This is a genomic window from Stenotrophomonas sp. 86428_Sma (genome assembly GCF_056481585.1).
The window spans coordinates 2,066,065-2,121,769 of sequence record NZ_CM151156.1 but is presented as its reverse complement, the minus strand read 5'-3'; the positions used below and the strand labels follow the sequence as shown (position 1 = coordinate 2,121,769).

Below are 55,705 nucleotides of genomic sequence, written 5' to 3'. Positions count from 1 at the left end.
ACTGTTGAGGGCCAGCTGCTGCTCGAAGATCGGCGAGTTGGTCATCACCTGATAGCGGCGGTCATGGTGAATCACCTGGCGACCGCCGATGTACTCGACGATGGCGCTGTCGCCGGTGGCATCGGACAGCGACAGGTGCAGCGTCGCCTGGCGGTCTTCGCCCGGCACCTTGTCGGTGACGATCGAGTACGGCTCACGCTTGAGCGCCGCGACCGCCTCGTCCACGGTGGCGAAATTGTCCAGCACATACTGCGCCCACAGCGAGATCGCCAGTCCCGGCTTGTTGCCACGCTGCTGCGGATACTCCGATTCCACCAGCCACAGCAGGTTGGCCACCAGGCCCTTCTCGTTCATGCCATCGGTGGTCGACACGTCGTAGCCGGTGGCCACCACGCTGCCGTAGCGCGCAGTCCAGGCCAGCGATTTCGGACCGGCCAGGCCGGTGCGTGCGATGCCACGCGGCAACACGTAGAGGTTGGTCGCCACATCGACCTTCCAGTCCATCGAGCGCGCGGTGATCACATCGCCGTTGTCGCCCCGATACACCGCACGCGTGCAGGCCAGTGCCGGCGTGATCGCAGATGCCAGCGCCATGGCCAGCATTGCCTTTCCCTTCCACTTCATCCGTGCCATGCCGTTACGCTCCTTTCCCCGTGGTCCGTCGATCTGACCCGATCCATGGTGACACAGGGGTGAAGCCTCAGCGCACGAAGCGATCGTGCAGCCAGAAGCCCGCCACCATGGCAGGCACGAACCACAGCGCTTCACGCGATGCGACGGCCAGCCCGGCGATGGCCGGTCCGGGGCAGTAACCAGCCCATCCCCAGCCGATACCGAACAGTGCAGCGCCCAGCAGCAGGCGAGCATCGACATCACGTGCATTGGGTAGCTGGAAGCGCAGTGCGAACCACGGCTGCGCGCGTCGCAGCACCCAACGCTGCCCGACGGCACTGACCAGCAGTGCCGAGCCCAGCACCCACATCAACGTCGGATCAAAATCACCGGCCACATCGAGGAAGCCGAGTACCCGACGCGCGTCGGTCATCCCCGAGAGCGCAAGCCCCGCGCCAAACAGCGCACCTGCCACCGCGGCGGCCACGACCGCGCGGCTCATGCCAGGCCTCCGCCGTGACGGACCAGGAACGTGGTCAGCATCGCGCAGGCCATGAACACCAGCACTGCCAGCAGCGAGCGCTTCGAGCCGCGGGCCATGCCACAGACGCCATGACCACTGGTACAACCACTCCCCAGGCGCGTGCCGAAGCCCACCAGCAGGCCAGCGCCGATCAACTGCCAGGCGGGCAAGGCATCGCGCAGCAGCACACGTGGCGAGGCCTCGGGCAGCGACTGCCACCACAGCACCAGCCCCGCTGCTGCGAGCAGCCCCAGCAGGAATGCCCAGCGCCAGCCACGCTCGCCTTCCGCTGCGCGCAGGCTGCCCGCAGCGATCCCGCTGATACCCGCCACGCGCCCGACAGTGGCGAGCAGCAACACCGCGGCGGCGCCGATCAGCGCTCCGCCAGCCACCGCAGTCCATGGCAGGTTCATGCCCTGCCCTCTTTCACGCCGCTCATGGGATTGCCCTTTGATTTAGACTTATCTAAATTAGACACTTCTAAACAAAAAGGTCAACCATGGCCCGCACCCCGCTCGACAGCGCCGCCATGGCCGAACACGCCGCCGAGGCTGCAGCCCTCCTCAAAAGCCTGGCCCATCCTGCGCGCCTGCGCGTGCTGTGCCGCCTGGTCGAAGGTGAGGCACCAGTGCCGGAACTGCAGGCACTGACCGGACTCAGCGCATCAGCGCTGTCACAGCATCTGGCGGTGCTGCGCGAACTGGATATCGTCGCGACGCGTCGCGAAGCGCAGGCCATCCACTACCGCGTGATTGAAGGGCCCGCACTGGGCGTGCTGCAGGCGCTGCATGCCGCCTACTGCGGCGGCACTTCGCGTTGACGCTCAGCCGGCGTGCAGGGCAGGCTGCACGACGTTGTCGAGCAGATCCACCGGGGTCGGCGCCGAACGATCACCTTCCAGCGCCCGGCTGAAACCCGACCAGTCGCTGGCCGACAGCTGGCGCAGCAGCGCCGCATCCACCGGCAACGCGCGCATCGACCAGTACGGAAACTGACGCTGGCCCAGGCGGCCGCGCGCCAGCTCGATGATGTCGACATGGCTGCCGGCCTGCAGGATGCGCTCGTACACCGAATCGATACCGTCCGGCGGCCCCTCGATGTACTGCAGGAATCGCCCGCCGTCATGCAGCAGCACACCGGTCACGCCCGCCATCTTGTTGAAGCGGGCGGCATCGTCGACCAGCGCCTGCAACCGTTCAGCGGAAAGATCCGGCAACGCCTGGCTGACGTAGGCGATGGCACGCAGTGGCATGGTGCTTCCTTGACAAGATGTACACCCACGGTAGCAGTTGCGGACGAGTCCGTCTCAGTGCCCGTGGATGTTTCCTGAAGAATTCAGTTTGCCGCTGCAGGCAGCCCTTCTGCGCGTCTCGGCAGCAGGGCTTCGAACACCACCTGCCCGGCCTCGTTGCGCGCTGCGATGCGCCCTCCGTGCGCGCGCACGAACTGATCGACGATGTACAGGCCCAGCCCCAGGCCCTTGCTCTGGTGGAAGCTGGCCTTGAACGGTTCGAACAGCCGCGGCAGCAGCGCGTCGTCGATCCGGCCGGCATTGCTGACCCGCAGCATCACGCTGCGCGGATCGCGCCCGTCCACCTCCACCCTCGCCTCGCTGCCATGGGTGAGCGCGTTGCCGACCAGATTGGCGGCAACCTGGCCGAGACGGTCCAGATCGCCCTGCAGCCGCGTATCGCCGTGCATGTCCAGATGGATCCGGTCCGCGCCATGCGCGCTGCCCGCTTCGGCCACCACTGCGCGGGTCACGTCGGCCAGATCGCAGGCACTGGCCTGCAGGCGCAGGCCACCGCTGCGGATCCGCGAGAAGTCCAGCAGCTGTTCGACCATGCGCGCCATGCGCAGGGTGCTGGCCTCCAGGAACTGCAGCGTCTGCTGTGCCCCCGTATTGTCCTCCGGCAGCTCCAGCGCCAGCTTGTCCGCACACAGCAGGATGGCCGACAGCGGCGTGCGCAGATCGTGGGTCAGCACCGCCGCCATTGTTTCGTTGAGCTTGAGCGCGCGTTCCAGCGCCTCGTTGCGCGCCTTCAGCAGCTGCCGCTGCTGGTACAGCTCGATGAAGACGTTGACCTTGCTCAGGATCACCTGCGGCGCTACCGGCTTGTGCAGGAAATCGACCGCACCGCTCTCGTAGCCCTTGAACACGCGCAGGGGATCATCCGGGGAGGCGGTCAGGAAGATGATCGGCACGTCGCGGCTGCGATGCGAACCGCGCATCAGTTCGGCCAGGGTGAAGCCATCGATCTCCGGCATGTGCACGTCCAGCAGGGCCAGTGCCACCTCGTGCTCGAGCAGCAGCTCCAGCGCCTGCGCGCCGGAACCGGCCAGCAGCAGATTCACGCCCTCGCGCTGCAGCAGCGCCTGCATGGCCACCAGGTTCTGCGGCACGTCATCGACGATCAGCAGGTTGACCGGGGACTGCGACTGCGCAGGGTCCGGTGGCAGCAGGTTCATGCAAACAACTCCTTCAGGCGACGACACATCAGTTCAAGGGGCAGCACGGCATCGGCGCCGGCGTACTGCAGGGCGGAGGCCGGCATCATCGACGCCTCGGCTTCCTCGGGGCATTGCAGCCAAGCACGGCCACCGGCACGGCGCACGGCGGCAACGCCCTCGCTTCCATCACTGCTGGCACCGGTCAGCAGCAGGGCCAATACCTGCCCTCCGAACACCGCAGCAGCGGAGTCGAACAGTGGATCGATGGCCGGACGGGAGAACAGCACCGGCGCATCCACCGACAACGCCACCGCCCCCTCGTCCTCCACCAGCAGGTGGTAATCCGGCGGCGCGAACGTCACCGTGCCCGGCCGCAGCGGTTGCTTGTCCTCGGCTTCACGCACCGGCAGCGCGCAGTACGGCGCCAGCACCTCGGCGATGCGGCTGGTGCGGTCACGCGGCAGGTGCAGCACGGCCAGTACCGGCACCTGCAGCGTCGCCGGCAGCGCACCGAGTACCGCCTGCAGGGCCGCCACGCCACCGGCAGACGCGCCGATCACCAGCACGGCAGGACGCGCCGGCAGCGCCATCAGGCCACCTTCCGGTACAGGCGATGCTCGCGCGAACAGACCTCGAAGGCGTCATGGTGGCATCCGAACTGCAGCGATTCCTTGCTGCCAAGACCGAGGAAGCCTCGATGCACCAGCGCCTCACGGAACAGGCCGACCGCGCGGTCCTGCAGGTCGCGGTTGAAATAGATCAGCACGTTGCGGCACGACACCAGGTGCACTTCGGAGAACACGGTATCGGTGGCCAGGCTGTGGTCGGCGAACACCACGTTGCGACGCAACTGGCGGTCGAACACCGCGCCGTCGTAGGCCGTGGCGTAGTAGTCGGACAGCGACGCCGTGCCACCGGCCGCCAGGTAGTTGCGGCTGAACTGGGCCATCCGGTCGATGCCATAGGCGCCCGCCTCGGCGGTGGCCAACGCGGCCGGATTGATGTCGGTGGCATAGACGATGCTGCGATCAAGCAGGCCTTCCTCATGCAGGAGGATCGCCAGCGACCACACTTCCTCACCGGTGCTGCAACCGGCCACCCACAGCTTCACCGAGGGATAGGTGCGCAGTACCGGCACCACCTGCTCGCGCAGTTCACGGAAATACGCTGGATCACGGAACATCTCCGAGACCTGCACGGTGAAGAACTGCATGGCCTGGGCGAACAGCTCCGGCTCGTGCAGCAGCCGGTACTGCAGGTCGACCAGCCGTTCGCACTCATAGCGCTGCATCGCCTGGCGCATGCGCCGGCGCAGCGACGACACCGCATAGCTGCGGAAATCGTAGTGGTAGCGCTGGTACAGCGCCTCCAGAAGAACCTTCAACTCCAGGTCGAACAACGCCTGTTCGTTCATTGCCGCGAGCACCAGACCCGGCACAGCGAGACCAGCTTGTCGACGTCGATGGGTTTGGCGATGTAGTCGTTGGCACCGGCCTGCAGGCACCGCTCGCGGTCATCGGGCATGGCCTTGGCCGTCAGCGCGATGATCGGCAGGTCCTGCAGGTGACGTTGCGCGCGGATCTCGCGCATCGCGGCCAGGCCGTCCTTCTCCGGCATCATGATGTCCATCAGCACCAGGTCGACCTCGCGCTCGGCCAGGCGATCCACCGCTTCCTGGCCGTTGCGCGCGATCTCCAGCGTCACGCCCAGCGGCTCAAGCACGCTGGACAGCGCGAAGATGTTGCGCACGTCATCCTCGGCCAGCAAAACAGTACGGCCATCGAGCACGGTGTCGCGACGGCGGGCCTCGCGCAGCAGGCGCTGCTGGTCGGTGGGCAGGCTGGCTTCCACGCTGTGCAGGAACAGGGTGACCTCATCCAGCAGGCGTTCGGGCGAACGCGCGCCCTTGATGATGATGCTCTTCGAATAGCGGCGCAGGCGCTGCTCTTCCTCGCGGCCGAGCGCGCGACCGGTATAGACGATCACCGGCGGGAAGCCGACATCATCGTTGCCAGCCATGTGCTCGAGCAGGTCGTAGCCGCTGCCGTCGGGCAGCGACAGGTCCATCACCATGCAGTCGAAGGTGACCGTGCTGAGCTGCTCCAGCGCGCCGGCCAGCGTTCCCACTGCAACGATCTGCAGCTGATCACGGCCCAGCAACAGTTCCAGGTTGTGGCGCAGCTCGCTGTCGTCCTCGACGATCAGCAGGCGCCGCACGTCGCGCTGGCTGGTTTGTTCCAGCTGTTCGATGGCCGTCACCAGCCGCTCGCGCGTGGTCGGCTTGATCGCGAAACCAATCGCACCCAGCTCGCGCGCCACCTGGCTGCGGTCCATCGCCGAAACCACGTGCACCGGGATATGCCGGGTATCGGGGTTGCGCTTCAGGCGCTCCAGCACGCTCAGGCCGGACACGTCCGGCAGGCCGATATCGAGCAGGATGCCGTTGGGGCGCAGTTCGCTGGCCAGGGTCAGTGCCTCTTCGGCAGTCCCGGCCACCACGCAGTCGAAGTCCAGTTCATGGGCCAGGGCCACAAGCGCTTCGGCGAAGGTGGCGTCGTCCTCGACGGCCAGGATCAAGCGGCCGGCGCGTTGGCGACGGCCGCGGTCATCGGCCACGCTGGCGGTGACGGGCGCCACGGATGCAACGGTCGGTGCGACAGGGGTACGCGCAGCGATCGGCGGCGCAGGCTGCGGCGCAGGCGCTATTGAGGCGGCGGCAGGCACTTCGCCCGGTTCCGAAACCGGCGCGCCCTGCAACGGCAGTTCCAGGATGAAGCAGCTGCCGCGACCCGGTTCACTGTCGACCTGGATGCTGCCACCCATGCGCTCGGCCAGATCGCGCGAGATCGACAGGCCCAGGCCGGTGCCACCGTAGCGGCGGCGGGTGCTGCCATCGGCCTGGCGGAAGGCTTCGAAGATGACCTGCAGCTGCTCGCGGGCAATGCCGATACCGCTGTCGCAGACCTCGAAACGGATGCGTCCTTGACCGCCCGCACGCACGTGCAGGCTGACCTTCCCATGCTCGGTGAACTTCACCGCATTGGCCAGCAGGTTCTTCAGGATCTGCTGCAGGCGCTGGCTGTCGACCACCAGCTGGCTGGGGGCCAGCGCATCGGCCTCGATCTGCAGGGCCAGGCCCTTCTGCCGCGCCATCGGCTCGAAGGTCTCGCGCAGGCGCTGCAGTACGCTGCCCGTCACCACCACTTCATCGGCCAGCTCGACGTGGCCGGCCTCGATGCGCGACAGGTCCAGGATGTCATTGATCAGTGCCAGCAGATCGTTGTTGGACGACAGGATCGCGCGCGCATACTTCACCTGTTCTTCGGTGAGCGTGCCGTCCTTGTTGTCGGCCAGCAGCTTGGCCAGGATCAGCGAGCTGTTCAGCGGCGTGCGCAGTTCATGCGACATGTTGGCCAGGAACTCGGACTTGTAGCGCGAGGTGGCGGCCAGTTCGTTGCTGTTGCGCACCAGCTGGCTCTGCGCGACCAGCAGCGCCTGCTTCTGCGCCTCCAGCTCGTGGGTGCGCTCCTCCAGCTGAACGTTGCTCTGTTCCAGCTCGGCCTGCTGCTCTTCCAGATGGCTCTGCGAGTGCTGCAGGCTGCGGCTCTGCTCTTCCAGCTCCTCATTGGCCACGCGCAGCTCTTCCTGCTGGGCCTGCAGCTCCTCACCCTGGCGCTGGGATTCCTCCAGCAGTACCACCAGTTGTGCGCGCAGCAGCGATGCACGCAGCGCCATGCCGATGGTCTCGGCACAGCGCTCCAGCAGCTCGACATCGAGTCGATCCTGTTCGCCGGCGCGGGTGCGTCCCAGTTCAATGATGCCCACCACCACACCATCGCTGCTGATCGGCGCCAGGATGCGCTCGCGCACCGGCAACCGCCCCAGGCTGGTCTGCAGCTCAAGCACCGCATCATCCCCCCCATGCAGGTGGCGGATGCGTTCGTCGCGTGCCACCTGCCCGGCCACGCCCTCCTGCAATGCCAGCGACGCCGGCATACCGGACGGCAACGCCAGGCCGCCGGTCAGCTGCAGTCGCCCGCCTTCCAGGCGGTAGACGGCGGCGACGTCGGCCTGCAGCTTGGCCCCCAGGCTGGTTGCCGCCGCCTCGGCGATCTGCTCCGGACCCAGGTCACCGCGCAGGCTCATCGCCACCGCGTTCTCGGCCTCCTGCAGCCACAGCGCGCGCATCGCGTCGCGCCGCGCCTGGATGGCGCGGGAGACGATCAGCGCGATCATCAGGAACGCACACCCGCCAATGCTGCGGTTGACGAACGAGAACGCCGAGTTGGAGCTGGCCGGGGCAACGTTGTAGCCGATGATCAACAGGATGCAGGCGACGACGGCCACGATGAACGGCGCGCGTGCACTGCGCTGGAACAGCGTGACGCCGACAGCGAGGAAGTACGCCAGCCAGACGGCGTAGCCCAGCGGAACCACCAGTTCCAACGCAATGGTCGCTGCCAGCAGTACGGCGGAGGTCATCCAGATCCAGCGGTCACGCGTAGTCGCACCAGGACGCATGCAGGTCGGTTCCAGAGCACAAAGGGTGGGTGATGGTACTCCGTGTCGTATTCAGCCGCACAGGACCATTGGCACGTGTCCCGCCTCCACGCCTCCTTCACACTTGAATGCCTAGCTTCACGTCCCTCACAGGGGTAACACTTATTTTTACGTGGACGCTGCCGCCTCTACGACGTCCGTACTGACGGACCCTTCCCGCCAACTGCGACTGCTGATCGACAGCGTGCGCGACCATGCGCTGTACCTGCTTGATCCTGATGGCATCGTCTGCAGCTGGAACCCGGGTGCGGAGCGCATCAAGGGCTACTCAGCCGATGAAGTGGTGGGTACCCACTTTGGTCGCTTCTACCTGGCCGCCGACCGCGAGGCAGGGGAACCGCAACGCCTGCTCCGCCTCGCAGCGCAGCACGGTCACGTCGCCAGTGAAGGCTGGCGGGTGCGCCGCGATGGCTCATCTTTCCGTGCCAGCGTGGTCATCGAGCCGGTCGTCGAAGCAGGCGAGCTGCTCGGCTTCGTCAAGATCACCCGCGACATCACCGAGCAGTGGCAGGCACAGCGGCTGCTGCGTGATGCCCAGCGTGCGCTGCGCAATACCCAACAGTTCGAGACCGTCGGCCGCCTCAGCCGCGGGCTGTCGCACGAGTTCAACAATCTGTTGACCACCATCGGCAACGCCCTGGACCTGCTGTCCCTGCGCGTGAACGGTGACGATGCACGCGCCGCCGAGCTGCTTGATGCGGCGCAGACCGCGACCGATCGTGGTGCGCTGCTGACCCGCCAGCTGCTGGCCTTCAGCACCGGCCAGACCCTGATCCGCGAACCACTGGATATCAATGCGCTGATACGGCAGTGGCTGCCGGACCTGCAACGCGTCTGCCCGCCCACGGTGGTGCTGGATGCCCAGCTGGCGCCCGGCCTGCCTGCGATCAACACCGATGCGCTGCAGCTGCAGACGGCGCTGGCCAATCTGGTCGCCAATGCCGCGGATGCTACCCTTGAAGGCGGCCGCATCCTGATCGGCACTGCGCTGGAACATCGCCTCGATCCGGATGCGGACTCCACGCTGCAACGTGGCTATGTCACCCTCAGCGTCTGCGACGAGGGCCACGGGATGGCGGCCGACATCGCCGAACGGGCGACCGAGCCGTTCTTCACCACCAAGGACATCGGCAAAGGCAGCGGCCTGGGCCTGAGCCAGGTGTTCGGATTCACTACCCAGAGCGGCGGCTTCGTCGACGTGTCCACCACGCCCGGTGTCGGCACCACGGTCAGCCTGCTGCTCCCCGCAATGGAGGACCCTGCCGATGACCGATGACCCGATCCGCGTATTGATGGTGGAAGACCAGACCGATCTGCGTGAAATGATCGGCCTGGCCCTGCGCGACCTCGGCATCGACGTGGCCACGACCGCCGATGCGCATGAGGCCGCCGCCCTGCTGAAGGGCGAAGCGCGTTTCGACGTGGTGTTCAGTGACGTCAGCATGCCCAACGGCATGTCCGGCATCGAACTGAGCGAGCATGTGGCGCGCGAACAGCCGCAGGCGCGGATGATCCTGTCGTCCGGTTATGCGCGCTCGCAGCTGCCGCCCCTGCCGGAACAGGTGGAATTCCTGCCCAAGCCGTACCGCCTGCGCCAGCTGGTGCAGTTGTTGAAGCAGGCGTAATCCACGGTGCCCCGGCAGCAGGGCCCTGCGGTCAACCCGTCATCGCCCCCCGCTGGAACGAAGCCAGCAACGTAGAGGCTGCCGCTGCCGGCGCCAGCCGACCGCGCGCCAGTGACCAGGTGATGCCGTAGAAGCAGGTCCAGTAGAAGTCCGCGAGCCACACTGCGGTGAAACCAACGTTGAACTCTCCGGCCGCCTGACCACGCAGGAAGAAGGCTTCGAAGCGCTCGCCGATCGGCGCCCAGCGCTCCGGCAGCAGATGCAGGTCACCCTGGCGCTGCTGCTCTTCCATCATCCGCGCGAACAGCAGCGTTACCAGTTCCCAGTCCGCCAGCAGCGTGGCGGTGACCTGCTCCAGCACGTGGTGTGCATCACCGCCCTCATCGAACCAGACCGCCGCCGCTTCCACGCGCTCGAAGCCGGCCGCGAACAGTGCCTCGTCGATCGCCTCCCGGGTGGGCGCAAACCGGTACAGGGTCGCGCGGCTGATACCCGCCCCGCGCGCGAGTTCGCTGAGGGTGCAGCGTGGATGGCTGACCAGGGTGGCCGCCAGCGCATGGGGCAGGTCGCGGCGGGTGCGTGCTGCGGCAGGTCGCATGAAAGCGCTGAGGTGTGGGTTCGCCCTCACGCTAGCATGAATCACCAATTAATAAACTGAATCAAAGATGATTCATTCGGATCACCGATGCGCTAAAACAGAGATGCGTCCGGTGCACCCGGGTCGGTGCACGGCAGGGAACGCGTCACAGGCATCGAAGGAGACAACGCCATGCTGCATCCACTACGCGATATCGCTGTGTTGTTCGACGCCAGCGACACCGGGGACCGCGTTCTCAACATCGCCGCCCATCTGGCGCAGGCACAGCAGGCCCATCTGGTCGCGGTCTCCACCGCCCAGCATCCCACCGACATCGCCAACGGCTTCGCGCGCGGTGCCGGCATCGCCGCCGCACTCGACCACGAGGCGCGCGCGGATGCCGCCTGCACCGCGCTGCTGATGCAGAACCTGCGTGCCGTGTCCGAGCCGCTGCAGATCAGCACCGAACTGCGCATCGTCTCGGACTATCTCGGCGGCGCCGACCTGGCCCTGCAGTCGCTGTACTGCGACCTGATCATCGCCGGCTATCCGCGTACTCCCGGCGCCCCTTCTGGCTGGCACCCGCTAGGAACGCTGCGCCAGACCGGCGTGCCGATGCTGCTGGTGCCACCGCATTGGCATGGCGACCAGGTCGGCCATCGCATCGTGGTGGCCTGGAATGCCAGCAAGCAGGCACGCCGTGCGGTAGCCGATGCGCTGCCGTTGCTCGCACGTGCAAAAGCGGTGCACCTGCTGATGGTCGACACGCCCAAGGCCGAGGCCACACCTGGCGCCGAGATGGCCCAGCACCTGGCGCGGCACGGCGTCGAAGTAGAGATCCAGGCGATCAGTTCAAGCCAGGGCGGCGTTGCCGCGACCATCCGCCAGCACGTGCTCGATGCCGACGCCGACCTGCTGGTGCTGGGCCCCTACAGCCGCAGCCGGGTGGTCGAGCGTGTGCTCGGCGGGGTCACCGAGGATCTGCTGGCCGAAGTACCGGCGCCCTTGTTCGTGTCGCACTAGTACCGCCCTGCCCTGCCCGGCGATAGCCGGTCAGCGACTGCCCGGTGTGCCGCCGGAAGTAGCGGCACAGGTAGGATGCATCCTCGAAGCACAGTCGCTCGGCGATGCGACCGATCGGCAATTCGCTGTAGGTCAGCAGCGCCTTGATTTCCAGCACCACCTGGCGATCAATCAACGCCTTTGGCGTTTCGTCGAAGCACTCGCGGGTCAGCTGCGAAAGATAGAACGGGGTGATGCACAGCGCGTCGGCATAGGACTGCACGTCGCGCTGGCGCGTACTGCGCTCACCGACCAGTTCCCAGAAATTCCAGGCCAAGCGCTCGCGTCGGCTGACCTGCGCCACGGCCACACTGCGCGCCGGCAACAGCGTTGCGAATTTGAGGAAGAACGTCTGCAGCAGGTTGCGCAGCATCACGTGACGATAGCGGCCGCCATTGTGCTGCGCATCCATCAACTGCTGCAGCCAGCCCTGCAGCAGCGGCACGTCCAGCGGCGACGGAACGCAGTGGGGCTGATCGTGCAGGAACTTGAACAGTGCATTGGGAAGCACATAGGCCACCTCCGATGCCAGCGCCTTGGGCATCAGGCAGACCACCGCCAGAAAGCCGCGTGAGCGCTGCCGCAGCAGCGCCAGCGTGTCCTCTGCCAGCACCAGCACATCGTGCCGCTGCACCGCTACCTCGCGGAAGTTCAGTGCAAAGCGCGCACGCCCCGATACGCATACCAGTACCGCCAGATAAGCGTGGCCGAACGACAACGGGACGCCCTGCCCTTCGGCCAGCGTACTGACCTCCAGGCGCATGGATTCGTCCTGGTCCAGGAGCTGGGGTACGCGATCCATGGGCCGATCCGGCTGTATTCCGGGCCCCAGCATACCCGGGCTCAACCACCCGTTGTGAAAAGTACCGAAACCATCATGGTCCCGCTCTGGGCCGATCGCGCCTGGCGACCTAGCCTGTGCACTCTCTTTGTTCCCGTGGAACCGATATGCAGCTGCACACCGAACGCTTGATCCTTCGCCCCTGGCGCGACACCGACGCTGCCGATCTGTACGAGTACGCCCGCGACCCGCGCGTGGGCCCCATCGCCGGCTGGCCGGTGCACACCAGCGTTGAGGAAAGTACCGAAATCATCCGCACCGTCTTCAACCGGCCAGAGGTCTACGCGCTGCAGAGCCGCGAGGACGGCCACGCGATCGGCTGTGTCGGCATCCTGATCGGCACCGACAGCAACTTCGAGATCAGCGATCGAGAGGGTGAGATCGCCTACTGGATCGGCGTTCCGTACTGGGGCCGCGGACTGGTGCCCGAAGCGGTGCGCGAAGTGATGCGGCACGCCTTCATGCAGCTGGAACTGGACGCACTGTGGTGCGGCTACTTCGCTGACAACCTGCAATCGCTCAGCGCACAGAGCAAATGCGGTTTCCAGCATCACCATACCGAGGTGAACAAGTTCAACAGCTTCCTCGGCGACTACCGCACCGAGCACATCAGCCGCATCACCCGAGAACAATGGTGTGCCCTGCAGGCCACCTCGCCGGCCTGAGCGGAGTTCAGGCCAACGTGCGCTGCATGAACAGGAGTTCTTGCGTCGAAGACGCCTCCACCTGCTGGAAACCAAGGTCACGGTACAGGGCCGCGGCGGCTGTGTTGTCACGATAGACGCGCAGGGTGAGCCGCTGGATACCGTCTTCGCGCAGCGCCTGTGCACTCAAGGCCTGCATGAGCAGCCGGCCAAGGCCGCGCCCGCGTGCCAGCGGGGAAACAATGATGCGGCCCAGGTGCGCGGTGCCGGCGTCGGTCATCCAGTACTGGCCAAAGCCCAGGCACTGGTCCTGCTCGTCCAGCAGCGCCCAGCCCGGCCGCGCCTCGAGCTCGAGCACCTGCGCGAACCGTTCCTGCGGCAAAGGAAACGGCACGCCGGGGCCCGCCCAGCGCTGGGTGGCCTCGGCGGAATCAAGCCAATCGGCAATGGTGGCGTAGTGGGAAGGCTGGATGGCGCAAAGGCTTGGTTTCATGACCCGCATGGTGCGTCATTCGTGGCGATTAGACACGCTGCGTGGCGACACTTGAGTTTTGTCATAGGACAATAAACAATTCCAGGCGTCCAGCCCATTCCCCCTTCGGGAGATCCCATGTTCAAAGGCCTCAGCGCGTTTCCACTGACCCCGCTCTCTGAAACCGGCATCGACTTTCGTGCGTTTGCCGGACTGGTCGAGCGCCTGGCCGATTCCGATGTTGATTCGATGGGCGTGCTTGGCTCCACTGGCAGCTACGCCTATCTGGAGAAGCACGAGCGCAAGCGCGTGCTGCGCGAAGCCCTGGCGCACGCAGGAGGCGTACCGGTCATCGCCGGCATCGGTGCACTGCGTACCCGCGATGTGCTGGAGCTGGCCCTGGACGCCGAGGATGCAGGTGCTGCAGGCCTGCTGCTCGCCCCCGTGTCTTACCAGCCCCTGAAGGACCATGAGGTGCAAGCACTGTTCGAAACAATATGCGCAGCGGTCCGCACGCCTATCTGCGTCTACGACAATCCGGGCACCACCCACTTTCGCTTCACCGATGCACTGCATGGCCGGATCGCCGCGCTGCCCAACATCGCTTCGATCAAGATTCCGCGCCTTGCTGATGATCCCGTCGAGGCTGACGCGCGCGTTGCTGCACTGCGTGCGTGCGTTCCCGCACATGTGACGTTGGGCGTCAGTGGTGACGCCTCGGCGGTGCGAGGGCTGCTGGCGGGGTGTGACGGCTGGTATTCGGTGACCGCCGGGCTTTTCCCCGAGGTAGCGCTGCAGATCATGCGGGCCGTGGGGAGTGGCGATGAAGAGGGTGCTATTGCCCTGTCTGCGCGGCTGGCGCCGCTGTGGTCCCTGTATGACCGGTTCGGCGGGATTCGCGTCATGGCCTGCGCGGCGGCACTGCTGGGACTGTGCGGCGAGAACTGCCTGCCGTTGCCGTTGCAGGGGCTGCGGGACGGTGAGCGCGAGGAGGTGGAGGCGGTGCTGGGTGGGCTGGGGTTGTTGTAAAGCCCCGGAGTGGAGCTGCCATGCGCCTGCGGAAGATGGTGACCCCGGCCCGATTCGAACGGGCGACCTTCCCCTTAGGAGGGGGACGCTCTATCCAGCTGAGCTACGGGGCCATTGGCAGCGGGAAAGGATACCTCGTCTGGCTGAATGGACCAAGCGCGGGGCGTTCTGCAGAGCCCTCGGAGTAGATATGCTGGCCCGCCGCGACCCGTTGTGAACTGGATGTCCGACGTCTGGCGAACGCTCTCCGCCCTCGGCGACAGCCGCTGGCTGCTGCCGATGGCCCTGGTGCTACTGATCACCCTGCCCCGCGCAGACGCACGCCTGAAATGGCAATGGCTGCTGGCCATCGCTGTCACCGCCGGCGTCACGCTTGCCTCAAAGCTGGCCTTCATGGGCTGGGGGATTGGCATCAAGAGCGTGCACTTCACCGGTTTCTCCGGGCATGCCGCGATGTCCAGTGTCGTCTATCCAGTCGTTGGTGTACTGCTTGCCGGCCCCGGCAAGCGCGCACGGGCGATCGGCCTGGTAATCGGCGTGCTGTTGGCCACCGCTATTGCCTGGTCACGAATCCTGCTGCATGCGCACAGCCTCTCGGAAGTAATTGCCGGGCTGGCACTTGGACTGAGCTGCAGCCCATGGGCACTGCACGCCGCATCACCCGTCGGTCGTGCCCGTACGATGGCTGTTGTCGCTGCCGTACTCGCGGGAATGGTCCTACCCCTCGCCTTGCCGGACGTCCACACGCACCAACTCGTCATTGCACTAGCAAAACTCATCTCCGGCAGGGCTGAGATCTTCCAAAACTTCTGAGAATCGCCAAGGCGACTCCACATTTCCTTCACGTTCCTTGACAGGGCAAATGAATAGCAGCCAACATAGCGGTGGAAAAATTTCCCTCACGGAGTAGGAGACCCCGTAGATGAAGAAGATAATTGCCGCCCTGGCCCTGCTGGGCCTGTCCTCGCCGGTGTTCGCTCAGGAAGCTCCTGTCGCCGCCGAAACCAGCGCTGAAGTTGCTGGCGCTGAAGCTGCTGGCGCTGCCGCCACCGGCACCCTGACCACCGTCGCCACCGTGGGCCTGGGCGTTGCCGCTGCTGGCGTGCTGTACAGCGTTGCTGCGGACAGCAGCAAGGATGACGCGGGCAACAACAATGGTGGCGGCACCACCAACCCGCCGACCGGCACCACGGGCACCACCGGCACGACCGGCACCACCCGCTGATCGACACGCCGACGTAGCACCCCGCCCTCGCCGGGCGTCAGTTCGGCGAGGGTTTTTTCATGCCCGATCGGGCCAGGAACAGATTTCGATGGACTGCAAGCGTTTCGTAGCCACAATGACGGTGGCACTCACCCTGACCGGCTGCATGTGGGCGCCAGGCCAGCATCTTCGCTCGAGCACCTTCGCTCGCGATGATCAGCCCATTGGCAACGACCAGATCGAACTGATTCCGATCACGCCCAAGCTGATCGCCATGGAGCGCGCCACTCGCGATGTCGCGGCACTGCCCGCCGCCCTGACCCAGTATCAGCCGGGCCCCTACCGCATCGGTGCGGGCGACATTCTCTACATCACCGTATGGGATCATCCCGAACTGACGGTACCCGCTGGCCCCCAACAGCAATTGAATGCTGCCGGCCGCCCCGTCCAATCGGATGGAACACTGTTCTATCCCTACATCGGCAAGATCAGCGCGTCGGGCAAGACACCTGCAGAGCTGCGTGAAGAGCTGACATCCAAGCTCGCCCGCTACATCGAGGCGCCACAGGTGGATGTATCACTACTGACGTACGCAAGCCAACGCGTGTGGGTTACCGGCGCCTCGCGCCAGCCCGCCACCGTTGCGCTCACGGTCGTGCCCTTGACGTTGGGCGATGCCATCAGCCAAGCGGGCCTGGACCCAGCGCAAGCGGACCTCTCCGGCGTACGCCTCACCCGCAACGGCACCACCTACACCATCGACCTGGATCGACTGGGCCGCAACGGCGGAGGCGACACCAATGTGTTCCTGGCTGCCGGCGATCATATTTACGTGCCTTACCTGGATCACAAGGAAGTGTTCGTGGTAGGTGAAGTCAATCAACCCGGTGCACTGAACTTCAAGACCGGCGAGATTTCCCTGAGCCAGGCACTTGGCCGAGCGCGCGGCCTGTTACAGACCACCTCCAACGGCAACGCTGTCTACGTGATCCGCGGCTCGAATGACCTGCAGAGCACTCCGTCGCAGGTGTTCCACCTGGAAGCGAAGTCACCCGCTGCATTTGCCGTGGCCAGCCAGTTCGACCTGCAGCCTGGTGATGTCGTGTTTGTCGGTGCCGCCGGCGTGACCCGCTGGAGCCGGTTCGTGAACCAGCTGCTACCCTTCACCGCCATCATCAGCAACGCTGCCAGCGCGCGCAACGATCTGGACAAGTAACGTGGTCTCTACCGTGAGCAGGATCGCTCAGGCTGCCACCCGACGTGCAAACCGCCAGCGCCCCATGGCGCTGGCCTTGCTTGTACTCATCACCGCAACCAGTTGCGGCGTTGTGGGCAAGACCAGCGTCAAGTCGGTGCAGATGGCGCTTCGGGGCAAGCCCAACGTGGAACCCACGGCCACCGAGGTGGCCGCCAATCGATTCCCGCAGATCAAGGTCACCGGTCCAGCGGGTGGCGCCGTTCTGGTACTTGGCAACATCGACTCCGGGCGCCAGGCCTGGTACAGCTCCGAGCGAAGCATCGTCTTTCTCAGGAATGGCATCGTCGTCGGAACCCACGGCAGCAACCCGGAGCTTCAGGACATGACGCTCGAAGGGGACTCTCCCTTCCACGCGCTGCACCGGATAGCGGATGGCACGACCGTGCAGCGCCGTTACGACGTCATGCCTGATTACCGGTATGGAATGAGCGTCACCGGCACCCTGACCACCCTGGGCAAGGAGAAGGTCCATATCCTGGAGCGCGAGCGCGAGCTGTTGCACGTGCGGGAGCGGCTTCAGGGCGGCGGCTGGAAGCGCGACAACCACTACTGGGTCGATCCTGCCAACGGGTTCATCTGGAAGAGCATCCAGGCCATCGCACCCGACACCAGCCTTGAAGTTGTCCAGCTCAAGCCCTACTCGCAGGACCTGCAGAACCGATGACACTGCGACCGATCATCCTTGGGCCGGCTCTGGCTCTGGCTCTGGCTCTGGCCTGCCATGCGCACGCCTCATCGCCGATCAACGTCGAAGCGGCCGGTCATGTTCGCAATCCCGGCATGCACACGCTTCCCGCCGAGGCCCGCCTCAGCGCAGCCGCACTTGCTGCAGCGCCGGAAGAAGAAGCCTTTATGCTGGGCGCCGCCCTTCTTCGGCAACGTGCACTGACGCCACAGACCCGCCTCAAAGCGGGCCTGCTCTTCGATCTTGAAACAATCGCCTCCCAGCAGGATGCTCCGGAGCTTGCCGACGCGGCCGCACAGCTGGCGCGCGAGCTCGGTGACCTGCCAGTGACCGGGCGCGAACCGCAGCTCCTTGATCCGCGCCGCCTGGAAGCGAGTGCCGCGGAAAATCGACCCGCGCTGGCCGGCGACCGCGTCGTCTATCCCGGCCGACCCGAAACCGTGCAGGTTGTTGGCGCGGTCGTACAGCCGTGCAAGCTGCAGCATCAAGCCACACTCGACGCACGAAGCTACCGCAACGCGTGTGCCTTGCTGCCGGTGGCGAGCCCTGATGACCTCTACGTCATCCAACCCGACGGCAAGGTGCAGCAGCTCGGCGTGGCGCTGTGGAACCGCAGCACGCCCGTGCACCTTGCTCCTGGCGCGGTGATCTACGTGCCGCTGGACACCGCGAAGATCCGCACGATTGCCCCCGATGTCAACGAGGATGCCGCGCGCTTCCTTGCCACCCAGGTGCTGGATGCACCCGGAGTTTCATACTGATGCGCCATCGCTCCATCCCACTGGCACGCGCCAGTGTTGCCCTTCTCAGCCTGAGCGTCAGCGCTGTATTGCACGCACAAACAGCCCCTGCGCCCACCGCCAGCGATTGGGGCGGCGTCGGCCTGCTGCAGACCCCCACCGCACGTATGGCCGACGACGGCGAAGTGAGCTTCACCGCTAGCCACACCTCGCCCTACAGTCGCTACAACGTGGTGATGCAGCCCCTGCCATGGGTTGAAGGCGCATTCCGCTATGTATCGGTAGCGAACCGACGCTATGGTCCGGAGTGGCTGAGCGGCAAGCAGAACTACAAGGACAAATCCATCGACCTGAAGGTCCGGCTGTGGCAGGAAAGCCGATGGGCCCCCGAGGTGTCCGCAGGCTTCCGCGATATCGGTGGTACCGGCCTGTTCTCCAGCGAGTACCTGGTTGCAAGCAAGCGGTTCGGACCGATCGATGCAAGCCTTGGTCTTGCCACCGGCTACATCGGCAATCGAGGAGACTTCTCGAATCCGCTTCGGATGATCAGCGATCGCTTTGAAGAGCGTCCGCGCACGCAGGGCACCGGCAACTTCAACAGCAAGGGCATGTTCCGCGGTCCGGTCGGCATCTTCGGCGGCATCGCTTACCAGACCCCATGGGAACCCCTGCAGCTGAAGCTTGAGTATGACGGCAACGACTACAAGCGCGAACCACAGAACAACAATCAGACTCAGAAGAGTCCGATCAACCTGGGCGCAAGCTATGCCGTGAATCCCAACGTGCAACTGCATCTTGGCTGGGAACGCGGCGACACAGCCATGTTCGGCATTACCTTGCGCGGCAATGTGGCTCGAGCGAAGTCAACGCCAAAATTGCTCGACCCGCCGCCAGTCGCACGCATTTCAGCAGAACCCCCGACTCAGTCAATGGATGACATTGACTGGCCCGCACTGAGCCGGACGCTGGAAGAGAACGCTGGCCTCCGCGTCACGGACATCAGCCGGCGCGGCTCGGAAGTTATCGTCAGTGGCGAACAGCGCCGGTTCTACTACCCGGCCCAGGGTATTGGCCGGGCCGCACGCATCCTTGACGCGGATCTACCCCCCGATTCCACGTGGTTCACAGTCCAGAACACCCGCCTCGGCATTCCTGTCGTGGAGAGCAGCATCGAGCGCAGCGCCTTCAACAGCTACCTCGACAATAGCATCCCGCTGAGCGAGCTGGCGGGCCACATCGAGCAGGCAGCGCCCACTCAACAGCGCCGCGAGAGACTGTACACAGCGCCGCTTCAGCGCTATGACGGCGCCTTCAATATTGGATACCAGCAGCAACTGGGCGGTCCGGACGGCTTCTTCCTGTTCCAGGTTGCAGGCACCTATTCGGCCAATCTTCACTTCACGCGGAACACCTGGCTGAGTGGAACGGTCAGCTACAACGCGTACAACAACTACAACCGCTTCCGCTACGACGCGCCAAGCAACCTGCCCCGGGTCCGCACCAACATCCGTCGTTACCTGACCACGGAAGACCTGACCCTGACCAACCTGCAGTTCACCAGCAATCATCAGTTGGGCAAGGACCTGTATGGCTCGGCATATGCCGGCTTGTTCGAGGCCATGTATGGCGGCGTGGGCGGCGAGCTTCTGTACCGCCCCCTAAACGAGCGGTGGGCGCTAGGGGCCGAGCTGAACTGGGTGAAGCAGCGCGATTTCGATCAGCGCTTCAGCTTCCGCGACTACAGTACCACCACCGGCCACGCCAGCTTCTACTATCAGTGGGGCAATGAGCACAAGATCACCAGCATGATCAGCGCCGGCCGCTACCTGGCGAAGGACTGGGGCGCCACGATCTCGGTTGCGCGCGCCTTCGACAATGGCGTCAACATGGGCGCATACGCCACCAAGACCGATGTTTCGTCCAAGGACTTTGGCGAAGGCAGTTTCGACAAGGGTATCTTCATATCGATTCCCTTTGACTTCCTGCTGCCTCGTTCGACTCGCGCCCGTGCGACGTTCGCCTGGAATCCACTATATCGAGATGGTGGCGCGCGATTGAGTCGAAGCTATTCGCTCTACCAGTTGACGTCGGAGCGGGACCCGGACTTCTTCTTCGACAATCTCGAAAACATCGCAAAGTAAGCCCATGGAAATCGAGCCATCTCGATTCCACCCAATCGAACAGGCAACATCGAAGTCTGCAAGGAAGAACAACATGCGTGTAGCAATCATCCACGACTGGCTTACAGTCAATGCAGGTGCCGAGAAGGTACTGAAGCAGATGCTACTGCTGTACCCCCAGGCAGAGATATTCACTCTGGTGGACTTCCTCCCTGAGGAAGATCGCTCTTTCCTTGGCAGCCACAAGGTTCACACCAGTTTCATCCAGAAACTGCCACGTGCACGCAAAAGCTATCGGAGTTACCTTCCGCTCATGCCGCTTGCCATCGAACAGTTTGATCTCAGCGGCTTCGACCTTGTTCTATCAAGCAGCTACGCCGTAGCCAAAGGCGTACTCACTGGCCCAGATCAAGTGCATGTTTGCTACTGCCACTCCCCGATTCGCTATGCTTGGGACCTTCAACCGCAGTATCTGCGCGAATCTGGACTGGATCGGGGCCTGAAAAGTGTCATCGCACGGATCATTCTCTCCTATATTCGCATGTGGGACGTTCGGACCGCCAATGGCGTAGACCACTTTATTGCAAACTCGACGTTCATTGCTCGGCGTATTCGCAAGGTCTACGGGCGCGAGTCCGTTGTGATCCCGCCACCAGTTGACATCCCGGACACCCTTCCGAACTCCATCCGCGAAGACTACTACATTACCGCTTCCCGCCTAGTACCCTACAAGCGCATCGACCTTATCATCGAAGCGTTCAATCGAATGCCTGATCGCAAGCTTGTTGTTATTGGCAGCGGCCCAATGCTGGATCAGATGAAGCGGCTCGCCAAGCACAACGTGAGCGTTCTCGGGTACCAGCCCCAGGAAGTGCTCGAGAAGCATCTTGCCGACGCACGCGCCTTCGTGTTTGCGGCTGAAGAAGACTTTGGTATTGCGCCGGTGGAAGCGCAAGCGTTTGGAACGCCAGTGATTGCGTTTGGGAAAGGGGGAATTCTGGATAGCGTCATCGAGGGCGAGACAGGTACATTCTTCGCAGAACAGACCGCCGAATCAATCCGAGCGGCAGTCGTTGAGTTTGAGCAGACATCAATGGAATGGGACCACGAGAAAATCTCAAGGCATGCCCTAGAGTTCCATCCGAAGACCTTCCGCAGGAAGCTGGCAGAAAAAATTAAATCTGCCTTGCAGCACAAATGAATCTGCGCGCCCAAGCATTTTCCGCAGGCAGATGGACCTCTGCATCGCTGCTACTTAGAGCGCTCCTGCAGTTTGCGCAGACGATGATCCTTGCCAGATTGCTGACGCCAGCCGATTTCGGCGTGATGGCCATTACGCTAGCCGTCTATGGCGTCATCTCGCTTTTCGTCGACCTCGGCCTGTCGAACGCCCTTATTCACTTCCCCGAGAGGACAGCGAGAATCCTATCCTCTTTGTACTGGCTGAATCTTGGCGCGGCACTGATTATGATGCTTCTGCTGATGATTGCAGCGTGGCCATTGGCAAAATTTTACGATCAAAGCGAGTTGATACCAGTGATACTCCTGATCAGCCTGGCGATGCCCCTGAGCGCTGCTGGTCAGCAGTTTCGCGTGCTAGCTGAGAAGGATCTCCGATTCCATACACTTGCTGGAATCGAAGTTGCGTCTACCATCGCCGGTTTTGCATGCGCAATCCTGGTAGCAATGCTTGATGGTGGCGTCTACTCACTGGTTGCCGCCATCGTTACTACAAGCGCGATCAGCAGCCTCCTGGCATGGGCATGCTTGTCGAAGGGACTACGTCCTGGATTTCATTTCAATCTTCAAGAGATCAAGCCGCATCTCGGTTTTGGCTCCTATCGACTTGCGGACACTCTGCTTATCAGCGCACAGATGCAGGTAGACATACTGATCGGAGGCGCGGTCGCCGGATCAGCAGCCATGGGCGTATACACACTTCCACGCGACCTGACGCTTCGCCTGGCCAACACCGTAGTGAATCCCGTTGTCACCCGGGTCGGCTTGCCAATAATGGCAAGAGTGCAGGCAGACCGCTCAGCCCTGAAGTCGATTTATCTGCAAACGATGAGGCTGACCTCATCAATCAACTTCCCGATCTACGCGGCTACAGCACTTTGGGCCGAGCTCATCGTTGCCGTGGTTCTGGGGCCACAGTGGCACGAGGCGGTCGATTTCATGCGCGTGTTCGCGATCTGGGGCCTGCTCCGCTCCACTGCGAACCCAGTGGGAAGCCTATTGAACGCAACTGGTAATGTGCGCCGTGCATTCTGGTGGGATCTGGCATTGCTAGCAATCGTTCCCGCGCTCATGTACCTGGGAGCATTTGCTGCGGATCTGCATGGTTTGGCGATCTCGTTGCTCTTGGTGCAGTGCGCCGCCTTCTACCCCCACTATCGCTTCTTGGTACGTCCAGCCTGTGGAGCAACCTTCCTCGAATACGTCGGCGCGCTCGCCCCCCCAATGATCTGCACCACGTTTTCGGTCGCCGCGGCTTGGGCGGCAATGGCGCTGCCGATCGGGCAAGTATATATACTTGCTGGTATCAGCATGACAGTCGGTGCATGCGTGTATCTGGTCGGCAGCATCTTAATCAACAAGGCCTGGCTCAGGGCAATGATGGAACTGCTCTCTCCATTGCGTCGTTCGCCGGGCGCTCAGCGCTCAGTCAAGCCTGATCACATGCAATGAGCCTCCCCCACTCGAACTAGTTGCTGACGCAATCTAATGCCCGGAAGAACCGCTGATGAACTACAGAAGCATTGATGACCTCTCGCTGTTGATCAGCAGGAACCTGCACAGAATTCCGCAAGACACTGAATTGGTCGTGGCGATACCCAGGAGCGGCATGCTTGTCGCGAGCATTGTCGCCCTGAAACTCAACTTGCCACTGACAGACTTGGCATCTTTCGTCCGCAATAGTGACATTGCGAAAGGAAGCAGTCGCGCGTACAAGATGAACCACCTGCTTCGGACTGGCGATGCGCGTCGAATTCTGCTGATCGACGACAGCGTTTCATCGGGAAATGCAATAGCATCGGCCAAAGCTCAACTGGCCACCTATGTCGAGAACGGCGGTCGAGTCACGACGCTAGCCGCATATGCAGAAGCAAAGAGCAGAGATCACGTTGACATTCACTTTGAGTTGCTGCCGCAACCGCGCGCCTTCGAGTGGAACATCATGCATCATCCCCGCCTTTCCGAGGCGTGCCTGGACATCGACGGAGTACTATGCGTCGACCCAACCCACGAACAGAACGACGACGGTCCGAAGTATCTTGAGTTCATTGAGAACGCAGATCCGTTGATTCTGCCGACCGTCGAAGTCAAGCACCTGGTGACAAGCAGGCTTGAGAAGTACCGCCCTGCCACCGAAAAATGGCTGGAACGCCACGGGGTCAAGTATGGATCACTGCAGATGCTCAACGTGGCCACAGCAGAAGAGCGCAGAAGGCTGAATCTGCACTCCAAGTTCAAGGCAAGCGTATACGCAGGCGATATATCGGCAACGCTATTCGTTGAAAGCGAGTTGCAGCAGGCGGTTGAGATTGCCAACTCAGCAAAGAAGCCGGTCTTCTGTACAGGTGACAATCGCATGTACCTTCCAGGAGCGAGTCTTGGCCGAGCCATGGTTGCCACTGAACAGCTTCTTTCGAAGATAAAGCGCAGGATTCGGAAGGCACTGTCGGCATAATCCTCTAGCCCTCTCCTCCTTCAGGCTCGATCCCCCTCCGAAGGGCACGCCAATGAGCATGGCGCGTAGCGAGGAAATCAAACACCGGAGCACCCCAGGCAAGCTGACCTGGGAACCTGAAATCAGGCTGAGACCTGACCAGGAAACGGCGGCTAACCACGAGTTCAACCTAGCGCCGGCGAAGATCCAAGGCTAGGTCGATTGATCGAAAGCATGAGGCGGTTCTAGCCCAAAGTCTGACCCATCCCCAGTATCAGGGCCATCAGCCGTTAGAGATTTCGCCCTCTTTGGGTCGCAGGGAATCCGCTTGGAACCCGTGTTCTCCGGCGAGTTCCGCAAGGGGTTTCCATGCCAGTGCTGTGCGGGGCGCTCCTTGTTATAGAAGCGCCGCCACGCTTCGACTCTGCTCCTTGAATCGCCCAGCGTCAGGAACCAATGCTCGTTCAGACATTCCTGCCGCAGTCGACCATTGAAGCATTCCACCATCGCATTGTCGTCGGCGTACATCGCCGGCAGAAATCCAGCTCCTCGCAGTTCTCATAAGCCCAGCGGCCCATCACCTTGCCGGCAAACTCACTGCCGTTGTCCCCCGTGATCGCGTCCGGCCTGCCCGGCTTGAGCGACCAGCCAGGCCACCGCTTCGGCCACATTGCCTGCGGGCAACGAATGATCCACAACGATCTCTAGGCACTCGTGCATGAAGTGATCCAGCACCGATAGCAAACGGAAGCGATATCCATCGAACAGCGCGTCACTGACAAATTCCATGCCCCACAGGGTCTTGGGGGGCTATAGCCACCTTGATCGGTTGCCATCGGCGGCTGCTCCGGCTGCGGCGCGGCCGGCAATGCCGTGAAAACAGGCCTTCTACCTTGTAGATGCGGTGCACACGCTTGTGGCTATCCCGCCAACGCTCCCGGCGCAGCATCACCAGCACGCGCTCACAACCGCAGTGAATCCGTGCCTGAGTAATCTCGTGCATCCGCCGACGAATAGCACCACTATCATGCGCCTTGGGCGTGTAGGAGAATGCAGAGGGCGACATCGACCCGATCCGAAGCGCACGCCGCTCACTGCTGCCAAATTGCTCCTGCAGCCGCCCCACTCAGGCTCGCTTCCGCGTAGGCCTCAGAGATTCTTTGTGACCAGACCAGCTCCTGCAGCGTCGACTTGTCCAGGCTCGGGTCGGCCACCAGCTGATTGACCTTGCCGCTCCCCTCCTCCAGCAATCGCAGCCGCTTGAGTTCGGAGGGACCCAACCCGCCGTACTTCATGCGCCACACGAAGAACTTTGCCTCCGCAATGCCAAGCTTGCGGCACACCTCACCGACCGCCATCTCCAGCTGGACCTACTTGAGAGCTTAGGCAATCTCCTCCTCGGCAAAACAGAACGTCTTCATCGCCTCACTCCTCGCGATCCTCGGGGCCCATGCGGGCCGAATTCTCTACTCCCGGTTCAGCGGGGGTGGGTCAATGCCTCCCCCTCTGTATGCCAAGAAGTGGAAATATGCCAGGAATGCAAGTACCGGGACAAGCCAAAAGGGATAGAACAGAATCTGATTGAAGTTGCCAGCAAACATGATTGTTATCACACTGTAAATAACAGCACCCCGATAGAGAAACAATCCATCTGAACTAAGCCTTCTACCTACGTTCCAGAGCCAGTTGAAAACAACCGCGATCAGCACTAGTGAGCCAGGCAAGCCAAAGCTCGCAAAGAAAACCTGGATACTGGAATCCAATCCGACCTTCCCACCCCGCATCTTACGAGCAGGCTCGTTCACATAGTTGTATCCGAACCCGAGTACCGGTTGCTCAGCAATAAGTGAGTTTCCGATCTCAAAAGACCTCACCCGAGAAAGAGCGGAGCCATCCTCCTTAACACCAGTGAATCTGGAAGCCGTTCTCTCAACAAAGGGCGACAACACCAATCCTGAAACAGTGATGCCAGCAATCGCGAACAATGCCGCAGCCGCTGCGCCGTAGGAGAATTTCTTTCTAAGCACCCTCCGAGCGTTCACAAGCGAGATTACAATAAGAACAAGACCGAGAAGCGCCATCCCGCTCCTGGAAACTGTCATAAGCAAACTCACCACCAGAATTGCCATACATAACCAACCCTTCCGCCAGTAGCTTGTCGTGTACCAGGAAAGAAAAATAGGCAGCACGATTATGCATGAATAGAAGTTTGGATCAAAGTATGGAGATATCAACCTACCATTATGCGGATCCCCCTGAAAGTCGACACCGGAATCCTGCATTACTTTCCACAATTGAGACGTATCCGGAAATATTGCAAACAACACAAATGCGGCGACAGCTAACGCCGTATAAGTAATAACAACCGACTTTATGAGCGCCCGATAGTTCCCGCGATAGAGCTCCCACAATGATCTTGCAAGAACAACTCCACCCACCAAATGCCCGCAAAGCCTAACGTTGTACGCAAGAGCCTCTCCACTAAAACCAAATTTCGAAAGGCCGACTACAAATGAAAGAATGCAAGCCCCCACCACAGCTACCAGCGCATGAACAGACAGAGCAGACCCAAGAAACGCCAACCCAAACGTGCCGATGCACAACAGCCATACGACTTCGCCGCCGTTTATCGCCCCTCCAACGGCCGGGATCATACGAGGCAAGTTGCCGGCAATCAGGAAGAATGCCGAGACGGCGCAAAGCAGCAAAGCCAATCGACGCCGCAGAGCATTGGAATTCAAGTTCATCATTGGAGATATGGCCTAATATTCTGCGATCGCGCGAGTAAGTCCCGAGATCGTGTCATGACAGCCATGAAGCATGGAAATTTCATGCTATGGAGATTCTCCAAAATCACCACTGTCCTCGACAACATGTCGAACTAGCCTAGCAACCTCGCCCCAATTGAATGATTTGACACGCTCCAGCCCGAGCCGCTGCAGTTCCCGTCGCACCTCAAAAGAACTAACCACGGTTTGGACACACGCAGCTATCTCAGCATCCGATTCAGGATCAAATAGCAAAGCGGCGCCTCCCGCGATCTCGCCCAGTGAAGTCGTTCTAGACGCAAGAACAGGACAACCAACTGCCATCGCCTCAATTGCAGGAAGACCGAAACCCTCATAAAGCGACGGAAACACGAGAGCAACCGCGTTCTGATACATTTCCGCTAGCCGCACTTCACTAAGCCTTCCCGCGAAAACAACCCTACCAGATAAACCAAATTCATTGACCAGTGAATCCAACTCATCAGAGCGCTCTCCGGAGAACACTAGGCGAATCTTCGGATAATCCCTCAATGCCGCAAGCGCTCGAATTGCAGCCCCCTCGTTCTTGTGAGCCTTCCTATTACCAACGCAGAACAGGTAGCCCTCGGACGGATCGCGACTGACATCATTCATTCCCGCCTTCAAGAAGGCATCCGAGACTCCATTCCCCACAACCACGACCTGTTCGGGTCTGGCCCCAGACCATTCTACAATTCTCCGCCGGGAATAATTTGAAACCGTAAGAACTCGCGCAGCGTTCCTGCATGCACGTTTGAGTACAAAATGATAGTACGCACGTTTCAGGAATCCAGAATTATGCGGAACATCTATATGATTCAGGTCATGGACTGTCAAAATAAAGCGCGAAAGCCCCACAATTGGGGAGTTAAACCCCGGGGACACAACAACACAACGCCAGTTGAACAGCATGTAAAGGGAAAGCCGCATTACGTCCCAGGCACCGGCAGGATTTCCAGTTAATGGTAATGCCGAAGCCTTCACGAGCCTCACGCCGACCTCTCTACTGAATCGGCCAATACCCGTATCCCCAAACCAACGCTCATCGTAGACAATCCGGCTAGTTCGCGAGGCAAGAGGCGACTTTCGGGCGCTCATGACAGCACTCCTACAACCGTTGAGTTCTCCTTAACGTCTACCATCACAAGCGCGTGAGCTCCGATACGCGCACCGAATCCCACGCTCACATCACCTAGAATCGTCGCGCCTGTGCCGATGTAAGCGTTTCGGCAAATACGAGGTACACCCTGGTGACGCCCCTCCCGTGCACCAATGGTGACACCATGAAAAATCGTAACGTCCTGTTCAATCAGCACTTTGCGATGAACAACCACTAGGTATGGGTGTGGCAACCGCAGGGAAAGCAGCGCCGCACCCGAAGAGAAAGACTCAGGACTAATCTCACAGTGATATACCATTTGGCAAATGAGACTCCGAAGAACTTTAAACGGAAATTTAAATAAACTAACCCGCTCCATATATAATATGGCCACGATCAATCTTCCATGGAAGCCACGCTCACGGGTCGACCTAAGATCATGTAACAGCCCCATCAGAATTCCGCCCGCGCTTGGCCGTAAGCGTCAACGTAATGCGCAGCAACTGCCAGCTCAGTAAAACTACTTGCGTAATCCCTGCAATTTTGAACCAGAAACTTAAAATCCGTTCTATCAATTTTTACCAAGGCATCAAGCAAGCTCTCAGTACTGAGCGGATCAAAGATGAAGCCAGTCTGCCCATCCCTGACAATGTCACCGAGCCCTCCCAATCCGGAAGAAGCAACAGGAACACCGTGCGCATAGGCCTCAATCGCCACCCGCCCGAGGGGCTCTGCCCACAAAGATGGGATGATTAGTACATTTATCCGGGAAAAGAACGAAGAAGGCGAGACTTTACCAATAAATTCCACACCGGGCGGAGCCGAGCGGCGGAGCGAATCCACATAGCCAGCCTCGCCATCACCGGCAATAACCCAACGTCGCCCGGGCAGCATTCTGGCTGCCTCAATAACCCTCTCAACTCCCTTGGATGGATCCAACCGGCCGATGAAGCCGTATACCTTGTGACCATCGAGAAGTGCCGGACAATAGTTCGCATCGGGGGGGCTTACTGAATTGTATATAACACTCGCGGAGCAGTGATTGAACAATCCCGAGCGAACATGTATATCCCTTACGTACTCACTAATAGCAACGAAATGATTTACCTTTCTGACAAAAGGCCGCTTGCCAGCCGCCCACAGCCTTGCACTGAAGGAACGGGAATCCTGAGCTCCCCCACCGGAAAATAGGGTAGAGTTAGGGTGCAGTAGATGATAATCTCGGGCCGTGTGAACGATCGGAATACGCAAACTGAAAGCAGTTTGCCACGCAGAAGCCGAGAACCCTGAGATATTGTTAGTATGCATGATATCTGGCCGGAGCTCTTTAACCACTCGAGCCAAGTCCCTGCTCGCCTCCATATTATAGAAGTCTCTCGCGTGCCAAAGGGCCTTCCGCCAGGGAGCACGCATCTGCTTGGCACCAAACGGCCAGTAAGCGTTCCTCAAGGGAAATCGAAATATCTTGATTCCGCCCTCGGACGCGACCTCCAAGGATTTACCCTCATGCAAAGTCAACACCGAAATCTGATGCCCCATCCGCGCGAGTCCACGTGCAAGTGATTCGACGGACTTCTCCGCGCCACCAACATGATAGGGCGAGTACAGATTGTTCAGCAGGGAAATCTTCATGAATACACCCGTTTGCTGGTCAGGCTCCACATCACCGTTGAACAAACCTGCCGATTCAAGACCCGACGTAGATGGCTGTGGACCAAGCCAATAGCCAGAGCGCCAGAAGGGGCAAAGCCCGCGGGCAACACTTTCGGCGCGGCCAGCTTGACACCGATTACCCCAATCGATACGACCGCAACACCGAAGAGTTCACGCCATTTGGCATGAACACCGCGCATTGGCTGGTCCCAGCCTGACGTTGACTTCGCTCGTTTCAGCAACTCTGTGGCCTTCTATTCATTGATTGATGGACCACAGAACATCATCGCCATTTCGCCAACTTGATACTCGTCGCGTCGAATTCAAATTAATTGCTGGATTTGTACTCGTAGTATCCGTAGCTGTAATAGCCCGTAGCGCGTCGCTCGACAGCATTGAAAATAGCCCCCTTGATCCGGACGTTGTTCTGCTCGAATCGACGCTTTGCCAAAGCGAGCTCCTTGGCTTGGTTCAAGCCAAACCGCGCCACCATCAGACAGGTACCCGCGTGATGGGCGATGATCGCTGCATCCGTAACCGCTAGGATCGGGGGCGTATCAACGATGATCAGGTCGTACTGGGGTGCAAGCTCTTCCAGCAGCGCGGTGAAGTTGGCATGCATCAGCAGTTCTGAAGGATTCGGCGGAACGTCACCACGCGCGATGAAACTCAGGTTGTCCAGGCCCGGCAGGCTCCGCACCACCTGCGAACGATCGACCTTCCCTACCAGGAGGTCTGACAGACCCGGCGTCTGCAATGCGCCCAGCGCCTTATGCAGTGTTCCCTTCCGCATGTCGGCGTCAATGATCAGCACGCGCTGACCAGCCTGCGCAATCACTGCCGCCAAATTGGACGAGACGAATGTCTTGCCGGCATTCGGGCTGGCACCAGAGATCAAGACAATGTTGTTCTTTGCCTCCAGGCGCGCGAAATGCAGGCTGGTACGCAGGCTGCGCACGGCCTCAATGGCGAGGTCTGCAGGGTCTTTGACGGCCAGCAAGTGTAATTTGCCGTCGGCCCGGAACTTGCCACGGACGGAATCGCTCTGCTGCTGCGCACTTACGGGAATGGATGCGTAGACGGGCAGGCCAAGCTCTTCAATCTGCGCCGGATCCTCAACGCCACGGTTGAGCATCTGCTTGAGCAGAACCATAGCAACTGAAAGGAATGCACCCAGTATCACGCCGATCAGCACAACCAGCGCCTTGCGCGGCCGCACAGGAGTCGTCGAATCCACCTCCGCCGCATCCACAATGCGTACATTGCCCACCGTACCCGCGCGCGCAACGTCCAGCTGCTGCGCCTGATTCAGCATGCCGGTATACATCTCGTTGCTGACCTGAAGGTCGCGCGTCAAGCGAAGCAATTCCTGCTGAGCTTCGGGCAATTGCTTCACCTGCCCTTGGAATCCGCTCTTTCGACCCTCCAGCTCTCCGATCTGCCGCATCAGCGCCTGATAGGCCGGATGATCACGCGTGAACTTGCGGTCCATCTCCGCCTGCTGCAATCGCAGCTGCTGGATGCTGGTTTCCACAGCCACCTCCTGATCCAGCAAGCCCTTGGTCTGCAAGCTCAGATCCACGGAGTTGGCGCGCGTCTGGTAGGCACTCAGCGCCTTCTGCGCGGCGTCCACCTGATTACGTACGTTGGGCAATTGCTCCTTCACGAAGGTCAGCTGCGCAGAAGCTTCAGCCGAGTTGCGTTCCACGTTCTGTCGCACGTAGGCCTGCGCGACCTGCTGCAGGAAACGCTGTGCAAGATCAGGATCCGCATTCTCATAGGCCAGCGTCAGGATGCCCGACTCCTTGCCCGACTCACTTACAGCAACCTTCTTCTGCAGCTCTCCCACGACCGTGAGGTGACGCTGGCGGGTCACTTCAAAACGCATACCTGGATGCGCGCGCATCTCGGCAATCTGCGCGGTCACCCCCTTTCCGCTGGCGACCTTGCCGACCTGCCCCTTCAACAGAAGATTGTCGTCTTCGTCGAACAGTTCATAGCTGCTGTTCTCGCCGACGATCAGAGTCATCGGGCGCGCCAGCAGCGCGCGCGGCACGTCCAGCTGGAAAATCTCCAGCTTCTCGCCGCCCCAGCCGAAACGGCTCATGCCAAAGCGCACATCAGCCAGAGCGCCTGGATCGGCACGCTCCGCCTTGCGCGCAACGTAGCCACCCAGGAGCGGGAAGCGATTGGGCTCGATTGTGATATCCAGCTTCAACGCATCGACTGCGCCGCCAACCACCGCGCGAGAGGTGATGAGCGCGATCTCGGTTGTCGCCTCCGCCGTGCCACCCCCAATGCCGAGCGACTGACTGATATCAGAAAGGCCTGGCAGACTCGGCACTTTTGATTCAACCTGCACGATCGCGTCGGCACGATAGATGGGCGTCGCCAGCAGGGCATATGCGGCAGCAACGGCGAAGAACGCCCCCGTAATTCCGGCAATCCACCATTTGTGGTCAATCAGCGTGCCGAGCAACTGCCGCAAGTCGATTTCGTCAGCATCATCCTGCGCCGGACTACGGGTATCGGTGGTCATCAGTAAGAACTCTTCAATTGGATGTAGGTGCAGTCAGAGATGAGAAGTCAGCGCTACAGGTGCCGCGCCCAGCTCTCCACACCCTCGGCCATCAACTTGTAAACATGTTCGAACGCAGGGCGTTGCTGGCGGTACGGATCGGGAATCTCCCGATCCTGCTGCCACTTGCCCAGCAGGAACGTCTTTCCCGAGGCCTGCGGTGCGATTTCGGCAATGCGACGCACGTGCTTGCGCTCCATGGTCAGCACCAGATCAGCGGCTCCCAGGATGGCGTCATCAATCTGGCGCGCGCGATGGGTCAGGCCATCCATGCCCTGCTCGACCAGCAGCTCCTGCGCTGTGGCATCAATGCCATGCCCAACCAGCGCACCGAGACCAGCGGAGGATACCTGGATCCCCTTGCCCTCGACCGCCTGGCGCAGCATCACTTCTGCGGAGGGACTGCGGCAGATGTTGCCGACACATACAAAAAGAACGTTCTTGAACACTGACCTGGATCCTGTGGCATTCCTTGCGGCGCACGCGACCAGAACATCCAGGGCCGGCGGCAGCCGCACAGCATACCTTACAAGCACACTACAGGCGATGAAATCGCCAGCAGATTCATGGGATTACGTCGCAGTTCCAAAAATCGGCCACATCAGTACGCCGATTTTTGCCCCAGCACCTTCAACGCCGTCAGCACGATGATCCTCACGTCCAGCGTCGGGCTCCAGCGCCGGATGTAATCGATGTCGTACTGGACGCGCTTCTTCATCGAGCGCAGCTCCGGCGTCTCGCCACGCAACCCATGCACCTGCGCCCAGCCTGTGATTCCCGGCTTGACGTAGTGGCGGTGCATGTAGCGTTCGATCACCCGCTCGTAGTGGTTGTTGTGCTGGATCGCGTGCGGTCGCGGCCCCACCACCGACATGTTCCCACCCAGCACATTGAAGAACTGCGGCAGCTCGTCCAGGCTGCTGCGGCGCAGGAAGGCGCCAAACCGGGTGACGCGCGGATCACCCCGCGTTGCCTGGGTGATCCGCCCCTCCCCCTCCGCGTGCACACGCATGGAGCGGAACTTGAGCATCCAGAACTCTTTACCGCCAAGGCCATGACGTTTCTGCCGGAAAAGCACCGGCCCCGGTGAGCTCAGCTTCACGCCGATGGCCAGCACGGCAAACAGCGGCGCCAGAAGGATCACCGCAATGCCTGCCACAACGATGTCCTCAACCCGCTTGAACAGGCGGAAGCGATGATCCACCAGACCCTGGCGTACGCCGATCATCGGCACGTCACCCACCTGGTGTACGCCGGGATTCAACGCACCCAGCCCCGTGGTATCCGGAATCAGGCGCACCGGCACCGGAAATCGCTCGATCTGCTTGAGCATGTCCTTGATCGCGGCCGCGTGCCCCATCGGCATCGACACCCAGACCTGATCGAATTCACCGCGGTGCTGATCCATGTACTGCGGGACGTCTTCCAGTCGCCCCAGCCGGCACGGCGCGTCCCCACCGCGACGGGTGGCGATATCGCCCGCACTGGCGAAATAGCCGATGACGTCTTTGCCAAGCTCTGGTTTCCCACGCAGCAGACGGTGCAGCCTCAAGGCAGGCGCCCGCAGCCCGACCAGCAGGATCCGCTCATGATCCATCCCGCGTGAACGCAAGCGATGCAACTGCACTCTCAGCAATACGCGCAGTGCAGCCATGGAGCCCAGGCCAAAGGCATACCAGCCGATCAGCCAGGTAGAGGGGACCGCATCGGCAAGTCCGACCAGGACGACGTAGAGCGAGAACAACGCGAAGGTGGCAGACCACGCCAGCAGCAACAACCAGAGATCAGCGAGAAGTCCGCGCATCCGCCAGTTGCGATAAACCGGAGCCACCGAGAAGCAGATGACTGCGCTGAGGATCAATGCACCAAACACGATGCGCTGGGAGGAATCCGGGGCCCCTGCCCCAGACATCAGGATGTGGGAGAGCACTGCCATACCCGGCAGCAGCAACAGATCGCCCAGGCGCAACCCCAATTCGAGGGCGGCTCGGGCCTCGACGCGGCGGCGACCCGCCCGGGCCCGCTCTGCGGGAAGGTCTTCTACTGATCCATGTAGCAAAGCACTTCTCCAATACCTGCTCGACCGGACGCCGGAGCGTCCGCGGTCACGTGCATGGACTCCCCACCCAGCACGGAAATATCGAGGCTGCGTCAATTAAATGTGGAGGGATTGTGAAGGAAGTCCGAAGCAAAAGATAGGAACGTCAAGTCGGGGACTGACTGAAGTTATCGTCAGGAAGTTACGTAAGTCCCTAGAATTATTGTGAATTTCATATGTATCACAATGAGTCAATGTGCGTCATTTTGCGTCGAAATCATCCATCGACGTCCGGATCGCATGTCGGCAAATTGACAGTCTCGAGCTCACCCCACCCCGCACCGCACCAAAGCCCAGCAACCTCCCTCTGCTACCATCGGCGGTTCTGTTCATCGCGTCCCCCACCTGCCCGCGATGGCGCCAAACAACGTAACGAAACACAGGAGTCTGCATGTCTTCCGAGCTGCTCAAGTCCCTTGGCCTGGACGCGATCAACGCTGGCACGTACCTGGGCAACGGGGAGTGGTCGAGCGCGACCAGCGGTGAGCTGATCACCCCGGTCAACCCGACCACCGGCGAGCCGATCGCGCAGGTCCGCGCGACCACCGAGGCCGAGTACGAGACCGTCGTCGCTCGCGCCCAGGAAGCCTTCAAGATCTGGCGCACCACGCCGGCGCCGCGCCGCGGTGAAGCCGTGCGCCTGTGCGGCGAAGCACTGCGCAAGCACAAGGACGCCCTGGGCTCGCTGGTTGCGCTGGAAATGGGCAAGAGCAAGCCCGAAGGCGACGGCGAAGTGCAGGAGATGATCGACATCGCCGATTTCGCCGTGGGTCAGAGCCGCATGCTGTACGGCTACACCATGCATTCCGAGCGCCCCGGCCACCGCATGTACGAGCAGTACCACCCGCTGGGCCTGGTCGGCATCATCTCGGCCTTCAACTTCCCGGTCGCGGTATGGAGCTGGAACTCGTTCCTGGCCGCCATCTGCGGCGACGTGTGCATCTGGAAGCCGTCCAACAAGACGCCGCTGACCGCCATCGCCTCGCTGAAGATCTGCAACGACGCCCTGCGTGAAGCCGGCTTCCCGGACATCTTCTTCCTGATCAACGATGCCGGCACTGCGCTGTCGGAGAAGATGGTCGATGACCGCCGCGTGCCGCTGATCAGCTTCACCGGCTCGACCCAGGTTGGCCGCACCGTCAACGAAAAGGTTGCGCGCCGCCTCGGCCGCTGCCTGCTGGAGCTGGGTGGCAACAACGCCATCATCCTGGACGAAACCGCCGACCTGAAGCTGGCCGTGCCGGGCATCGTGTTCGGCGCGGTTGGTACCGCCGGCCAGCGCTGCACCACCACCCGCCGCCTGATCGTGCACCGCTCGATCTACGCCGACGTGCTGGCCACGCTGGTCAAGGCCTACAAGCAGGTGGAAGGCAAGATCGGCGACCCGACCGACGCCGCCAACCTGATGGGCCCGCTGAACAGCGATGGCGCCGTGCAGCAGTTCCTCGATGCGATCGCCCAGGCCAAGGCCGCCGGCGGCACCATCGAAACCGGTGGCACCCGCATCGACCGCGCCGGCAACTTCGTGCTGCCGGCGATCGTCTCCGGCCTGAAGAACAGCGACGCCGTGGTCCAGCATGAGACCTTCGCGCCGATCCTGTACGTGATGCCGTACGACAGCATCGACGAAGCCATCGACATGCAGAACGGCGTGCCGCAGGGCCTGTCGTCTTCGATCTTCACCCAGAATCTGAAGACTGCTGAGAAGTTCCTGTCGGCGGCCGGCAGCGACTGCGGCATCGCCAACATCAACATCGGCACGTCCGGTGCGGAGATCGGTGGTGCCTTCGGTGGCGAGAAGGACACCGGCGGTGGTCGCGAGTCCGGCTCGGATGCATGGAAGGTCTACATGCGCCGCCAGACCAACACCATCAACTATTCGGATTCGCTGCCGCTGGCGCAGGGCATCAAGTTCGACCTGTAACGCTATCTGTAGTGCCGGGCCATGCTCGGCAGGATGCGCCATGAACACCGCAGGTAATGCAGCCGAGCATGGCTCGGCTCTTCAGGCTGGGAAGCCGGTGATTGATTTCACCGGCCGCTGCGTGCTGGTCGCCGGCGGCAGCAAGGGCATTGGCCGTGAAATGGCGCTGGCGTTTGCCGGCGCCGGTGCGCAGGTCTCGGTCTGCGCTCGCGGCCAGGCCGGCCTGGATGCCCTGCGCGCCGATGCACGGGTGCAGGGCTTCGAACTGCACACGTTTTCCACCGATCTGGCCGATCCCCGCCAGATCCAGGCGTGGCTGCAGGCCGCCGCCGACGCGCTCGGCGGCATCGATGTGCTGGTCAACAACGCCACCGGCTACGGTATGGCCGACGACGAGGACGGCTGGGCCGCCAGCCTGCAGATCGACCTGATGGCGGCGGTTCGGGCCTCTCGCCTGGCCCTGCCCTGGCTGCGCGCGTCCAGTGACGCCTGCATCCTCAATCTGTCTTCGATTGCCGCGCAGCAGCCGCGTCCCGGTGGTGCGCCCTACGCCGCCGCCAAGGCCGCGCTGTCGCACTACACCACCTCGCAGGCGCTCGCGCTGGCCAAGGAACGGATCCGGGTCAATGCCATCGCACCGGGCTCGATCGAGTTCGATGACGGCCTCTGGGACCGCCGCCGCACCGAAGACCCGGCGCTGTACCACGGCACGCTGGCGAAGATTCCGTTCGGCCGCTTCGGCCACCCGCGCGAGATCGCCGATGCAGCCCTGTTCCTGTGCTCGCCGCTGGCGCGCTGGATCACCGGCCATGTGCTCAACGTGGATGGTGGCCAGGTGTTGATGGGCTGACACCGGCATACCGGTAGCTGCCAACCTTGGCTGGCATGCCTTTCGTCGACCAAGGTCGACGCCTACCGTGGCTGGCATGCCTTTCGTCGACCAAGGTCGACGCCTGCCTGGCTGGAATGCCTTTCGTCGACCAAGGTCGACGCCCACCATCGCATCCGCCGGGCATGGGATTGCCCGGGCAGAGGCACTATCATGTGCACACTGCCAAGGAGGACCCCGATGAGCGTGGCACCCCGACAGACAAGCGCCCTGGCCGTGGTCAGCCTGGTCATGGGCATCGCCAGCTGGACCGTCCTGCCCTTCGTGGCCAGCATCGTGGCCATCATCACCGGCCACATGGCCCGCGCCGAGATCCGCCGCCGCCCGCATGAACTGGAAGGCGATGGCCTGGCCGTCACCGGTCTGGTACTGGGCTGGGTGATGGTCGGCGCCGTGATCGCCGCCATCCTGGTCTTCATCCTGTTCTTCGGCGGCCTGGCCTGGCTCGCTGCGATGTCGAACTGACTGCCATGACCGCCTCCGACAGCACTGAACGCTTCAGCAGCCGCGTCGCCGATTACGTCCGCTACCGGCCCGATTACCCACCCGCGCTGCTGGAATGGCTGCACGGCCCGATGGGCGTCAGCCGCGAGGCGCTGGTCGCCGACATCGGCGCCGGGACCGGTATTTCCAGTCGCCTGTTCCTGGCCAGCGGCCATCCGGTAGTCGCGGTTGAACCCAACGCCGCCATGCGGGGCGCGGCCGAGGAATGGCTGGCACCGCAGTACCCGCAGTTCCGTGCGGTGGACGGCCGCGCCGAGGCCACCGGCCTGGACGACGCCAGCATCGATCTGGTCAGTGCCGCGCAGGCCTTCCACTGGTTCGACACCGTGGCGGTGCGCGCCGAGTGGCAGCGCATCCTGCGCCCGGGTGGCCTGGCCCTGATCTACTGGAATTCGCGCCTGCTCGATGCCAGTCCGTTCCTGGTCGGCTACGAACAGCTGCTGCTGGATTACGGCACCGACTACTCCGCCGTGGCCGAGCGCTACCAGGACGATGCCACCATGCAGGCCTGGTTCGGCCCCGGCCTGCGCGGCTTGGTAGAGCTGCCGAACGTACAGCATCTGGACTTCGATGCCCTGCGCGGGCGCCTGCTGTCCTCCTCCTATGCCCCGCAAGCCGGTCATCCGCGCCACGCGCCGATGATCGACGCTCTGCAGGACCTGTTCGCCGCCCACGCGGTCGACGGCCAGGTTGCTTTTGAATATCGAACCCGAGCCTTCCTCGGCACGCTGGACTGAACCGACGCATGTATTCGCTTGCCCGCCCCTTCCTGTTCTCGCTCGACGCCGAGCGCGCCCACGGCCTCGGCCTGTCCGCACTGGACCTGGCCTATCGCACCGGCACCACGCCGCTGCTGGCCGCACGCATCGCGCCGATGCCCAGCACGGTGTTCGGGCTGACCTTCCCCAATCCGGTCGGCCTGGCCGCCGGCCTGGACAAGAATGGCGAGCACATCGATGCGCTGTTCGCGCTGGGTTTCGGCTTCGTCGAAATCGGCACCATCACCCCGCGCCCGCAGGCCGGCAATCCGCAGCCGCGCCTGTTCCGCCTGCCGGAACACAACGCGATCATCAACCGCATGGGCTTCAACAATGCGGGCGTGGACGCGCTGGTGCGCAACGTCGAGCGCGCGCGCAACCGCCGCGGCCTGCTCGGCATCAACATCGGCAAGAACAAGGACACCCCGAACGAACAGGCCGTGGACGATTACATCGCCTGCCTGGACAAGGTGTACCCGCTGGCCGACTACATCACTGTCAACATTTCCTCGCCCAACACCGCCGGCCTGCGTGAACTGCAGGAAGAAACCGCGCTGCGCCAGCTGGTCAGCCAGTTGCGCGACCGCCAGGAAGATCTCGCGGCCCGCCACGGCCGCCGCGTACCGATGCTGGTCAAGGTGGCACCCGACCTGAGCGAGCGCGACATCGATGCCGCTGCCCGCGTGCTGGGCGAACTGCAGGTGGACGGCGTGATCGCCACCAACACCACCATCGACCACAGCAAGGTGGCCGGCGACCCGCTGGCCAACGAGGCCGGCGGCCTGTCCGGCGCGCCGGTGCTGGAGCAGTCCACCCTGGTACTGCGCCGCCTGCGTTCGCGCCTGCCCGAGTCGGTGCCGTTGATCGGTGTTGGCGGCATCCTGTCCGGTGCCGACGCCGTGGCCAAGATGGCTGCTGGTGCGGCGCTGGTGCAGTGCTACAGCGGCCTGATCTTCCGCGGCCCGGCCCTCGTCTCCGAATGCGTGGAGGCGATCCGTCGCCGCCGCGAAGCGCCGAGCCGCGGCGCGGTGGCCCCACTGTGAGCACACCCATGGATACCGTCGACGGCAACGCCCCGCTGCGCTGGACGCTCACCCGCAATGCGCCGCTGCAGGCCCTGAACACCTTCCATGTGCAGGCCAGCGCCGCTCAGCTGCTGGAACTGCACGACCCCACGCTGCTGCCGGAAGTGCTGGCATTGCCCGAAGTGGCCAGCGGCCCGCTGCTGGTGCTGGGTGCCGGCAGCAATGTGCTGATCGCCGAGGACCTCCCGGGCACCGTGCTGGTGTTCGGCAACCGTGACATCAGCTTCCTCGAGCATCGCGCCGACCATGCCGTGATCCGCGCCGGTGCCGGTGTGCCGTGGCACGGCCTGGTGATGTGGTCGCTGCAGGAAGGCCTGTCCGGCCTGGAGAACCTGGCCCTGATTCCCGGCACCGCCGGTGCCGCGCCGATCCAGAACATCGGCGCCTACGGCGCGCAGGTCGGCGAGTTCATCCAGGCCGTCGAAGCCTGGGACTGCCAGGAACAGGCCTGGGTGCGGCTGGACAACGAACAGTGTGGCTTCGCCTACCGCGACAGCGTGTTCAAGCAACAGATGGACCGCTATCTGATCACCGCCATCGAACTGAAGCTGCCACTGCTGCATGACCTGCGCATGGACTACGCCGGCATCCGCGAGGAACTGCAGGCGCAGGGTGTGGAATTGCCCAGTGCGGTGGACGTGGCCAATGCGGTGATCGCGATCCGCCGCCGCAAGCTGCCCGACCCGGATGTACTGGGCAACGCCGGCAGCTTCTTCAAGAACCCGGTGCTGCCGCTGGAACAGGTCGACGTACTGCTGCAGCACTTCCCCGAGCTGCCGGTGTTCCCGTCCGACCAGGACGGCAAGCGCAAGGTCTCGGCGGCATGGATGATCGAGTCCTGCGGCTGGAAGGGCTTCCGCGAAGGCGATGCTGGCGTGGCGCCGAGCCACGCACTGGTGCTGGTCAACCACGGCAACGCCACCGGCGCTGAACTGCTGGCGCTGGCGCGACGCATCTCTGCTTCCGTGCTGGAGAAGTTCGGCGTGCCAATCGAACCGGAGCCCCGCCTGCTCGGCGCACAGTGGTGAACACCCCCGCCCTCTCCCCCAGCGCCACCCCGATGCGGGCGGCGCTGCTGATGCTCGGCAGCACGATGGCATTCGGCCTGATGGCGGTGGCGATCCGCTATGCCACGCGCTACGTGCCCACCCAGGAAGTGGCGTTCTTCCGCAACGCCTTCGGCCTGCTGGCGTTGCTGCCGATGCTGCTGCGGCCAGGCCACGCGCCGCTGAAAACCCAGCAGCTGCCGCGCTACTTCGTGCGCAGTGCGATCGGCCTGGGTTCGATGCTGTGCGCCTTCTGGGCATTGGGCCATTTGCCGTTGGCGCAGGCGGTCTCGCTTTCGTACTCCACCCCTCTGTTCGTCACCATTGCCGCCGTGCTGTGGCTGGGCGAGACCGTGCGCGTGCGTCGCTGGGCGGCGGTGGTTGTCGGCTTCATCGGCGTGCTGGTGATCGTGCGCCCCGGCACCGCCGGATTCACCGCTGGCAGTCTGGTCGCGGTGGCCGCCGCCGTGCTGAGTTCGCTGGTGGCGATCCAGATCAAGCAGCTCACCCGCATCGACAGTGCCGATACCGTAGTGCTCTACACCTACGTGTTCTGGGTGCCATTGTCGTTGGTGCCGGCCGTGTTCGTGTGGGTCTGGCCCACCGGCCTGGCGTGGCTGTGGCTGCTGGCCACCGGCGTGCTCGGCACCATCGGCCAGCTGCTGTGGACGCGTGCGCTGCGCCTGGGTGAAGTCTCGGCACTGACCCCGATCAGCTTCCTGCAGCTGCCGCTAGTGACGCTGTTTGGCTGGCTGCTGTTCAACGAAAGCGTGGACCGCTGGACGATCATCGGCGCCGGCATCATCCTTGCCGCCAACGCCTACATCGCCCATCGCGAGGCCGTGCTGTCGCGCCGCGCAGCGAGCGCTGCGGCCTCGTCGGCAGCCAAGCCGGCCGAGTAGATCCGCGCCATGCGCGGATGATCCCTGCCCGCCTGATCAACGATGGCGGCACAAAGAGCAGCCGAGCGCAACTGTAGAGTCGAGCCATGCTCGACTCATCGCGCGCAGCGCGACGCCTCATCGATGGCAGGTGACGTGCGTTTACAGCGCCCGATACACCCGCTCCGCCGCATCGAACACATTGCCCGGTGCGAACTGCTCACCCAGGTAATGCAGCGACTGCCGGCGCAGTTGCGGCGAACGCTCCTCACCATCGCTGCCCAGCAGCACCTGCTGGAACTCGATCAGATCCTGCAGGATGCGCCAGTGCCGGTACCAGGCGATCCAGCGCGGATCGCCGCGGTCGCTGCCGTAGCCGTCCTCGAAGCCCAGCGGATTCTCGCGCCCCCAGCGCCCGCCAACCGCCGCACCGATGAACATCAGGTCGCGCTCGCGCGGTGCCAGCGACAGGCCATCCCAATCGATCAGGTGCAGCCCTCCGTCATTGCCCATCAGCAGGTTGCCGGCATGCAGATCGGTGTGGCACAGATGCAGGTCTACCGGCACGTCCTGCAAGGCCGCGAGCAGTTCCCGTGCCTGTGAATGCAGCGCCGCGATGCGTGCATGCTGCTGGTCCCATACCGAAACGAATGCGCGGCCCAGCCCGTCCTTCGCGGCCGCCAGGCCCTCGCCGGCCAACCACTGCCCGACGGTCTCCAGCGCCGCGGTTTCCAGCCGGACGATCGGCAGCGCCTGCTGCAGTTCCGCCGGCAGCTGCGCACCGTGCAGGCGCCGCAGTACCTCACCCAGCCGTTTCCACTGGGTGCGGCTCAACGCTGCCTCGAACCCGGACTGGCCTTCCACATAAGGGAACAGGGTGAACTGCAATCCCCAACGCTGCACCGACGCACCACCGGTCAGTGCCGGCCACGGCGCGACGATCTCATCGATACCCAACGTGCCGCGCATCCAGTGCAGGCTGTCCCACACCGATGGGTCGACCTGGTAGGTGCGGCATTTCAACCACCACTGCCCGTGCCGCGCATCGACGCGATACACGCTGGCATTGGCGTCGGCGCCCACCGGGCGTGGCACCACGGCGGTCGGGGTGATGCCATAGGATTGTTGCAGGACTTCGCCGAGATGCTGCGCCGAAGCGAATGACATGGATGCAAGCGGAAAGTGTTACCTGCCGCCACTATCGCAGATGCGCTCGCCACGACACAGACATGTCCGTCACAACATCGCGTCGGCACGACCAGAGAACTAGCCTGCAATACGGCGCATCACCGCCTCCAGTGGACCGCGCGCGAACTGCCATGACCACAGCCACGCCGCAGCGGTCGCCAGCATCAGGAACAGCAGCGCCCACAACAGCACCGACGCGAGCGAGGCACGGCCATCAAGCAGGCCCAGGCTTTCCAGCGTGCCCATGCCCAGCAGGATGTGACCCACGTACAGGGTCAGGGTCATGCGCCCGGCCGCGGTGAACGGCTCCAGCCAGTCGCCCGGGCGTACACGCGTCAGCCACAGGCAGGCGGCGATGACACTGCAGGCCGCACCCGCACCAGTAAGCACGTAGGCGGGTCCCGGCGGCATCGGCTGCGTTCCCAGCCACGCCTGCCAGAGCGTTCCCTGTGCGAGCTGCTGCACGCCATGTCCAGCCGCGATCAGCAACAGGCCCAGCACCAGCAATGCATGCTGCACCCGAGGCTGCGACAACTGAAGGCGCGCCAGCAGCATGCCCAGCAGGAAGAAGCACAGCCACGGCATCAACGGGTGGAAGCCATTGAACAGCAGGTTGCGGGCCGCGCCCGGCCATTGCCACAGACCGGCGTATTCCAGCGTCTGCCAGTTCCATCCCTGGCTGTAATCCCAATGCAGCAACGCCCAGAACGAACAGGCCGCCAGGCCCACGATGCTGGCCAGCAACACCCGCGGCGAGGCACGCAGCCACAGCACTGCCAACGCGAAATACACCGCGTAGTAGTGCAGGATATCGGCCGGGAACAGGGTCAGGTTGAGCAGGCCCAGCACCATCAGGAACAGCGCGCGCCTCCAGGTCTGCACGCTGGCCGGCCACCACCCTTGCCGCTGCGTGGCCAACACCAGGCCCAAGCCAGCCAGCGTAACGAACGTCGCCGAAGCCTTGCCTTCCAGCAGATGGAAGAACCCTGCCAGCCAACCCTCACCCTCTGCCGGCACGGCCATCGCCAGACGGAAATTCACCAGCACCATGCCGGCCAGTGCCAGGTAACGCGCCAGGTCCAGCCCGTGCAACCGCCGGTCAGCAGCATTCATGCGCGTGCGCCCAGCAGCAGCGCGAGCAGGCCAAGATCCAGCGATGCCTCATTGGTGCCATCGGCTTCGCCCAGCCCCCGACGCAGTGCGTCGCTTTCGATGGCATCCAGCAGCACCTGCGCCTGCAGTGCCGGCGCCAGTACGGGACGCCGACGTTCGCGCTGTGCCATCTGCTGCAGGGCTTCGGCCAGCGTCGCCTGCAATTGCCTGCGATTGGCCGCGAAGGCCTCGGCGACGGCCGGATTGCGTGCACTCTCGGCCAGCACCTCCACTGCAAGTGTTGCCCACTCCGGCTGCCGGCACAGCGCATGGAAGTCCTGCAGGAAGGCCATCACCTGTGTGCGTTCGCCATCGGACGCGGCCAGTCGCTGCAGCAACGGTGCCAGCTCTTCGCTCTCGGCCACCGCCACCGCCAGGATGATCGCTTCCTTGCCCGGGAAGTGGTTGTAGAGATTGCCCAGGCTGACACTGGCCGCCTGTGCGATGTCACGCATGCTGGTCTGGTGGAATCCCTTCGCGAGGAAGCACTGCAGGGCGGCCTGCAGGATCTGCGCGATGCGTTGCTCGTTGCGGTCGGCTCGGTTCATGGTGCGAATAGTGAACGAACGTTCGTCCAATTAGAAGCTGGCGATCCGGCCAACGCCGGGCTCCGTTCAGCCAGCCTTGACCTCAACTGCGGTTGAGGCCCGATGCTGCGCGGCCTGTCCCACGCTCAACCCGGAGTTCCTGCATGCCACGGATGATCACCACCCTGCTCGACAGCCGCGTGCTGTGGCTCCTCGCGCGGCTGTTGCTGGCCGTGGTGTTCCTGTCCTCGGGCCTGGCCAAGCTGCTGGCGTGGGACAACAGCGTGGCCGAAATGCAGGCCGCCGGATTGCAACCACCTGTGCTGTTCAACATCGCCAGCGCCGTGGTGCTGCTGGGCGGCGCACTGTGCCTGCTGCTCGATCGCCTGCTCTGGCTGGGCAGCGGCGCGCTGGCGGTGTTCATGCTGCTGACCATCGTCATCGTGCATACCTTCTGGAACAAGCACGGCGCCGAACAGCAGCTGGCCCTGTTCTTCGCGCTGGAACACCTGAGCGTGGTCGGTGGCCTGATCTGCGCGGCCATCGCCAGCCATGCGCGGGCTCAGAAGAACTCGTCGAGCAACCGGTAGAACGCCAGCCGGCGCTCGTCGGCCACCGCACCGTAGCGTTGGAACAACGGCGCGACCCAACGCGTGTCGCCGAAGTTGTGGACCAGGCTGCGCGCGGCCAGCGCCAGATCCTGGTAGCGGTCGGCCACACCCAGCCGGCCACAGTCGATGAAACCACTGAAGCGGCCCTCGACCACCATCAGATTCGGCAGGCACGCATCGCCATGGCTGACCACCAGGTCTTCATGGTCGGGCCGGGTGCTGCACAGTTCGGCGAAGACCTGCTGCGGACTCTGCCCCAGGCGTTCGTCATCGAAATCATCGGCATCCACCAGGCCCGCTTCAACGCGGGCCTGCGCAACCTGCACGCGCGACGCCAGTCGCTGGTCGAACGGACAGGCTGCCACCGGCAACGCATGCAGCCCGCGTAGCGCGTCGGCCAGCAGCTCCACCAGCTGCTGCGGCGCGAGCTCCGGCGACGAGGCCAGGTCGCGGCCAGGCAGTGCGCTCATCAGCAACCAGCGCCGGCCCGCCTCTTCGGCAGTGGCAATCACCGTTGGCACCGGTTGTTCCTGTGCCTGCAGCCAACGCAGGCGCGCGATCTCATCGCCCAGCTCACTGAAGGCGTCGATCACTTCCGACTTCAGGAAGGCATCGGCCTGGCCCGGCCGATGCACGCGGGCAACATCCGCACGCGACACACCGATCGATTGCCGCTCGATGCGTGCATCGGCCAATGCGTCCTGCCAAGCCCACGGCAGCGGCATGTCATCAGTGATGGATTCGGGTGCTTCCATGCCGAGGTGTTCCTGTTGCCGGTGACCCCACGGATTCTCGCTCATCCTGCATGGACCGCAGCCAACAACAACGCGGAAAGGTACATGCCCAGGCCGAACACACTGTGCGCCACCAGGCTGCGCAGGCGCGCCTTGCCCGGCGCCGGGGTCTTTGAAGCGGCAATGCCCGCGCCCATGCCCGGCTGCAGGATGAGGAACGGTGCAGCGACGCTGAGGATGCCGAAGGCCAGCGCCGGCCCCAGTGTCGGCGCCTGCACCCAACCGTTCCCCACCACGGCCAGCAGCAACGCGGCGAAGACCACACCGATCACGTAATGCGCGGTCCAGCCCAGCGCGCGCTCGCCACTGACCGCTGCCGAGCGGCCGATGCCATCGTGGCGGAAGCGCCCGCGCGGCAGATGCCCCAGCCAGCGGCCCACCATCGCGAAATCCAGCGAGGGAATGCCGAGCAGCCGCCGCTGCACCAGCGCCCACAGGTCCATCACAGCGGTCGCTCCCACGCCGACTACCACCGCATCCATCAAGAATGTCGCCAAGCCAGCCATATCGCGCACCTTCCATTATTTGCTTGAATGATAGAGCGATGCTAGCGTACGCCGCATGAACGCTGCAACAGAGCCACCGCTCTCACCGCTGGAAGCCTTGGCCGAGATCGCCCGCACGCTCGGCCATGCCCATCGCCTGGCCCTGCTGGAGCACATCGCCCAGGGCGAGCGCGCCGTGGAACGCCTGGCCGAACTGACCGGGTTGTCGGTGGCCAACACCTCCCAGCATCTGCAGCAGCTGCGCCGTGCCGGCCTGGTTCAGACCCGACGCGATGGCAAGCGCATCCTCTACCGCAGTGGTGAGGGTCCGCTGGGCAACCTGCTGGCCGCGCTGCGCGACTACGCCGACCACCAGCGCAGCGAGATGCACGGCGTGATCCACGACAGCCTGCAGCGCCGCGATGCTCTGGAAGGCCTGACTGTCGAGCAGTTGCTGGAACAACGCAGCAGCGTGGTGCTGCTGGATGTGCGGCCGCGTGAGGAATTCGATCTGGGGCACCTGCCCGGCGCGCTGAACATTCCCGTTACGGAACTGCGTGCACGGATGGACGAACTGCCGCGTGCCGTCCACATTGTCGCGTACTGCCGCGGTCCCTACTGCGTGCTGTCCAACGATGCGGTGGCGATGCTGCGCGAGGCCGGACTGACCGCGCAGCGGCTCGCCGCCGGTTACCCCGAATGGAAGGCCGCCGGCCTGCAGGTGGACCTGCCCCGGCACTGAGCGAGACACCGGTCATGGATGATGTGTTTGCCCCGTTGATCGATGCGACCTGGCGCAGCGTGTTCTCCGGGCAGCGCATGCTGCAGGATGATCCACTGCTGCAGTTGGCGTGCAGCGATGATTTCGATGAGGGCGAGGACGGCATGCTGCTGCAGCCGGTCGTGGGCCCCGCGCGCGCACTGCTGCGCCCGGCCCTGGCCGCTCGCCTGCAACTGCACGCGCAACCGCACTGGACGCTCCCGCAGCTGCAACTGCGCCTGCAGCAGCTCGGCCAGCGCACGCATGGCGCGGATCGCGTCTTCTACTTCCCCGCCGCAGAACTTGCGGCCCTGGCCGAGCGCCCTGCACCGCCATATATCCGCCGTCTCGACCCGGCCGACGCAGCCGCGTTCAACGGTTTCCAGGCCAGCGCGAGCGAGGAGGATCTGGATGCCGCCTGGGTCGAGCTGGACCACTGGCAGGTGTTCGGCGCCTTCGATGGCGAGCGGCTGGTTGCCGCGGGAAGCATGTACCCGTGGAGCCTGGATCCGGCCCTGGCCGACATGGGCGTGCTGACCCTGCCCGAGGCCCGCGGTCGCGGGCACGCGCGCCAGCTGGTACGCGCCATGGCCGTGTCCGCACAGACGGCCGGGCTGCAGCCGCAGTACCGTTGCCAGCTCGACAACACCGCCTCGATCATTACCGCCGAACGCAGCGGCCTGCGTGCGTTCGCCGATTGGGACACCGTTCTGGCGGTCGACTGAGGCCGCCGCAGTACAACAAGGAAGCAACATGAAATTGATGGTCATCGGCGCCAGCAGGGGCCTCGGTCGGGCGTTCGTGGAAGGCCTGTGCAGTGCAGGCGACACCGTCATCGGCGTTTCACGCAACCGACCGCGCGATATTGAATGCCCCGAGGGCGTCACCCTGCAGTGGATCGAAGCCGATCTGTCCCAGCCGACCGTGGCTGCCGACCACATCGCAGCACAGGCACCTGCCGATCTGGATGTGCTGATCCACAACCTGGGCATCTGGGAACAGACCGCCTTCAGCGACGAGTACGCCTTCCTCGACGAAAGCGATGCCGCGCTCACCCAACTGGTCGACGTCAACATCACCGCCACCCTGGTGCTGCTGCAGCGCCTGCTGCCGCGGGTGCTGGGCGCGCCACGCCCGCAGCTGGTGCTGACCGGCTCGACCTCGGCACTGCCACGCAGCGGCCGCCCGGAAGTGGCGTTCGGCGCATCCAAGTTCGCGCTCAACGGCATCGCCGATGCACTGCGCGAGGGCTTCCGCGATCGCCGCCTGGCGGTGACCAGCCTGCAGCTGGGCTACCTCAACACCGACGATGCACTGTCGGTGCCGGTGGCAGAGGCTGCAGCGCGCGGCGACGGCGAGCTGGTGCCGGTGCACGACGTCGTTGCGGTGGTGCGCGCGTTGCTGCAGCTGTCACCGTCCGGCTTCGTGCGCGAACTGGTGCTGCCGGCCATCGCGGACCCGCGCTACTGACTGCAGAGACCTTGGTCGGGCCCTTGGTGGCCGCGTAGGCGCCTGTGGTTTACCCTGCTCGTCACTGGCCGTCGGTCACAGGCGGGAACCTGCTATGGATGCGCTTTCACGGGTCTCGGCCCAGGTCCTGGACAGCGCCCTGCCCAGCCTGCCGCTGTACCTGCTGCAGGCCACGGCGGTGATCGGCATGATCGGCGTGCTGCTGATCGCCACCCGTCGCGCCGGGCACGCCATTGAAGGACGGCGCCTGTATGTCGGCGTAGCGCTGGGCCTGATCTACCTGTTCAATTCCTGGTTCGTGGCCCGTTACACCCAGGGTGTGGTCAAGCTGCACCTCGGCTTCGACATCCTGCTGGTCAGTGGCCTGCTGGGTGGTTGGCGCGGCGGCCTGACCTGCCTGGCCGCCAGCCTGCTGGCGCGCTACCAGTTTGCCGGCACCCAGTATTTCCTGCCGGCCGGCCTCGAGGCCACGCTGCAGATGCTGGCCGGCGTCTGGCTGCGCAGGCGCCTGCACCCGCGCATGCTCAATGAGCTCTCGCTGCGCGTGATCCTGCAGGCCTGGGGCGTGCGTATCGCCGTCACTGCGTTGGGCCTGGCACTGGGCGTCGCAATCATCGGCGCCAATCAGCTGCCCGTGGAGGAGTTGGCAATCCAGCGGCTGCTGGCACTGCCACTATCGCTGCTGATGCTCGGCGCGGTGTTCGCGCTGGTCTACAACGATGCGCAGATCGATGCACAGCGTCAGCGCGAACAGGCCTGGCTGCGCATCGATCCGATCAGTGGCCTGCCCAACATGCGTGCACTTGGCGAACGCCTGCAGCATTACTGGCGCGACAACGACGGCATCGGCAAGGCCTGCCTGATCGTGGCCGAGATGGGCAACCTGCGCGATCTGCGCCTGCGCTACGGGCCGCTGCAGGACAACGGCCTGTGGCAGCGCGACAGCACCGACGAGGTGCATCGGCTGCTGCCCTCGCTGCCAGCCGGGCAGCTGGAGATCTACCAGTTCGGCGATGCCGCGCTGGCGATCCTGGTGCGCGACCTGACCTTGTTCGAACTGCGCACGCAGCCGCAGATCACCGAGCTGGCCAGCAACCTGGCCGATCGGGTCGGCCGCGATTGGCCCGGCTTCCGGCCGCTGTTCCGCTGTGCGGTGGTCGAACTGAAGCCCCCCGCCGATGCCGACGAAGGACATCTTCCGTTCCGCGCGATCACCGTGGCGCTGAGTGCGATCGAATCCGGCGTCGTGTTCTTCGACGACCCGATCCAGCGCGACAGCGAGATCGACGCCCTGATCGAAGTCGCCCTCGAACGCTGGCTGCAGCAGGGAGATGCCCCCCTGTGCTACCAGCCCAAGCATCGTCTGCAGGATCGCCAGCTGGTCGGCGCCGAAGCACTGCTGCGCATGCGCGACGGCGAGGGCCGGCTGATCGCGCCGATGCGGGTGATCTCGCTGCTGCGCCGGCAGGGGCGGTTGGCTGAACTGGAATGGGCCACGCTGCAGTCGGCCATCCACTTCCTGCAGCAGTGCCGACGCGATGGCTCGCAGCTGAAGATCGCCGTGAACGTTTCGGCCGAGTCACTGCGCCTGCCCGACTTCGGCCTGCGCCTGCAGGAATTGCTGGCACTGCACGATGTGCCCGGCGTGATGCTGCGCCTGGAGATCGTCGAATGGACCGAGATCGTCGAACGCGACGTGGTCGATGCCAACATCGCACAGCTGCTGGCGGCGGAGGTCACGCTGTCACTGGATGATTTCGGTGCCGGCTATTCAACCCTGATCCTGCTCTCGCAGCTGGCCATTGCCGAGGTCAAGATCGAGCAGGCGTTGATTGCCACCCTGTCCGATGCCAAGTCGCAGTCGATCGTGCGTTTCATCGTCGAAGTCGCGCACCGCTGCGGCGCCATCGTGGTGGCCGAGGGTACCGAAACCCTCGCGCAGGAACAGCAACTGCGCGCACTGGGTGTGGATGTCGGCCAGGGCTATCTGTACTCGGCGGCGCTGCCGGCCGACGAGTTCCGCCGCTTCGCCGCCAGCTAGACCGCGTAGTAACCCAGGAACATCGCCACCGCCGATTCGGCCACGCGTGCGCGCTCCTGTTCGTTCAACGGCGCCTGCCCCATCGTCACCTGTGGCCAGAATGCAAAGCTCTTCACCAGCCCGTGCAGCTGGTGGCCGGCGAACTCCGGATCGACCTGGCGCAGCCGGCCATCGGCGATTGCCGCACGGATCCACGCACTCTCACCGCTTTCCTTCTCGCCCATGCGGCAGACGATGGCCTGCGCACGTTCCGGCGAATGGATGATCTCGGCCATCGCCACCCGCGCCAGGTCGATGAAGTTGGCATCACTGAGCAGCTCCAGCTTCTGCCCCAGCAGCTGCATCAGCTGCGCCTGCAGCGGCTGGTCGGCGCGGTACGGCAGTGCGTCGCTGGCCACGCTGCGCTCCCACAGCTCCTCCAGGATCATCGAGAACAACGCTTCCTTGCTCGGGAAGTGGTTGTAGACGGTGCGCTTGGAGACCCCGGCCACCTCGGCGATGCGGTCCATGCTGGTCGCCTCGTACCCCGACGCACGGAACTCCTCCACCGCCGAGCGCACGATGGCGTCGCGTTTGCGGTCAGTCAGGCGTTGCGGGGCACGGGGCATGGCGGAAACCAGATAACTGAACGGATGCGCACATTTTACACCGCGCAGTGTACTTTTGAAAAACACGAAACTACACTGTGCAGTGTACCCAGCGGACGTCACCCATGAAGCGCCTGCTCCTTGTCCTTTTGCTTGGAATCCTCGCCGTGACCGCCTACACCTTCTGCAAGTCCTGGTCCCTCCCCGACTTCCCCGATTCGCCGCAGTACCGCGCCGGCAAGTTCCGCAATGCCCTGCCGCGTCCGGCGATGGGCCTGCGCGATGGCGCGGAGATCTGGTGGACGTTCCTGTTCAACAAGCCCAAGGGCACCGTGCCCGCCCACCCCATTCCGGTGCTGCCGCTGGACCGTGCAACCCTGGACGCCGCGCCTGATCGCAGCCTGTTCCGGCTCGGGCATTCCACGATCCTGCTGAAGCTGCGTGGCCAATACTGGCTGACCGATCCGGTGTTCTCCGAGCGCGCTTCGCCGGTACAGTGGCTGGGCCCGGCGCGCTTCCACGCACCGCCGATCAGCATCGACGAACTGCCGCCGATCGCCGGCGTGACCCTCTCGCACAACCATTACGACCACCTGGACCATGCCGCAGTGATGCAGCTGGCCGGCAAGACCGCGCGCTTCATCGCACCGCTGGGTGTGGGCGACCAGTTGATTGCGTGGGGCGTGGACGCCAGCAAGGTCGAACAGCTGGACTGGTGGCAATCGACCGAGGCCAGTGGCCTGCGCCTGACCGCCACCCCGGGCCAGCATTTCTCCGGCCGCGGTCTGGGCGACAGCGATCGCAGCCTGTGGGCGTCATGGGTGATCCAGGACGGCGACTTCCGCATCTTCTTCAGCGGCGACACCGGCTACTTCGACGGCTTCAAGGCCATCGGTGAGAAGTACGGCCCGTTCGACCTGACCATGATCGAAACCGGTGCCTACGACCCGCGCTGGGCCTTCGTGCACATGCAGCCCGAGCAGACCCTGCAGGCGCACCTGGACCTGCGCGGCAAGTGGCTGCTGCCGATCCACAACGGCACCTTCGATCTGGCGCTGCACGCATGGCAACAGCCGTTCGAGCGCATCACTGCATTGGCTGGCGCAAAGAACGTGCCGGTGGCCACGCCGATGATGGGCGAAGCACTGGACATGCAGGCGCCGCAGGCGGGTACGCGCTGGTGGGAGACGGTGGAGCTGTAATGGGGGATGCCGCTTGACCTGCCGGAAGCCATGTAGAGCCGAGCCATGCTCGGCTGCGCCTACCCGAACGGCAGCCGAGCGTAGGCTCGGCTCTACGCAGAAACGGCCTGCGCCGCTGCAGTGCGTCATGTAACCGATTACATCCCTTGCTAGCGTAGCGCTCGCCCGATTCCGGTCGAACCTGCGAGGCTGTCCGTAATGACGTTGCGCGCCGAACGCTCCAAGGTCTCCCGCCCACCTGCCCGATGGCGACCTGCCGCCACTCTGATGCTCGCCGTCCTGGCATCCTCCGCGCAGGCACAGACATTGCCACCACGCAGCCAATGGCAGGCCAGCGCCTCCTCGCAGCAGGTTCCGGCGATGGCGATCAGCCATCTGATCGACGGCGACCCCAAGACCGTCACCGGCGGTGCCTTCAGTCCGGGCCACTGGTTCCAGATCGACCTCGGCGCGCCAACAATGCTGGCCGGCGCACGCCTCACCTGGGATGTCTCCAACCCGGAAGGCTATTCGCTGCAGACCTCGCTGGACGGCACACAGTGGCAGACCGCGTACACCATGGCCGATTCGCTGGGCGACGTGGAAACGCTGTACTTCGCGCCACGCCAGGCGCGCTACCTGCGGTTGGCCAGCCCGCAGCGCACCTCCGATTGGGGCGTGTCGATTTTCGAGATGGAGCCGCTGGACAGCACGCTCAGCGCACGCATCAGCGGTGTCGATGCAACGCAGGCGGCGGCGCTCTGGCAAGGCGGTGGCACCGTCGCGGTTCCAGCCGGAAAAGGTGGATCCCATACGCTCGAGATCATGCTGCCTCGCACCCAGTCCACGGCCGGTCTCGCGGTCGACTGGGCCGATGGCGGGCGCGGCGCCGCCCGCTTGCAGGCGCAGGACGCACAGGGCCGATGGCAGGACCTCGCACACGATGCACAGGCGGCCAGCCATCGGCAGAGTTGGCTGGCTGCTGACACGGCACACCCTCTACGTGCATTCCGCCTGAGCGTGGACGGCGCTGCCCCGCAGATCGCGCGCCTGCGCCTGCTTGGCCCGAAAGCCGTGATGACGCCGATGAAGCGCTACCAGATTGCCGCCAGCGGTGCGCAACGTGCCTTGTTCCCCGCCTCGCTGCAGATGCAGCAGACCTACTGGACCGCCGTGGGTGTGCACGCGGGTCGGCAGAAGTCGATATTCGACGAGTACGGCAACATCGAGGCCTTCAAGGGCGCACCGCTGGTGCAGCCGATCTGGCGCAATGCCGATGGCAGCGCAGCCGGTGCCGCCGGGCAGAAGGTGCAGCACGCACTGCGCGACGGCTGGAAGCCAATCCCCTCCGCCACCTGGTCACCGCAACCCGGGCTGGAGCTGCGCAGTGAGGTGTTCGCCATCGAGCGCGATGGCCAGCCGGTGACCTTTCTCCGCCATCGACTGCACAACACCGGCACCACCGCGATCGACGGCACGCTGACCCTGGCGGTACGACCGATGCAGATGAACCCTCCATGGCAGAACGGTGGGCTGTCGCCGATCCGCGAGGTCGCCGTCGAAGCCAACACGGTGCGCGTGAACGGCCGCACGCTGCTGCGCTCGCTCACGCCGGTGGCTGCGTCCGGCGTTGCGCCGTTCGGGAAGGACGGCGCAACGGAGATCACCGCGGACATCGCTGCCGGCGAACTGCCTTCCTCGCAGCAGGCACGTGACGAGCAAGGACTGGCCGCAGCCGCATTGAGCTACCGGATCCGCCTCGCGCCCGGTGCCAGCGATGCGGTGGTCGTGGCGTTCCCACTCGGTACCGCCGCTGCCGATGCCAATGGCGTGCTGCCCGAGGCGCCTGCGCTTGACCTGTCCACGCTGCCCCGTGATGCCAATGCGGCGTTCGAGACGCTGGCCACGCAGGCGTCCGCAGATTGGCAGGCGCGGCTGGGCCAGGTCGGCCTGCGCCTGCCCGATCCCTCGCTGGTCGACATGCTGCGCGCGCAGGCTGCCTACATGCTGATCAACCAGACCGGCCCGGCCATGCAGCCCGGCCCGCGCAACTACAACCGCTCCTTCATCCGCGATGGCATGGCCACCTCGGCGGTGCTGCTGCGCATGGGCGAAGCCAAGGTCGCGCGCGACTACCTGGCGTGGTACAGCCAGCACGGCGTGCACGGCAGCGGACTGGTCTCGCCGATCCTCAACGACGATGGCAGTGTCAACACCGGCTTCGGATCGGATATCGAGTACGACAGCCAAGGCCAGTACGTGACGCTGGTGGCCGATGTCGCACGCCTGGATGGTGGGCCCGAGTCGGTGCGTGACTACCTGCCGAAAGTGAAGGCGGCGCTGCGCTTCCTGCAGCAGCTGCGCGAGCGCACGCTGGTAGCGGGTTACATGGCTGACCAGCCAGCGCCGGAGCGCTTCGCGGGCATTCTTGCGCCGTCGATCAGCCACGAGGGCTACCCTTCGCCCACCCACAGCTATTGGGATGACTACTGGGGCCTGAAGGGCTGGCACGACGGTGCGTGGCTGGCAGAGGCACTTGGCGACCATGAAACCGCCCGTTGGGCGCGCGAACAGTACAAGCTGCTGTACGACGCATTGCATGCCTCGATCCGCGCCACGATGGCGTGGAAGGGCATCGACTTCATCCCGTCCTCGGCGGATCTGGGTGATGGTGATCCCACCGGCGTATCCATCGCGCTGGATCCCACCGGCGCGCAGAGCGTGCTCCCGGCCGAGGCGCTGCGCACCACCTTCTCCCGCTATCTGGACGATGTGCGCAAGCGCAACCAGCCCGGGGCGCTGTATGCCTACACCCCGTACGAGATCCGCAACGTGCTGAGCTATGTGCACCTGGGCCAGCCGCAGGCGGCCGACGAGCTGCTACAGGGGCTGCTGCATGATCGGCGCCCGCTTGAGTGGCAGGTGCTGGCCGAGGTCGTGCATTCGCGGCTGCGCTTCCCGCGCTATCTGGGCGACATGCCGCACACCTGGATCGGCGCCGAGTATGGTCGCACGTTGTTCGGCATGCTGATGCGCGAGGACGATGACGCGTTGTCATTGCTGCCGGGCACGCCGCCCTCGTGGGTGGCGGGCGATGGATTGGCGGTGGAGCGTCTGCCGACCGCGTATGGCACGTTGCAGATGCAGGCGCGGCAGCGCGACGGCACGCTGACGGTCACGCTTGGTAAAGGGCTGCGCAGCGGGACGGCGGTGAAGGTCTGGTGGCCGGCGCGGACGATGCCGAACACGGTGCGTGTGGATGGACGCGAGGTTACCGCGTTCGATGCGGAAGGCGTGCGCGTGGCGAAGCCGTTCAAGACGCTGGAGGCGCGTTGGTAGAGTCGAGCTTGCTCGACTGCATTTCGCCGATCACCATGCGCCAGTCGAGCAAGCTCGACTCTACAGGGGCGCGCCGGGCCATGCCCGGCGTCATCTACAACGTCGGCAATCCCGGCGGATTGGTCTGCGACTGTGGCACGGCCTCCTCGGCCACATTCCATCGCTTCAGCGCCTGCGCATAGGTGCCGCTGCT

General features: G+C 63.7%; 56 protein-coding genes and 1 tRNA gene (2 of these 57 running past the window's edge). 29 read left to right on the top strand and 28 right to left on the bottom strand.

The window, feature by feature from the left end; all coding sequences use genetic code 11:
* The 3 genes from ACZK3J_RS09830 to ACZK3J_RS09820 all read right to left on the bottom strand — a co-directional run.
* Positions 1-633, bottom strand: the 5' portion of a protein-coding gene (locus tag ACZK3J_RS09830; RefSeq protein WP_032127421.1) for a linear amide C-N hydrolase. Its footprint begins 420 nt before the window's first position; 633 of the gene's 1,053 nt are visible here — the first part of the coding sequence; its start codon is at positions 631-633; its stop codon lies beyond the left edge, outside the window.
* 67 nt (positions 634-700) lie between these two features.
* Positions 701-1,114, bottom strand: coding sequence for a DUF6691 family protein (locus ACZK3J_RS09825; RefSeq protein ID WP_414577376.1), 414 nt, complete (start codon positions 1,112-1,114; stop codon positions 701-703).
* Entirely contained in the window at positions 1,111-1,548 is a 438-nt protein-coding gene (locus ACZK3J_RS09820; protein WP_032127423.1) for a YeeE/YedE family protein, read from the bottom strand. Before ACZK3J_RS09820 ends, ACZK3J_RS09825 begins: the two co-directional genes overlap by 4 nt.
* Positions 1,549-1,634: 86 nt before the next feature.
* Between ACZK3J_RS09820 and ACZK3J_RS09815 the strand changes: the two genes are divergently transcribed.
* The gene (locus tag ACZK3J_RS09815) at positions 1,635-1,955 is read left to right on the top strand and encodes an ArsR/SmtB family transcription factor (protein ID WP_049398524.1); all 321 of its coding nucleotides are present in this window, start codon (positions 1,635-1,637) and stop codon (positions 1,953-1,955) included.
* Between the two features lie 3 nt (positions 1,956-1,958).
* On the opposite strand, the gene ACZK3J_RS09810 is transcribed toward ACZK3J_RS09815, so the two are convergent.
* From ACZK3J_RS09810 to ACZK3J_RS09790, 5 genes are all read right to left on the bottom strand, one after another.
* Entirely contained in the window at positions 1,959-2,387 is a 429-nt protein-coding gene (locus ACZK3J_RS09810; protein WP_032127425.1) for a BLUF domain-containing protein, read from the bottom strand.
* Positions 2,388-2,470: 83 nt separating this feature from the next.
* Entirely contained in the window at positions 2,471-3,604 is a 1,134-nt protein-coding gene (locus ACZK3J_RS09805; RefSeq protein WP_277779038.1) for a hybrid sensor histidine kinase/response regulator, read from the bottom strand.
* Positions 3,601-4,176: a chemotaxis protein CheB gene (locus tag ACZK3J_RS09800; protein WP_277779039.1), complete on the bottom strand. Its 576-nt coding sequence runs from the start codon at positions 4,174-4,176 to the stop codon at positions 3,601-3,603. Before ACZK3J_RS09800 ends, ACZK3J_RS09805 begins: the two co-directional genes overlap by 4 nt.
* The gene (locus ACZK3J_RS09795; RefSeq protein WP_032127427.1) at positions 4,176-5,000 is read right to left on the bottom strand and encodes a CheR family methyltransferase; all 825 of its coding nucleotides are present in this window, start codon (positions 4,998-5,000) and stop codon (positions 4,176-4,178) included. Before ACZK3J_RS09795 ends, ACZK3J_RS09800 begins: the two co-directional genes overlap by 1 nt.
* A complete protein-coding gene (locus ACZK3J_RS09790; protein WP_414577380.1) occupies positions 4,997-8,107 on the bottom strand; it encodes a response regulator in 3,111 nt (1,036 codons plus the stop codon). Before ACZK3J_RS09790 ends, ACZK3J_RS09795 begins: the two co-directional genes overlap by 4 nt.
* 151 nt (positions 8,108-8,258) lie before the next feature.
* Here ACZK3J_RS09790 and ACZK3J_RS09785 point away from each other — a divergent pair, with 151 nt between their 5' ends.
* Together ACZK3J_RS09785 and ACZK3J_RS09780 are read left to right on the top strand one after the other, a co-directional pair.
* Positions 8,259-9,422 carry a two-component system sensor histidine kinase NtrB gene (locus tag ACZK3J_RS09785; RefSeq protein ID WP_478476850.1) on the top strand — a complete coding sequence of 388 codons (1,164 nt, stop codon included), beginning with the start codon at positions 8,259-8,261 and terminating at the stop codon, positions 9,420-9,422.
* Positions 9,412-9,771, top strand: coding sequence for a response regulator (locus ACZK3J_RS09780; RefSeq protein ID WP_010482617.1), 360 nt, complete (start codon positions 9,412-9,414; stop codon positions 9,769-9,771). The genes ACZK3J_RS09785 and ACZK3J_RS09780 overlap by 11 nt, the downstream gene beginning before the upstream one ends.
* 31 nt (positions 9,772-9,802) lie before the next feature.
* On the opposite strand, the gene ACZK3J_RS09775 is transcribed toward ACZK3J_RS09780, so the two are convergent.
* Positions 9,803-10,369: a TetR/AcrR family transcriptional regulator gene (locus ACZK3J_RS09775; RefSeq protein WP_049421338.1), complete on the bottom strand. Its 567-nt coding sequence runs from the start codon at positions 10,367-10,369 to the stop codon at positions 9,803-9,805.
* Between the two features lie 171 nt (positions 10,370-10,540).
* Between ACZK3J_RS09775 and ACZK3J_RS09770 the strand changes: the two genes are divergently transcribed.
* A complete protein-coding gene (locus tag ACZK3J_RS09770) occupies positions 10,541-11,371 on the top strand; it encodes a universal stress protein (protein WP_414577381.1) in 831 nt (276 codons plus the stop codon).
* Here the strand turns inward: ACZK3J_RS09770 and ACZK3J_RS09765 are convergent.
* Positions 11,319-12,212, bottom strand: a complete 894-nt coding sequence (locus ACZK3J_RS09765) for a helix-turn-helix domain-containing protein (protein ID WP_049421337.1) — start codon at positions 12,210-12,212, stop codon at positions 11,319-11,321. The two genes, ACZK3J_RS09770 and ACZK3J_RS09765, sit on opposite strands and share 53 nt — an antisense overlap.
* 146 nt (positions 12,213-12,358) lie before the next feature.
* Between ACZK3J_RS09765 and ACZK3J_RS09760 the strand changes: the two genes are divergently transcribed.
* Positions 12,359-12,916 (top strand): GNAT family N-acetyltransferase, encoded by a 558-nt coding sequence (locus tag ACZK3J_RS09760; RefSeq protein ID WP_032127433.1) that lies wholly within the window; start codon positions 12,359-12,361, stop codon positions 12,914-12,916.
* 7 nt (positions 12,917-12,923) lie between these two features.
* On the opposite strand, the gene ACZK3J_RS09755 is transcribed toward ACZK3J_RS09760, so the two are convergent.
* On the bottom strand, positions 12,924-13,397 hold the full coding sequence (locus tag ACZK3J_RS09755) for a GNAT family N-acetyltransferase (RefSeq protein WP_414577384.1): 474 nt from the start codon (positions 13,395-13,397) through the stop codon (positions 12,924-12,926).
* Between the two features lie 108 nt (positions 13,398-13,505).
* On the opposite strand from ACZK3J_RS09755, the gene ACZK3J_RS09750 reads away from it, so the two are divergent.
* Complete coding sequence (locus ACZK3J_RS09750) at positions 13,506-14,396, top strand: dihydrodipicolinate synthase family protein (RefSeq protein WP_414577386.1); 891 nt, start codon at positions 13,506-13,508, stop codon at positions 14,394-14,396.
* Between the two features lie 36 nt (positions 14,397-14,432).
* Here ACZK3J_RS09750 and ACZK3J_RS09745 read toward each other — a convergent pair.
* Positions 14,433-14,509 (bottom strand) — tRNA-Arg (locus ACZK3J_RS09745).
* Between the two features lie 109 nt (positions 14,510-14,618).
* Between ACZK3J_RS09745 and ACZK3J_RS09740 the strand changes: the two genes are divergently transcribed.
* The 9 genes from ACZK3J_RS09740 (at position 14,619) to ACZK3J_RS09700 (ending at position 24,097) form a co-directional block, all read left to right on the top strand.
* Positions 14,619-15,209: a phosphatase PAP2 family protein gene (locus ACZK3J_RS09740; protein WP_478476848.1), complete on the top strand. Its 591-nt coding sequence runs from the start codon at positions 14,619-14,621 to the stop codon at positions 15,207-15,209.
* A 109-nt stretch (positions 15,210-15,318) separates the two neighbouring features.
* A complete protein-coding gene (locus ACZK3J_RS09735; protein ID WP_478476846.1) occupies positions 15,319-15,621 on the top strand; it encodes a hypothetical protein in 303 nt (100 codons plus the stop codon).
* Between the two features lie 88 nt (positions 15,622-15,709).
* Positions 15,710-16,816, top strand: coding sequence for a polysaccharide biosynthesis/export family protein (locus ACZK3J_RS09730; protein ID WP_478476844.1), 1,107 nt, complete (start codon positions 15,710-15,712; stop codon positions 16,814-16,816).
* A gap of 13 nt (positions 16,817-16,829) precedes the next feature.
* Positions 16,830-17,522: a YjbF family lipoprotein gene (locus tag ACZK3J_RS09725; RefSeq protein WP_478476843.1), complete on the top strand. Its 693-nt coding sequence runs from the start codon at positions 16,830-16,832 to the stop codon at positions 17,520-17,522.
* The gene (locus ACZK3J_RS09720; RefSeq protein ID WP_478476841.1) at positions 17,519-18,304 is read left to right on the top strand and encodes a capsule biosynthesis GfcC family protein; all 786 of its coding nucleotides are present in this window, start codon (positions 17,519-17,521) and stop codon (positions 18,302-18,304) included. Before ACZK3J_RS09725 ends, ACZK3J_RS09720 begins: the two co-directional genes overlap by 4 nt.
* Positions 18,304-20,424 (top strand): YjbH domain-containing protein, encoded by a 2,121-nt coding sequence (locus tag ACZK3J_RS09715; RefSeq protein ID WP_478476840.1) that lies wholly within the window; start codon positions 18,304-18,306, stop codon positions 20,422-20,424. Before ACZK3J_RS09720 ends, ACZK3J_RS09715 begins: the two co-directional genes overlap by 1 nt.
* A gap of 73 nt (positions 20,425-20,497) precedes the next feature.
* Positions 20,498-21,604 carry a glycosyltransferase family 4 protein gene (locus ACZK3J_RS09710; RefSeq protein ID WP_478476838.1) on the top strand — a complete coding sequence of 369 codons (1,107 nt, stop codon included), beginning with the start codon at positions 20,498-20,500 and terminating at the stop codon, positions 21,602-21,604.
* Positions 21,601-23,094 carry an MOP flippase family protein gene (locus tag ACZK3J_RS09705; protein WP_478476837.1) on the top strand — a complete coding sequence of 498 codons (1,494 nt, stop codon included), beginning with the start codon at positions 21,601-21,603 and terminating at the stop codon, positions 23,092-23,094. Before ACZK3J_RS09710 ends, ACZK3J_RS09705 begins: the two co-directional genes overlap by 4 nt.
* A gap of 55 nt (positions 23,095-23,149) precedes the next feature.
* The gene (locus ACZK3J_RS09700; RefSeq protein WP_478476835.1) at positions 23,150-24,097 is read left to right on the top strand and encodes a phosphoribosyltransferase family protein; all 948 of its coding nucleotides are present in this window, start codon (positions 23,150-23,152) and stop codon (positions 24,095-24,097) included.
* Positions 24,098-24,289: 192 nt separating this feature from the next.
* Here the strand turns inward: ACZK3J_RS09700 and ACZK3J_RS09695 are convergent, their stop codons facing one another.
* From ACZK3J_RS09695 to ACZK3J_RS09655, 9 genes are all read right to left on the bottom strand, one after another.
* Positions 24,290-24,583 carry an integrase core domain-containing protein gene (locus tag ACZK3J_RS09695; protein ID WP_478476973.1) on the bottom strand — a complete coding sequence of 98 codons (294 nt, stop codon included), beginning with the start codon at positions 24,581-24,583 and terminating at the stop codon, positions 24,290-24,292.
* 87 nt (positions 24,584-24,670) lie between these two features.
* Positions 24,671-24,865 (bottom strand): hypothetical protein, encoded by a 195-nt coding sequence (locus ACZK3J_RS09690; protein ID WP_478476834.1) that lies wholly within the window; start codon positions 24,863-24,865, stop codon positions 24,671-24,673.
* Between the two features lie 302 nt (positions 24,866-25,167).
* A complete protein-coding gene (locus ACZK3J_RS09685) occupies positions 25,168-25,434 on the bottom strand; it encodes a transposase (RefSeq protein WP_478476832.1) in 267 nt (88 codons plus the stop codon).
* 108 nt (positions 25,435-25,542) lie between these two features.
* Positions 25,543-26,823 carry an O-antigen ligase family protein gene (locus ACZK3J_RS09680; RefSeq protein ID WP_478476831.1) on the bottom strand — a complete coding sequence of 427 codons (1,281 nt, stop codon included), beginning with the start codon at positions 26,821-26,823 and terminating at the stop codon, positions 25,543-25,545.
* An 87-nt stretch (positions 26,824-26,910) separates the two neighbouring features.
* Positions 26,911-27,960: a glycosyltransferase family 4 protein gene (locus tag ACZK3J_RS09675; RefSeq protein ID WP_478476829.1), complete on the bottom strand. Its 1,050-nt coding sequence runs from the start codon at positions 27,958-27,960 to the stop codon at positions 26,911-26,913.
* Positions 27,961-28,414: 454 nt separating this feature from the next.
* A complete protein-coding gene (locus ACZK3J_RS09670) occupies positions 28,415-29,593 on the bottom strand; it encodes a glycosyltransferase family 4 protein (RefSeq protein WP_478476827.1) in 1,179 nt (392 codons plus the stop codon).
* Positions 29,594-29,942: 349 nt separating this feature from the next.
* The gene (locus ACZK3J_RS09665; RefSeq protein ID WP_478476825.1) at positions 29,943-32,153 is read right to left on the bottom strand and encodes a polysaccharide biosynthesis tyrosine autokinase; all 2,211 of its coding nucleotides are present in this window, start codon (positions 32,151-32,153) and stop codon (positions 29,943-29,945) included.
* A gap of 53 nt (positions 32,154-32,206) precedes the next feature.
* The gene (locus tag ACZK3J_RS09660) at positions 32,207-32,641 is read right to left on the bottom strand and encodes a low molecular weight protein-tyrosine-phosphatase (RefSeq protein ID WP_478476824.1); all 435 of its coding nucleotides are present in this window, start codon (positions 32,639-32,641) and stop codon (positions 32,207-32,209) included.
* 152 nt (positions 32,642-32,793) lie between these two features.
* On the bottom strand, positions 32,794-34,161 hold the full coding sequence (locus tag ACZK3J_RS09655) for an undecaprenyl-phosphate glucose phosphotransferase (RefSeq protein ID WP_478476823.1): 1,368 nt from the start codon (positions 34,159-34,161) through the stop codon (positions 32,794-32,796).
* Positions 34,162-34,681: 520 nt separating this feature from the next.
* On the opposite strand from ACZK3J_RS09655, the gene amaB reads away from it, so the two are divergent.
* From amaB to ACZK3J_RS09620, 7 genes are all read left to right on the top strand, one after another.
* A complete protein-coding gene (gene amaB, locus ACZK3J_RS09650; protein WP_032127496.1) occupies positions 34,682-36,214 on the top strand; it encodes an L-piperidine-6-carboxylate dehydrogenase in 1,533 nt (510 codons plus the stop codon).
* Between the two features lie 40 nt (positions 36,215-36,254).
* Complete coding sequence (locus tag ACZK3J_RS09645) at positions 36,255-37,064, top strand: SDR family NAD(P)-dependent oxidoreductase (RefSeq protein ID WP_478476822.1); 810 nt, start codon at positions 36,255-36,257, stop codon at positions 37,062-37,064.
* A gap of 219 nt (positions 37,065-37,283) precedes the next feature.
* On the top strand, positions 37,284-37,568 hold the full coding sequence (locus ACZK3J_RS09640; protein ID WP_010484694.1) for a DUF4190 domain-containing protein: 285 nt from the start codon (positions 37,284-37,286) through the stop codon (positions 37,566-37,568).
* A 5-nt stretch (positions 37,569-37,573) separates the two neighbouring features.
* A complete protein-coding gene (locus ACZK3J_RS09635) occupies positions 37,574-38,344 on the top strand; it encodes a class I SAM-dependent methyltransferase (RefSeq protein ID WP_110712080.1) in 771 nt (256 codons plus the stop codon).
* A gap of 8 nt (positions 38,345-38,352) precedes the next feature.
* Positions 38,353-39,408 (top strand): quinone-dependent dihydroorotate dehydrogenase, encoded by a 1,056-nt coding sequence (locus ACZK3J_RS09630; protein ID WP_032127499.1) that lies wholly within the window; start codon positions 38,353-38,355, stop codon positions 39,406-39,408.
* 8 nt (positions 39,409-39,416) lie between these two features.
* Entirely contained in the window at positions 39,417-40,478 is a 1,062-nt protein-coding gene (murB, locus tag ACZK3J_RS09625) for a UDP-N-acetylmuramate dehydrogenase (protein ID WP_107431775.1), read from the top strand.
* Positions 40,479-40,510: 32 nt separating this feature from the next.
* Positions 40,511-41,398 (top strand): DMT family transporter, encoded by an 888-nt coding sequence (locus ACZK3J_RS09620; protein ID WP_478476971.1) that lies wholly within the window; start codon positions 40,511-40,513, stop codon positions 41,396-41,398.
* Positions 41,399-41,539: 141 nt separating this feature from the next.
* Here the strand turns inward: ACZK3J_RS09620 and ACZK3J_RS09615 are convergent, their stop codons facing one another.
* From ACZK3J_RS09615 to ACZK3J_RS09605, 3 genes are all read right to left on the bottom strand, one after another.
* The gene (locus tag ACZK3J_RS09615) at positions 41,540-42,544 is read right to left on the bottom strand and encodes an aminoglycoside phosphotransferase family protein (protein ID WP_049462048.1); all 1,005 of its coding nucleotides are present in this window, start codon (positions 42,542-42,544) and stop codon (positions 41,540-41,542) included.
* 99 nt (positions 42,545-42,643) lie between these two features.
* Positions 42,644-43,678, bottom strand: coding sequence for a DUF418 domain-containing protein (locus tag ACZK3J_RS09610; RefSeq protein WP_478476820.1), 1,035 nt, complete (start codon positions 43,676-43,678; stop codon positions 42,644-42,646).
* On the bottom strand, positions 43,675-44,265 hold the full coding sequence (locus tag ACZK3J_RS09605; protein WP_049462081.1) for a TetR/AcrR family transcriptional regulator: 591 nt from the start codon (positions 44,263-44,265) through the stop codon (positions 43,675-43,677). Before ACZK3J_RS09605 ends, ACZK3J_RS09610 begins: the two co-directional genes overlap by 4 nt.
* A 143-nt stretch (positions 44,266-44,408) precedes the next feature.
* Between ACZK3J_RS09605 and ACZK3J_RS09600 the strand changes: the two genes are divergently transcribed.
* On the top strand, positions 44,409-44,834 hold the full coding sequence (locus ACZK3J_RS09600; protein WP_134951090.1) for a DoxX family protein: 426 nt from the start codon (positions 44,409-44,411) through the stop codon (positions 44,832-44,834).
* On the opposite strand, the gene ACZK3J_RS09595 is transcribed toward ACZK3J_RS09600, so the two are convergent.
* Both ACZK3J_RS09595 and ACZK3J_RS09590 read right to left on the bottom strand, forming a co-directional pair.
* Complete coding sequence (locus tag ACZK3J_RS09595; protein WP_049462051.1) at positions 44,807-45,610, bottom strand: APH(3')-II family aminoglycoside O-phosphotransferase; 804 nt, start codon at positions 45,608-45,610, stop codon at positions 44,807-44,809. The genes ACZK3J_RS09600 and ACZK3J_RS09595 overlap by 28 nt on opposite strands.
* A gap of 41 nt (positions 45,611-45,651) precedes the next feature.
* Entirely contained in the window at positions 45,652-46,155 is a 504-nt protein-coding gene (locus tag ACZK3J_RS09590) for a DUF2938 domain-containing protein (RefSeq protein WP_049462052.1), read from the bottom strand.
* Between the two features lie 55 nt (positions 46,156-46,210).
* Between ACZK3J_RS09590 and ACZK3J_RS09585 the strand changes: the two genes are divergently transcribed.
* The 4 genes from ACZK3J_RS09585 (at position 46,211) to ACZK3J_RS09570 (ending at position 50,405) form a co-directional block, all read left to right on the top strand.
* A complete protein-coding gene (locus ACZK3J_RS09585; protein ID WP_032129739.1) occupies positions 46,211-46,876 on the top strand; it encodes an ArsR/SmtB family transcription factor in 666 nt (221 codons plus the stop codon).
* A 14-nt stretch (positions 46,877-46,890) separates the two neighbouring features.
* Positions 46,891-47,619 (top strand): GNAT family N-acetyltransferase, encoded by a 729-nt coding sequence (locus ACZK3J_RS09580; RefSeq protein ID WP_049462053.1) that lies wholly within the window; start codon positions 46,891-46,893, stop codon positions 47,617-47,619.
* A 28-nt stretch (positions 47,620-47,647) separates the two neighbouring features.
* The gene (locus ACZK3J_RS09575; RefSeq protein ID WP_049462054.1) at positions 47,648-48,364 is read left to right on the top strand and encodes an SDR family NAD(P)-dependent oxidoreductase; all 717 of its coding nucleotides are present in this window, start codon (positions 47,648-47,650) and stop codon (positions 48,362-48,364) included.
* Between the two features lie 94 nt (positions 48,365-48,458).
* Positions 48,459-50,405: an EAL domain-containing protein gene (locus tag ACZK3J_RS09570; protein WP_049398556.1), complete on the top strand. Its 1,947-nt coding sequence runs from the start codon at positions 48,459-48,461 to the stop codon at positions 50,403-50,405.
* Here ACZK3J_RS09570 and ACZK3J_RS09565 read toward each other — a convergent pair.
* The gene (locus tag ACZK3J_RS09565; RefSeq protein ID WP_478476818.1) at positions 50,402-51,013 is read right to left on the bottom strand and encodes a TetR/AcrR family transcriptional regulator; all 612 of its coding nucleotides are present in this window, start codon (positions 51,011-51,013) and stop codon (positions 50,402-50,404) included. The two genes, ACZK3J_RS09570 and ACZK3J_RS09565, sit on opposite strands and share 4 nt — an antisense overlap.
* Before the next feature lie 104 nt (positions 51,014-51,117).
* Between ACZK3J_RS09565 and ACZK3J_RS09560 the strand changes: the two genes are divergently transcribed.
* Positions 51,118-52,194 (top strand): MBL fold metallo-hydrolase, encoded by a 1,077-nt coding sequence (locus ACZK3J_RS09560; protein WP_478476816.1) that lies wholly within the window; start codon positions 51,118-51,120, stop codon positions 52,192-52,194.
* A gap of 198 nt (positions 52,195-52,392) precedes the next feature.
* A complete protein-coding gene (locus ACZK3J_RS09555) occupies positions 52,393-55,512 on the top strand; it encodes a galactose-binding domain-containing protein (protein WP_478476814.1) in 3,120 nt (1,039 codons plus the stop codon).
* Between the two features lie 94 nt (positions 55,513-55,606).
* Here ACZK3J_RS09555 and ACZK3J_RS09550 read toward each other — a convergent pair whose 3' ends face one another.
* Positions 55,607-55,705, bottom strand: the 3' portion of a protein-coding gene (locus tag ACZK3J_RS09550; RefSeq protein WP_478476813.1) for an ABC transporter substrate-binding protein. Its footprint extends 876 nt past the window's final position; 99 of the gene's 975 nt are visible here — the last part of the coding sequence; the start codon falls outside the window, past its right edge; it ends in the stop codon at positions 55,607-55,609.

Coding starts and splice junctions, on each gene's coding strand:
- ACZK3J_RS09565 (WP_478476818.1), bottom strand. CDS start 51,013: ATGCCCCGTGCCCCGCAACGCCTGACTGACCGCAAACGCGACGCCATC.
- ACZK3J_RS09800 (WP_277779039.1), bottom strand. CDS start 4,176: ATGGCGCTGCCGGCGCGTCCTGCCGTGCTGGTGATCGGCGCGTCTGCC.
- ACZK3J_RS09680 (WP_478476831.1), bottom strand. CDS start 26,823: ATGAACTTGAATTCCAATGCTCTGCGGCGTCGATTGGCTTTGCTGCTT.
- ACZK3J_RS09575 (WP_049462054.1), top strand. CDS start 47,648: ATGAAATTGATGGTCATCGGCGCCAGCAGGGGCCTCGGTCGGGCGTTC.
- ACZK3J_RS09805 (WP_277779038.1), bottom strand. CDS start 3,604: ATGAACCTGCTGCCACCGGACCCTGCGCAGTCGCAGTCCCCGGTCAAC.
- ACZK3J_RS09570 (WP_049398556.1), top strand. CDS start 48,459: ATGGATGCGCTTTCACGGGTCTCGGCCCAGGTCCTGGACAGCGCCCTG.
- ACZK3J_RS09720 (WP_478476841.1), top strand. CDS start 17,519: ATGACACTGCGACCGATCATCCTTGGGCCGGCTCTGGCTCTGGCTCTG.
- ACZK3J_RS09665 (WP_478476825.1), bottom strand. CDS start 32,153: ATGACCACCGATACCCGTAGTCCGGCGCAGGATGATGCTGACGAAATC.
- ACZK3J_RS09695 (WP_478476973.1), bottom strand. CDS start 24,583: ATGGTGGAATGCTTCAATGGTCGACTGCGGCAGGAATGTCTGAACGAG.
- ACZK3J_RS09590 (WP_049462052.1), bottom strand. CDS start 46,155: ATGGCTGGCTTGGCGACATTCTTGATGGATGCGGTGGTAGTCGGCGTG.
- ACZK3J_RS09740 (WP_478476848.1), top strand. CDS start 14,619: ATGTCCGACGTCTGGCGAACGCTCTCCGCCCTCGGCGACAGCCGCTGG.
- ACZK3J_RS09595 (WP_049462051.1), bottom strand. CDS start 45,610: ATGGAAGCACCCGAATCCATCACTGATGACATGCCGCTGCCGTGGGCT.
- murB (WP_107431775.1), top strand. CDS start 39,417: ATGGATACCGTCGACGGCAACGCCCCGCTGCGCTGGACGCTCACCCGC.
- ACZK3J_RS09645 (WP_478476822.1), top strand. CDS start 36,255: ATGAACACCGCAGGTAATGCAGCCGAGCATGGCTCGGCTCTTCAGGCT.
- ACZK3J_RS09580 (WP_049462053.1), top strand. CDS start 46,891: ATGGATGATGTGTTTGCCCCGTTGATCGATGCGACCTGGCGCAGCGTG.
- ACZK3J_RS09705 (WP_478476837.1), top strand. CDS start 21,601: ATGAATCTGCGCGCCCAAGCATTTTCCGCAGGCAGATGGACCTCTGCA.
- ACZK3J_RS09670 (WP_478476827.1), bottom strand. CDS start 29,593: ATGAAGATTTCCCTGCTGAACAATCTGTACTCGCCCTATCATGTTGGT.
- ACZK3J_RS09760 (WP_032127433.1), top strand. CDS start 12,359: ATGCAGCTGCACACCGAACGCTTGATCCTTCGCCCCTGGCGCGACACC.
- ACZK3J_RS09775 (WP_049421338.1), bottom strand. CDS start 10,369: ATGCGACCTGCCGCAGCACGCACCCGCCGCGACCTGCCCCATGCGCTG.
- ACZK3J_RS09640 (WP_010484694.1), top strand. CDS start 37,284: ATGAGCGTGGCACCCCGACAGACAAGCGCCCTGGCCGTGGTCAGCCTG.
- ACZK3J_RS09630 (WP_032127499.1), top strand. CDS start 38,353: ATGTATTCGCTTGCCCGCCCCTTCCTGTTCTCGCTCGACGCCGAGCGC.
- ACZK3J_RS09600 (WP_134951090.1), top strand. CDS start 44,409: ATGCCACGGATGATCACCACCCTGCTCGACAGCCGCGTGCTGTGGCTC.
- ACZK3J_RS09710 (WP_478476838.1), top strand. CDS start 20,498: ATGCGTGTAGCAATCATCCACGACTGGCTTACAGTCAATGCAGGTGCC.
- ACZK3J_RS09555 (WP_478476814.1), top strand. CDS start 52,393: ATGACGTTGCGCGCCGAACGCTCCAAGGTCTCCCGCCCACCTGCCCGA.
- ACZK3J_RS09605 (WP_049462081.1), bottom strand. CDS start 44,265: ATGAACCGAGCCGACCGCAACGAGCAACGCATCGCGCAGATCCTGCAG.
- ACZK3J_RS09780 (WP_010482617.1), top strand. CDS start 9,412: ATGACCGATGACCCGATCCGCGTATTGATGGTGGAAGACCAGACCGAT.
- ACZK3J_RS09585 (WP_032129739.1), top strand. CDS start 46,211: ATGAACGCTGCAACAGAGCCACCGCTCTCACCGCTGGAAGCCTTGGCC.
- ACZK3J_RS09790 (WP_414577380.1), bottom strand. CDS start 8,107: ATGCGTCCTGGTGCGACTACGCGTGACCGCTGGATCTGGATGACCTCC.
- ACZK3J_RS09685 (WP_478476832.1), bottom strand. CDS start 25,434: ATGGCGGTCGGTGAGGTGTGCCGCAAGCTTGGCATTGCGGAGGCAAAG.
- amaB (WP_032127496.1), top strand. CDS start 34,682: ATGTCTTCCGAGCTGCTCAAGTCCCTTGGCCTGGACGCGATCAACGCT.
- ACZK3J_RS09750 (WP_414577386.1), top strand. CDS start 13,506: ATGTTCAAAGGCCTCAGCGCGTTTCCACTGACCCCGCTCTCTGAAACC.
- ACZK3J_RS09770 (WP_414577381.1), top strand. CDS start 10,541: ATGCTGCATCCACTACGCGATATCGCTGTGTTGTTCGACGCCAGCGAC.
- ACZK3J_RS09620 (WP_478476971.1), top strand. CDS start 40,511: ATGCGGGCGGCGCTGCTGATGCTCGGCAGCACGATGGCATTCGGCCTG.
- ACZK3J_RS09810 (WP_032127425.1), bottom strand. CDS start 2,387: ATGCCACTGCGTGCCATCGCCTACGTCAGCCAGGCGTTGCCGGATCTT.
- ACZK3J_RS09825 (WP_414577376.1), bottom strand. CDS start 1,114: ATGAGCCGCGCGGTCGTGGCCGCCGCGGTGGCAGGTGCGCTGTTTGGC.
- ACZK3J_RS09815 (WP_049398524.1), top strand. CDS start 1,635: ATGGCCCGCACCCCGCTCGACAGCGCCGCCATGGCCGAACACGCCGCC.
- ACZK3J_RS09715 (WP_478476840.1), top strand. CDS start 18,304: ATGCGCCATCGCTCCATCCCACTGGCACGCGCCAGTGTTGCCCTTCTC.
- ACZK3J_RS09755 (WP_414577384.1), bottom strand. CDS start 13,397: ATGCGGGTCATGAAACCAAGCCTTTGCGCCATCCAGCCTTCCCACTAC.
- ACZK3J_RS09795 (WP_032127427.1), bottom strand. CDS start 5,000: ATGAACGAACAGGCGTTGTTCGACCTGGAGTTGAAGGTTCTTCTGGAG.
- ACZK3J_RS09700 (WP_478476835.1), top strand. CDS start 23,150: ATGAACTACAGAAGCATTGATGACCTCTCGCTGTTGATCAGCAGGAAC.
- ACZK3J_RS09675 (WP_478476829.1), bottom strand. CDS start 27,960: ATGAGCGCCCGAAAGTCGCCTCTTGCCTCGCGAACTAGCCGGATTGTC.
- ACZK3J_RS09690 (WP_478476834.1), bottom strand. CDS start 24,865: ATGGAATTTGTCAGTGACGCGCTGTTCGATGGATATCGCTTCCGTTTG.
- ACZK3J_RS09560 (WP_478476816.1), top strand. CDS start 51,118: ATGAAGCGCCTGCTCCTTGTCCTTTTGCTTGGAATCCTCGCCGTGACC.
- ACZK3J_RS09730 (WP_478476844.1), top strand. CDS start 15,710: ATGGACTGCAAGCGTTTCGTAGCCACAATGACGGTGGCACTCACCCTG.
- ACZK3J_RS09610 (WP_478476820.1), bottom strand. CDS start 43,678: ATGAATGCTGCTGACCGGCGGTTGCACGGGCTGGACCTGGCGCGTTAC.
- ACZK3J_RS09765 (WP_049421337.1), bottom strand. CDS start 12,212: ATGGATCGCGTACCCCAGCTCCTGGACCAGGACGAATCCATGCGCCTG.
- ACZK3J_RS09820 (WP_032127423.1), bottom strand. CDS start 1,548: ATGAACCTGCCATGGACTGCGGTGGCTGGCGGAGCGCTGATCGGCGCC.
- ACZK3J_RS09615 (WP_049462048.1), bottom strand. CDS start 42,544: ATGTCATTCGCTTCGGCGCAGCATCTCGGCGAAGTCCTGCAACAATCC.
- ACZK3J_RS09735 (WP_478476846.1), top strand. CDS start 15,319: ATGAAGAAGATAATTGCCGCCCTGGCCCTGCTGGGCCTGTCCTCGCCG.
- ACZK3J_RS09635 (WP_110712080.1), top strand. CDS start 37,574: ATGACCGCCTCCGACAGCACTGAACGCTTCAGCAGCCGCGTCGCCGAT.